General features: G+C 58.5%; 55 protein-coding genes, 4 tRNA genes and 1 other RNA gene (2 of these 60 cut by a window edge). 34 read left to right on the forward strand and 26 right to left on the reverse strand.

Translation table 11 applies throughout. The features are described 5' to 3' along the window. Positions 1-583 carry the 3' portion of a M28 family peptidase gene (locus tag AC0V6V_RS13490; RefSeq protein ID WP_486165855.1) on the forward strand. It extends 827 nt beyond the left edge of the window, so 583 of the gene's 1,410 nt are visible here — the last part of the coding sequence; its start codon lies beyond the left edge, outside the window; its stop codon occupies positions 581-583. A gap of 68 nt (positions 584-651) precedes the next feature. Here AC0V6V_RS13490 and AC0V6V_RS13495 read toward each other — a convergent pair. The 4 genes from AC0V6V_RS13495 to AC0V6V_RS13510 form a co-directional block, all read right to left on the reverse strand. Further along, positions 652-728: transfer RNA gene (locus AC0V6V_RS13495), tRNA-Pro, on the reverse strand. 55 nt (positions 729-783) lie between these two features. Further along, positions 784-860, reverse strand: a tRNA-Ile gene (locus tag AC0V6V_RS13500). Positions 861-947: 87 nt separating this feature from the next. Beyond that, positions 948-1,979 (reverse strand): polysaccharide deacetylase family protein, encoded by a 1,032-nt coding sequence (locus tag AC0V6V_RS13505; protein ID WP_486165856.1) that lies wholly within the window; start codon positions 1,977-1,979, stop codon positions 948-950. Positions 1,980-2,023: 44 nt separating this feature from the next. Further along, positions 2,024-4,171: a histidine kinase dimerization/phospho-acceptor domain-containing protein gene (locus tag AC0V6V_RS13510; protein WP_486165857.1), complete on the reverse strand. Its 2,148-nt coding sequence runs from the start codon at positions 4,169-4,171 to the stop codon at positions 2,024-2,026. A 233-nt stretch (positions 4,172-4,404) separates the two neighbouring features. Between AC0V6V_RS13510 and AC0V6V_RS13515 the strand changes: the two genes are divergently transcribed. From AC0V6V_RS13515 to AC0V6V_RS13525, 3 genes are read left to right on the forward strand one after another with little or no spacing between them, the layout of a single operon-like run. Continuing rightward, the gene (locus tag AC0V6V_RS13515; protein ID WP_472639209.1) at positions 4,405-4,866 is read left to right on the forward strand and encodes an Lrp/AsnC family transcriptional regulator; all 462 of its coding nucleotides are present in this window, start codon (positions 4,405-4,407) and stop codon (positions 4,864-4,866) included. Between the two features lies 1 nt (position 4,867). Further along, positions 4,868-5,215 (forward strand): hypothetical protein, encoded by a 348-nt coding sequence (locus AC0V6V_RS13520; protein WP_486166375.1) that lies wholly within the window; start codon positions 4,868-4,870, stop codon positions 5,213-5,215. Then, complete coding sequence (locus tag AC0V6V_RS13525) at positions 5,188-5,640, forward strand: GFA family protein (protein WP_486165859.1); 453 nt, start codon at positions 5,188-5,190, stop codon at positions 5,638-5,640. The genes AC0V6V_RS13520 and AC0V6V_RS13525 overlap by 28 nt, the downstream gene beginning before the upstream one ends. A gap of 386 nt (positions 5,641-6,026) precedes the next feature. On the opposite strand, the gene accC is transcribed toward AC0V6V_RS13525, so the two are convergent. The 7 genes from accC to AC0V6V_RS13560 form a co-directional block, all read right to left on the reverse strand. Further along, positions 6,027-7,376: an acetyl-CoA carboxylase biotin carboxylase subunit gene (gene accC / locus AC0V6V_RS13530; RefSeq protein ID WP_486165861.1), complete on the reverse strand. Its 1,350-nt coding sequence runs from the start codon at positions 7,374-7,376 to the stop codon at positions 6,027-6,029. Between the two features lie 21 nt (positions 7,377-7,397). After that, the gene (gene accB, locus AC0V6V_RS13535; protein ID WP_486165862.1) at positions 7,398-7,901 is read right to left on the reverse strand and encodes an acetyl-CoA carboxylase biotin carboxyl carrier protein; all 504 of its coding nucleotides are present in this window, start codon (positions 7,899-7,901) and stop codon (positions 7,398-7,400) included. 222 nt (positions 7,902-8,123) lie between these two features. Then, the gene (locus AC0V6V_RS13540; protein WP_486165863.1) at positions 8,124-8,585 is read right to left on the reverse strand and encodes a type II 3-dehydroquinate dehydratase; all 462 of its coding nucleotides are present in this window, start codon (positions 8,583-8,585) and stop codon (positions 8,124-8,126) included. A gap of 64 nt (positions 8,586-8,649) precedes the next feature. Continuing rightward, the gene (locus AC0V6V_RS13545) at positions 8,650-9,063 is read right to left on the reverse strand and encodes a holin family protein (RefSeq protein ID WP_486165864.1); all 414 of its coding nucleotides are present in this window, start codon (positions 9,061-9,063) and stop codon (positions 8,650-8,652) included. 77 nt (positions 9,064-9,140) lie between these two features. Next, the gene (locus AC0V6V_RS13550) at positions 9,141-10,010 is read right to left on the reverse strand and encodes an HpcH/HpaI aldolase/citrate lyase family protein (protein WP_486165865.1); all 870 of its coding nucleotides are present in this window, start codon (positions 10,008-10,010) and stop codon (positions 9,141-9,143) included. 80 nt (positions 10,011-10,090) lie between these two features. Continuing rightward, positions 10,091-12,256, reverse strand: a complete 2,166-nt coding sequence (locus AC0V6V_RS13555; protein ID WP_486165866.1) for a TonB-dependent receptor plug domain-containing protein — start codon at positions 12,254-12,256, stop codon at positions 10,091-10,093. A gap of 56 nt (positions 12,257-12,312) precedes the next feature. Further along, a tRNA-Pro gene (locus AC0V6V_RS13560) sits at positions 12,313-12,389 on the reverse strand. Positions 12,390-12,624: 235 nt separating this feature from the next. Here AC0V6V_RS13560 and yajC point away from each other — a divergent pair. From yajC to secF, 3 genes are all read left to right on the forward strand, one after another. Beyond that, the gene (gene yajC / locus AC0V6V_RS13565) at positions 12,625-12,945 is read left to right on the forward strand and encodes a preprotein translocase subunit YajC (RefSeq protein ID WP_486165867.1); all 321 of its coding nucleotides are present in this window, start codon (positions 12,625-12,627) and stop codon (positions 12,943-12,945) included. A gap of 66 nt (positions 12,946-13,011) precedes the next feature. After that, positions 13,012-14,610, forward strand: a complete 1,599-nt coding sequence (gene secD / locus AC0V6V_RS13570; protein WP_486165868.1) for a protein translocase subunit SecD — start codon at positions 13,012-13,014, stop codon at positions 14,608-14,610. Positions 14,611-14,623: 13 nt separating this feature from the next. Then, positions 14,624-15,604, forward strand: a complete 981-nt coding sequence (secF, locus tag AC0V6V_RS13575) for a protein translocase subunit SecF (protein ID WP_486165869.1) — start codon at positions 14,624-14,626, stop codon at positions 15,602-15,604. 14 nt (positions 15,605-15,618) lie between these two features. Here the strand turns inward: secF and AC0V6V_RS13580 are convergent, their stop codons facing one another. Further along, the gene (locus AC0V6V_RS13580) at positions 15,619-16,818 is read right to left on the reverse strand and encodes a glycosyltransferase (RefSeq protein WP_486165870.1); all 1,200 of its coding nucleotides are present in this window, start codon (positions 16,816-16,818) and stop codon (positions 15,619-15,621) included. 8 nt (positions 16,819-16,826) lie between these two features. Then, positions 16,827-17,408: a helix-turn-helix domain-containing protein gene (locus AC0V6V_RS13585; protein ID WP_486165871.1), complete on the reverse strand. Its 582-nt coding sequence runs from the start codon at positions 17,406-17,408 to the stop codon at positions 16,827-16,829. Positions 17,409-17,508: 100 nt separating this feature from the next. Here AC0V6V_RS13585 and AC0V6V_RS13590 point away from each other — a divergent pair, with 100 nt between their 5' ends. Then, positions 17,509-17,994 (forward strand): DUF6456 domain-containing protein, encoded by a 486-nt coding sequence (locus tag AC0V6V_RS13590; RefSeq protein ID WP_486136890.1) that lies wholly within the window; start codon positions 17,509-17,511, stop codon positions 17,992-17,994. A gap of 23 nt (positions 17,995-18,017) precedes the next feature. Here AC0V6V_RS13590 and AC0V6V_RS13595 read toward each other — a convergent pair whose 3' ends face one another. The 3 genes from AC0V6V_RS13595 to AC0V6V_RS13605 are packed head-to-tail and all read right to left on the reverse strand — an operon-like array spanning position 18,018 to position 20,791. Continuing rightward, entirely contained in the window at positions 18,018-18,368 is a 351-nt protein-coding gene (locus tag AC0V6V_RS13595; protein ID WP_486165872.1) for a SnoaL-like domain-containing protein, read from the reverse strand. Positions 18,369-18,410: 42 nt separating this feature from the next. Continuing rightward, entirely contained in the window at positions 18,411-18,986 is a 576-nt protein-coding gene (locus tag AC0V6V_RS13600) for a uracil-DNA glycosylase family protein (protein WP_486165873.1), read from the reverse strand. Further along, positions 18,983-20,791, reverse strand: coding sequence for an ABC-F family ATP-binding cassette domain-containing protein (locus AC0V6V_RS13605; RefSeq protein ID WP_486165874.1), 1,809 nt, complete (start codon positions 20,789-20,791; stop codon positions 18,983-18,985). The genes AC0V6V_RS13600 and AC0V6V_RS13605 overlap by 4 nt, the downstream gene beginning before the upstream one ends. 152 nt (positions 20,792-20,943) lie before the next feature. On the opposite strand from AC0V6V_RS13605, the gene AC0V6V_RS13610 reads away from it, so the two are divergent. The 3 genes from AC0V6V_RS13610 to AC0V6V_RS13620 all read left to right on the forward strand — a co-directional run bounded on the left by AC0V6V_RS13610 (position 20,944) and on the right by AC0V6V_RS13620 (position 23,524). Continuing rightward, positions 20,944-21,261, forward strand: a complete 318-nt coding sequence (locus tag AC0V6V_RS13610; RefSeq protein WP_486165875.1) for a PepSY domain-containing protein — start codon at positions 20,944-20,946, stop codon at positions 21,259-21,261. A 126-nt stretch (positions 21,262-21,387) separates the two neighbouring features. After that, positions 21,388-22,065 (forward strand): response regulator transcription factor, encoded by a 678-nt coding sequence (locus tag AC0V6V_RS13615; protein WP_472639193.1) that lies wholly within the window; start codon positions 21,388-21,390, stop codon positions 22,063-22,065. Between the two features lie 136 nt (positions 22,066-22,201). Continuing rightward, complete coding sequence (locus AC0V6V_RS13620; RefSeq protein WP_486166105.1) at positions 22,202-23,524, forward strand: sensor histidine kinase; 1,323 nt, start codon at positions 22,202-22,204, stop codon at positions 23,522-23,524. A gap of 14 nt (positions 23,525-23,538) precedes the next feature. Here the strand turns inward: AC0V6V_RS13620 and AC0V6V_RS13625 are convergent, their stop codons facing one another. Beyond that, on the reverse strand, positions 23,539-23,856 hold the full coding sequence (locus tag AC0V6V_RS13625) for a chorismate mutase (protein ID WP_486165876.1): 318 nt from the start codon (positions 23,854-23,856) through the stop codon (positions 23,539-23,541). A 64-nt stretch (positions 23,857-23,920) separates the two neighbouring features. Here AC0V6V_RS13625 and AC0V6V_RS13630 point away from each other — a divergent pair, with 64 nt between their 5' ends. The 3 genes from AC0V6V_RS13630 (at position 23,921) to AC0V6V_RS13640 (ending at position 27,732) form a co-directional block, all read left to right on the forward strand. Continuing rightward, positions 23,921-24,934: a polyprenyl synthetase family protein gene (locus AC0V6V_RS13630; RefSeq protein WP_486165877.1), complete on the forward strand. Its 1,014-nt coding sequence runs from the start codon at positions 23,921-23,923 to the stop codon at positions 24,932-24,934. An 8-nt stretch (positions 24,935-24,942) separates the two neighbouring features. Then, positions 24,943-27,372 carry an ATP-dependent helicase HrpB gene (gene hrpB / locus AC0V6V_RS13635; RefSeq protein WP_486166376.1) on the forward strand — a complete coding sequence of 810 codons (2,430 nt, stop codon included), beginning with the start codon at positions 24,943-24,945 and terminating at the stop codon, positions 27,370-27,372. Positions 27,373-27,453: 81 nt separating this feature from the next. Further along, positions 27,454-27,732: an ETC complex I subunit gene (locus AC0V6V_RS13640; protein WP_486165878.1), complete on the forward strand. Its 279-nt coding sequence runs from the start codon at positions 27,454-27,456 to the stop codon at positions 27,730-27,732. Here AC0V6V_RS13640 and AC0V6V_RS13645 read toward each other — a convergent pair. Next, a complete protein-coding gene (locus tag AC0V6V_RS13645; RefSeq protein ID WP_486165879.1) occupies positions 27,729-28,040 on the reverse strand; it encodes a hypothetical protein in 312 nt (103 codons plus the stop codon). The two genes, AC0V6V_RS13640 and AC0V6V_RS13645, sit on opposite strands and share 4 nt — an antisense overlap. Positions 28,041-28,202: 162 nt before the next feature. Here AC0V6V_RS13645 and ffs point away from each other — a divergent pair. Next, positions 28,203-28,297, forward strand: an RNA gene (gene ffs, locus AC0V6V_RS13650) — signal recognition particle sRNA small type. Here ffs and AC0V6V_RS13655 read toward each other — a convergent pair. After that, a complete protein-coding gene (locus AC0V6V_RS13655; RefSeq protein WP_486165880.1) occupies positions 28,296-28,814 on the reverse strand; it encodes a hypothetical protein in 519 nt (172 codons plus the stop codon). The two genes, ffs and AC0V6V_RS13655, sit on opposite strands and share 2 nt — an antisense overlap. Before the next feature lie 116 nt (positions 28,815-28,930). On the opposite strand from AC0V6V_RS13655, the gene AC0V6V_RS13660 reads away from it, so the two are divergent. Together AC0V6V_RS13660 and AC0V6V_RS13665 are read left to right on the forward strand one after the other, a co-directional pair. Further along, a complete protein-coding gene (locus AC0V6V_RS13660) occupies positions 28,931-30,835 on the forward strand; it encodes a DNA polymerase III subunit gamma/tau (RefSeq protein WP_486166377.1) in 1,905 nt (634 codons plus the stop codon). A 7-nt stretch (positions 30,836-30,842) separates the two neighbouring features. Further along, the gene (locus AC0V6V_RS13665) at positions 30,843-31,184 is read left to right on the forward strand and encodes a YbaB/EbfC family nucleoid-associated protein (protein ID WP_486165882.1); all 342 of its coding nucleotides are present in this window, start codon (positions 30,843-30,845) and stop codon (positions 31,182-31,184) included. 36 nt (positions 31,185-31,220) lie between these two features. On the opposite strand, the gene AC0V6V_RS13670 is transcribed toward AC0V6V_RS13665, so the two are convergent. Then, the gene (locus AC0V6V_RS13670) at positions 31,221-31,610 is read right to left on the reverse strand and encodes a hypothetical protein (RefSeq protein ID WP_486166378.1); all 390 of its coding nucleotides are present in this window, start codon (positions 31,608-31,610) and stop codon (positions 31,221-31,223) included. Between the two features lie 45 nt (positions 31,611-31,655). Here AC0V6V_RS13670 and lon point away from each other — a divergent pair, with 45 nt between their 5' ends. Further along, positions 31,656-34,043, forward strand: coding sequence for an endopeptidase La (gene lon, locus AC0V6V_RS13675; RefSeq protein ID WP_486165884.1), 2,388 nt, complete (start codon positions 31,656-31,658; stop codon positions 34,041-34,043). A gap of 233 nt (positions 34,044-34,276) precedes the next feature. Then, a complete protein-coding gene (locus AC0V6V_RS13680) occupies positions 34,277-34,549 on the forward strand; it encodes an HU family DNA-binding protein (RefSeq protein WP_472644775.1) in 273 nt (90 codons plus the stop codon). A gap of 126 nt (positions 34,550-34,675) precedes the next feature. On the opposite strand, the gene AC0V6V_RS13685 is transcribed toward AC0V6V_RS13680, so the two are convergent. Continuing rightward, positions 34,676-35,581, reverse strand: coding sequence for a hypothetical protein (locus AC0V6V_RS13685; protein WP_486165885.1), 906 nt, complete (start codon positions 35,579-35,581; stop codon positions 34,676-34,678). 28 nt (positions 35,582-35,609) lie between these two features. Beyond that, entirely contained in the window at positions 35,610-36,401 is a 792-nt protein-coding gene (gene rlmB / locus AC0V6V_RS13690) for a 23S rRNA (guanosine(2251)-2'-O)-methyltransferase RlmB (RefSeq protein WP_486165886.1), read from the reverse strand. A gap of 134 nt (positions 36,402-36,535) precedes the next feature. Between rlmB and AC0V6V_RS13695 the strand changes: the two genes are divergently transcribed. From AC0V6V_RS13695 to AC0V6V_RS13705, 3 genes are all read left to right on the forward strand, one after another. Further along, a tRNA-Tyr gene (locus AC0V6V_RS13695) sits at positions 36,536-36,621 on the forward strand. 544 nt (positions 36,622-37,165) lie between these two features. Beyond that, positions 37,166-39,793: a YadA-like family protein gene (locus tag AC0V6V_RS13700; RefSeq protein ID WP_486166379.1), complete on the forward strand. Its 2,628-nt coding sequence runs from the start codon at positions 37,166-37,168 to the stop codon at positions 39,791-39,793. Positions 39,794-39,950: 157 nt separating this feature from the next. Next, entirely contained in the window at positions 39,951-41,075 is a 1,125-nt protein-coding gene (locus AC0V6V_RS13705) for a beta-ketoacyl-ACP synthase III (protein WP_486166106.1), read from the forward strand. Here AC0V6V_RS13705 and AC0V6V_RS13710 read toward each other — a convergent pair. Further along, the gene (locus AC0V6V_RS13710) at positions 41,036-42,112 is read right to left on the reverse strand and encodes a phosphatase PAP2 family protein (RefSeq protein WP_486165889.1); all 1,077 of its coding nucleotides are present in this window, start codon (positions 42,110-42,112) and stop codon (positions 41,036-41,038) included. The genes AC0V6V_RS13705 and AC0V6V_RS13710 overlap by 40 nt on opposite strands. 161 nt (positions 42,113-42,273) lie before the next feature. On the opposite strand from AC0V6V_RS13710, the gene AC0V6V_RS13715 reads away from it, so the two are divergent. Continuing rightward, positions 42,274-43,029, forward strand: coding sequence for a phosphatidylserine decarboxylase (locus AC0V6V_RS13715; RefSeq protein ID WP_486165890.1), 756 nt, complete (start codon positions 42,274-42,276; stop codon positions 43,027-43,029). Between the two features lie 95 nt (positions 43,030-43,124). Beyond that, positions 43,125-43,895, forward strand: coding sequence for a CDP-alcohol phosphatidyltransferase family protein (locus AC0V6V_RS13720; protein ID WP_486166396.1), 771 nt, complete (start codon positions 43,125-43,127; stop codon positions 43,893-43,895). Here the strand turns inward: AC0V6V_RS13720 and AC0V6V_RS13725 are convergent. Further along, on the reverse strand, positions 43,855-44,124 hold the full coding sequence (locus tag AC0V6V_RS13725) for a hypothetical protein (protein ID WP_486165891.1): 270 nt from the start codon (positions 44,122-44,124) through the stop codon (positions 43,855-43,857). The two genes, AC0V6V_RS13720 and AC0V6V_RS13725, sit on opposite strands and share 41 nt — an antisense overlap. Positions 44,125-44,452: 328 nt before the next feature. Between AC0V6V_RS13725 and rpsB the strand changes: the two genes are divergently transcribed. The 3 genes from rpsB to AC0V6V_RS13740 all read left to right on the forward strand — a co-directional run bounded on the left by rpsB (position 44,453) and on the right by AC0V6V_RS13740 (position 47,239). Then, positions 44,453-45,205 carry a 30S ribosomal protein S2 gene (gene rpsB, locus AC0V6V_RS13730; RefSeq protein ID WP_472639181.1) on the forward strand — a complete coding sequence of 251 codons (753 nt, stop codon included), beginning with the start codon at positions 44,453-44,455 and terminating at the stop codon, positions 45,203-45,205. Between the two features lie 112 nt (positions 45,206-45,317). Continuing rightward, entirely contained in the window at positions 45,318-46,244 is a 927-nt protein-coding gene (gene tsf / locus AC0V6V_RS13735) for a translation elongation factor Ts (RefSeq protein WP_486165892.1), read from the forward strand. Positions 46,245-46,516: 272 nt separating this feature from the next. Next, positions 46,517-47,239, forward strand: a complete 723-nt coding sequence (locus AC0V6V_RS13740) for a hypothetical protein (RefSeq protein ID WP_486166380.1) — start codon at positions 46,517-46,519, stop codon at positions 47,237-47,239. 114 nt (positions 47,240-47,353) lie between these two features. On the opposite strand, the gene AC0V6V_RS13745 is transcribed toward AC0V6V_RS13740, so the two are convergent. Together AC0V6V_RS13745 and AC0V6V_RS13750 are read right to left on the reverse strand one after the other, a co-directional pair. Further along, positions 47,354-48,241 carry a YHYH protein gene (locus AC0V6V_RS13745; RefSeq protein ID WP_486165894.1) on the reverse strand — a complete coding sequence of 296 codons (888 nt, stop codon included), beginning with the start codon at positions 48,239-48,241 and terminating at the stop codon, positions 47,354-47,356. A gap of 277 nt (positions 48,242-48,518) precedes the next feature. Next, positions 48,519-49,394 (reverse strand): metallophosphoesterase, encoded by an 876-nt coding sequence (locus tag AC0V6V_RS13750; protein WP_486165895.1) that lies wholly within the window; start codon positions 49,392-49,394, stop codon positions 48,519-48,521. 126 nt (positions 49,395-49,520) lie between these two features. On the opposite strand from AC0V6V_RS13750, the gene pyrH reads away from it, so the two are divergent. From pyrH to bamA, 7 genes are all read left to right on the forward strand, one after another. Further along, positions 49,521-50,243: a UMP kinase gene (gene pyrH / locus AC0V6V_RS13755; protein WP_472644787.1), complete on the forward strand. Its 723-nt coding sequence runs from the start codon at positions 49,521-49,523 to the stop codon at positions 50,241-50,243. 3 nt (positions 50,244-50,246) lie between these two features. After that, on the forward strand, positions 50,247-50,804 hold the full coding sequence (frr, locus tag AC0V6V_RS13760; protein WP_486136868.1) for a ribosome recycling factor: 558 nt from the start codon (positions 50,247-50,249) through the stop codon (positions 50,802-50,804). A gap of 12 nt (positions 50,805-50,816) precedes the next feature. After that, entirely contained in the window at positions 50,817-51,506 is a 690-nt protein-coding gene (uppS, locus tag AC0V6V_RS13765) for a polyprenyl diphosphate synthase (protein WP_486165896.1), read from the forward strand. A 4-nt stretch (positions 51,507-51,510) separates the two neighbouring features. Further along, on the forward strand, positions 51,511-52,239 hold the full coding sequence (locus AC0V6V_RS13770; protein ID WP_486166108.1) for a phosphatidate cytidylyltransferase: 729 nt from the start codon (positions 51,511-51,513) through the stop codon (positions 52,237-52,239). A 5-nt stretch (positions 52,240-52,244) separates the two neighbouring features. Then, the gene (gene dxr, locus AC0V6V_RS13775) at positions 52,245-53,408 is read left to right on the forward strand and encodes a 1-deoxy-D-xylulose-5-phosphate reductoisomerase (protein WP_486165897.1); all 1,164 of its coding nucleotides are present in this window, start codon (positions 52,245-52,247) and stop codon (positions 53,406-53,408) included. 16 nt (positions 53,409-53,424) lie between these two features. After that, positions 53,425-54,534 (forward strand): RIP metalloprotease RseP, encoded by a 1,110-nt coding sequence (gene rseP, locus AC0V6V_RS13780; protein ID WP_486165898.1) that lies wholly within the window; start codon positions 53,425-53,427, stop codon positions 54,532-54,534. A 163-nt stretch (positions 54,535-54,697) separates the two neighbouring features. Then, a protein-coding gene (bamA, locus tag AC0V6V_RS13785) for an outer membrane protein assembly factor BamA (RefSeq protein ID WP_486165899.1) crosses the window boundary here: on the forward strand, positions 54,698-55,230 show its start. The gene runs 2,110 nt beyond the window's last position; 533 of the gene's 2,643 nt are visible here — the first part of the coding sequence; it begins with the start codon at positions 54,698-54,700; its stop codon lies off the right edge, out of view.

A 55,230-nucleotide genomic window follows, 5' to 3' on the forward strand; every position in this document is an offset into this window, starting at 1 on the left:
CCATTTAGACAGTTGGTGGAATGCGCCGGGCGCATTTGATGATGGTGCAGGCTGCGGGATAATTGCTGCCGCCGCTATCAATGTCGCGCGCACCGGCAATCAATTGCGCACGGTCCGCGTGTTGTTCGCAGGGGCGGAAGAAGTCGGGCTGTGGGGCTCTCGCGCATACAGTGCAGCGCACATCGATGAGCCTATCGGTGTCGGCCTTGAAAGCGATTTTGGCGCAGACCGTATCTGGCGTTTTGAGAGCAACTTTCGCGAAACCAATCCCGATCTTCACGCAAAGCTGGCCGCTGCGGTTGAACCGTTTGGCGTTGCCAATTCGACCATCGTGGCGCGCGGCGGAGCAGACTTGAACATTTCGCGCGACCAAGACGGCGCGATCATCGACTTGCAGCAGGACGGCACGCGCTATTTCGATCTGCACCACACGCCGGATGACACGCTCGACAAGATCGACATTGTCCAATTGCGCCAGAATGTCGCGGTGTGGACGATGGTTGCTGGGATCCTTGCACGCGAAGAACGCGCGATCAAAACCGGCGGGCCGGTGCCCAGCGCGCCTGCAGTGATGGAACAGTAAGGGGCTCAGCACTTGGCAAACCCTTGCGGCTTGTCATTGCGAGCGGAAATCTTGGAAGTTTGAAAATCTGGTCGGGGAGAGAGGATTCGAACCTCCGACCCCCTGTACCCAAAACAGGTGCGCTACCTGGCTGCGCCACTCCCCGACCGATTTTCACCTGTCTTGCGTGCAGCACGACAGGGTGGAAGCATCATCGCTAGTGGTGGGCCCGGCAGGACTCGAACCCGCGACCTAGCCGTTATGAGCGGCCAGCTCTAACCAACTGAGCTACAGGCCCCTCTGGTCTAGCCAAGATGCAGGCCGAGCCTCTACATCGCGCTTGCGAATGAAACAAGCACCCGTTTCGTCTATTTTTAAAATGAGCCTACCGAATCACGTTTTGCATGATCTCAGCCACACTGGTGCTGCGGATGTTTCGGTGGTCGAGATAGGCGTAAACCCTTTCAAACCAATCATAAATGCCCTCAACTTCCGCCTCTGTCTCGACATAAGGCGTGTGCCCAGGTGCTAAAGATGGACTGTGAAACGACAGTGTTAGTACCGGCACGCCGTCGTCCAGAACCATATCGATACCGCGAATAGCCTCCTCTACGCTCACGCCTTCTGGTGTCAGCGCGATCCGTTCCATCATGCCGAGGCGCGATAGGATTCGGCCCAGCGAGGGGAATCGCTCTTGCAGACGGCGCACCATGCCGCCTTGCCGTCTCAGCATGCCCCAATAGGCGCTGGTCACGGGCAGCTCTAGCAATTGCCGCTCTGGGTCGGCCCAATAAGGCCAAAGCGGATGGGCGGAGTAATCGGGACCATGCTGACCGGAATAATCGAACAGAGACCTGACCGAGGTGTCGATCGCAATGCCCGCCGATTTGAGCAAGTCCGGCGTTTGCGGACCCAAGCCATATCGGCCAGCGCGGTAGATCAGTGGAGGCGCGCCAAACACCTCCTCAATCCGGTCTCGCAACTTCATGAATTTAGCCGCTTCCAATTCGGGCGGCAGGTTCCCGGCATAGGAATTGTGGGCGCTCACCTCTTCATCGAACGGCGGGGTGACCCAAGCATGCAGCTGAACTCCAACCTCTGCTGTGCCGCGCTTTACCGCATCACCAATGATTTCAGCGGCGATTGGCGAGTTTACGATTGGCCAATCCACTAAATAGAGCGGGATTGCGCCCAGCCGCTCGCAAAATTGCTGAAACCGCCGCAATTCAGGCACATGTTCTAGTCCAAAGCCGTCTCTGCGAAAGGGAGCATTCCAATCGAACTCTTCTTCGGTGTCAACCGTCAGCAGAACGCGCTGGCCAAAGCCGTCAGCGAAGCTCGTACGGGCGCTCCGCGAAGGCGGATTGAGAATGGATTGTGATTGGCCTGTGTTGGTCAATTCAGAAAGGGGCTGCATTTCGGCTCCCTCCCTGATTGCCAATTCAGCGGGATTGCTGGAGCTTACGCTTTCCCGCCGCCACGTTCGCCGCTGATCGAAGCGGCATTTTCATGTTCGGAATTAGCGGGGACGTCTTGAGGATTGCTTACCTGCAGACCCGCACCTGCGTCCGATCCGTCTTGGCTAGGCAGGGCTTGCTGAGCGGTCAAGAGTGGGAGCATCAACGCCAGATGTTCGCCTTCGTGCGACAACCCGCCTTTGGCGGCGCGCGCCTCAGCCCGGGCTAGGCGGAAGGTGAAGCCCGCGCCAAACAGACCCGCGTTGAGAACGGTGTTGGCGGGCTTAACTTGAGCAGCGAACAAATCTTCTTCGGAAATCAGCTGAGCTGGCAATTCGCAAATCAGCCGGACCAGGCGATCATCGCGGCGCAATTGGCAAGTGATCATCTCACCAGAGGCGCATGCGCCGCCAAGCGTCGCCAACACGCGCCAAATGAGCGCTTCGGTTTCGCTGGTGTCCATGGCGACCATAATCGGCGGGCCTTCGGGTTGGACAAACTCAATCCCTGCCATTCGAGGTCCGAGCACCTGCGCCAATTGCTGCGCGGTTTTGGCGATCACTGCGCCTAGATCGCTTTCGCCCGGAATCATTTCCGCGGCGCCGGTTTCCAGCTTGGCCAGCCGGTCGAGCTCTTCAAATCCGGCCAGAATGCGCGCGGCGTCGGCAGCGACCGCCGCGGCTAAAGCGCGGTATTCATGCGGGGCCGGGCCGAACAATTGCTGCTGAATGACTTCGGCATAGCCCTGAACGGCTGTGACCGGTGTGCGCAGTTCGTGGAGCAATTGGCGGATGCGGTCGCCTTCGCTGCCGCCCTGGCCGGGCAAGCTGGCGGCTTTCGCAGGGCGGCGGCACCGGCCGACATAGCCAGTGAAATTGCCTTCATCGGCAAAGTTCGGCTGTGCATCTACGATCCAGTCGCCCGCGATCGCTTCTGCACCCGCCATGGCCAAGGGTGCGTGCGCAATCGGCTGTCTGCGGTCAAAGGCGCGTTCAATCAAAGTTTGCGCGGCGGGATTGGTAAAGGCTTGAGCCGGGACCAGCCGCTTGCCGATCACCATCGGCGCGGCCTCTGGTTCGGCCCATTCGATCCGGCCATTCGCGTCGGTCGCAAAGCCGAACCCGCGCACTTCACGCTCAGATTGACGCGGCTGCTCCTCCAGCGGCAGGCGCGGGGCGCTGTCGATGGCCTGCGCGCCGCTTTCCCGGTCGCGTTTGAACTGCGCGATCCGCTCCACCAGAGCGGAAATTTCGCTGCGATTAGGATCGATCTCTGGGCCGCCCATCGGGTTCGTTGCCATGCTTGGTTGGTCTGTCAGTCCGAACGGGTCATAGGACGCTCTGTCCGTCCGGGGCCTCTTAGCTTCCCCGACATCATGCTGCTCTGTCTGGCTTGCTGGTTCAGGCGCGTGCGCTTCTAGAGGTTCAGTTTCGCTTGTCTGTTCCTCGGTGGAGTTTTCTACAGCAAGGCTTTCCGCCACTTCTTCGTCCGCCAGGACTTCTTCGTTGAGCTCGAACGGCTCATTGGCTGGAGCCAGAGGATAGTCTGCTGGCTTGTTGCGCAGCGGCATGATCGTCGCCGGAGCGCTCGATCCCATCAGTGACGCATAGGGGACGTCTGGAGGTGTATCAATCGGCTCAGCAGGGGCTTCACAAGAGGCTGGCGGCGTTTCCAAGTCTTCCGCATCGTCATAACCGTTTGGATGAGGCAGCCCGCGGTCATGCACGCCCAATTGATCAAGCAAGCGCTCCGCATCAACCGGCAAATCATCTCTGCGGCGCAGGAAGCCGCGCGCTCTCACCGGAAGCCTTGGGATCAGCGCAGTCCAATCCTCATCGCTCAATTCTGCGCGGTGCAGAGCAGCTGCCGCCACCTCAGGTTCGAAGTCGGCCAGATGGGCGGCTAGATCAGCGCTGCGAAACCGCCAGCCGCGCTCGCGAATCGCCGATGCCCTTGCGTGTGCTGGAATTTTCTCAGCCAGCGCATCCATGCGCAGCCAAGAGGCGGCAACTAGGCTCTGCCTGCGGCCATCAAGGATGCCAAACTTACGGTTGCCAAGGATATCGAGCAGCTGGCGAAATTGCGTGCGAGCGCCCACGTCGGTGTCTGCGCGTTGGCGCAGCACAGTCGCAAGGCGGTCGTCAAAAAACATATCTGCTCCGATACACACACACGGCCATCAGGCGCTAGTGGGGCCGAAAGTTTCATACCAAGCCTTTCTAACATTCACACATGGCTTTCAGACGCGTTGCAAAGCGGGACAATTGCTGGCAAACATAATAATATTAGTTTTGCACCTCTGTCTGAGGGCAAATACTTGCTAGCTCTTGTTCTCCTAGGAACATTGCTAGTCATAAATGAAGGCCAAATGGGAGCGTACGCCGCATGGCGAATTTGGATGAAATCGATAAGCGCCTGCTTTCTGAATTGCAGGCGGAAGGGCGCGTCACCAATGTAGAGCTCGCACAGCGCGTGGGATTGACCGCGCCGCCGTGCCTGCGCCGAGTGCGCGGTTTGGAGGAAGATGGGGTAATTCGCGGCTATCACGCGGATCTCGACCCGTCGAAACTGGGCTTTGCGATCACAGTCTTCGCCATGGTCAGCCTGAAGAGCCAGGCCGAATCGAGCCTACGCGAATTTGAAGACGCCATGCGCGATCTGCCTGAGGTGCGCGAGGTGCACATGTTAAACGGCGAGATCGATTTCATTTTGAAGATTGTCAGCAATGACCTGCAGAGCTTTCAGGAATTTCTGACAAGCAAGCTGACACCTGCGCCCAATGTCGACAGTGTGAAGACCTCACTGACGATACGCACCGCGAAATATTCGCCCGGAGTGCCATTGTAGTATGATGGTGACAAAGCGCTACTCTGCTTTTGTGCTTGCTGGATGTCTGGCTGCATGCGGCGAGAGCAGTTTGGGTACTTCATCGCCTGACAACCTCGAGTGCGCAGCGGCCATTTCGGCAACGTCACTGGCGATTGCCGACGGAGAGATTGAGGTAGCAGCCGCCTATCATAACGAGGCATATCTCGCGATGATGTGGCACATCAATTCATGGGCAATACCGCAGGGTATTTCCGAAGCTGACGCCTTCGAGCAAGTGAAACAGCAAGCCGCCAGTCTGCGTGAGGCTAAGTCTGTTGATGAACTGATGGAGACCTCGAAATGGTGCACAGCGAACCGGCCCGAATAAATGGCAAATTGACGGGCGAATGCCTGTGCGGCAAGGTGGTCATCACGCTAGAAAGTGCGCATGGTGAAGTTGATGTCTGTCATTGCTCCATGTGTCAGCAATGGACGGGATCGATGTATGCCGGCATCGAAAGTGATGCGTTCGCGATCGAGGGCGAGGAAAATATCTCTACGTTCCAGTCAAGCGATTGGGCAGAGCGCGCCTTTTGCAAAAGCTGCGGCAGCAGCCTTTGGTATCGTTTCACGCCAACTGGTGCTCGCACCTTCCTAGCCGGCATGTTCGATTTGCCAAAAGGGTTGCCGATCAAACATCAGATTTTCGTCGATGAGAAACCGGATTGGTATGATCTCGCACAAGACAGTCCGATGAAAACTGGCCGTGAAATCATTGCCGAGGCAGAAGCGGCAGGCTTCAAATTCAACTAGAGCGAGGCTTTGGAGGCGCTCACTTTAGCGATCCTAGTTATGCTCGCCATGGGCTGACGCAGTCATGTCGTTTCGGCGCGAACTCATCTGGCTATGATCGCATATTCAGCCAAACGATACGCTACGCCAATTCCGGTGAGCCTGCCGCCCGCTCAGCTCCTCTTGCGGCCGCCCATAATAGCAGCGATGATCAGAGCGATTCCGACGCCGATCACTCCACCGCCGATTTGACCCGAACGCTTGAAGGCCTCTGGTTCCACTCGGACACCAGAGACAAGCGGCGCCCAATATGGCAGCGAGAATACGGTCAAGCCAATCATCAGAAGCAGCATTCCAGGCAAATAGCGTATCATGCGTTACGCCAGTCTGGGTGCGCGCCTGCGGACTTAGCTGTCGCGTTCTTCAAGCCAGTTCTCGAGCCATTTGATCGAGTAATCGCCGGACAGCACATCGTTTTGCTTGAGCAATTCCTGGTGCAGCGGAATGTTGGTCTTCGGTCCCTCAACCACCATTTCTTCAAGCGCACGGCGCAGGCGCATGATGCAGCCCTCGCGGTTGCGGCCGTACACGATCAGCTTGGCAATCATGCTGTCGTAATAAGGCGGAATTTTATAGCCCGCGTAAAGCCCGCTATCGACCCGCACATGCATGCCGCCAGCTGGATGATAATAGGTGACCTGGCCTGGCGAGGGCGCAAAGGTGAAGGGATCCTCTGCATTGATCCGGCATTCGATCGCGTGGCCGTTAAATTCCAGCTCTTCCTGCTTCACAGACAAGGGTTTGCCAGCAGCTATGCGGATTTGCTCGCGCACCAGATCAACGCCGGTGATGGCTTCGGTAACCGGATGCTCCACCTGAAGCCGGGTGTTCATTTCAATGAAGTAGAACTCGCCGTCTTCCCAAAGGAATTCGATCGTACCCGCACCGCGATAGCTCATATCGCGCATCGCCTTTGAGCAGACCTCGCCCATGTGCATACGCTCTTCGTGACTGATCACCGGGGAGGGGGCCTCCTCCAGCACCTTCTGATGGCGGCGTTGCAGCGAGCAATCGCGCTCTCCCAAATGGATCGCATTGCCATTGCCGTCGCCGAACACCTGAAATTCGATGTGGCGCGGATTGCCGAGATATTTCTCAATATAGACGGTAGCATCGCCAAACGCGGCCTTCGCCTCGCTGCCTGCCTGTTGCATCAGAGTTTCAAGCTCGTCCTCGCTCTCGCAAACCTTCATGCCGCGGCCGCCGCCGCCCGATGCGGCTTTGATGATTACCGGATAGCCAATTTCTGCAGCGATTTTCTTGCCTTCTTCCGGGTCAGAAACGGCTCCGTCAGAACCGGGGACCAGCGGCAAGCCGAGCTCGCCCGCGGTTTTCTTCGCCTGCACCTTATCGCCCATTGTGACGATGTGTTCCGGCTTAGGCCCGATCCATTTGATGTCGTGCGCCTCAACGATCTCAGCGAACTTGGCGTTCTCTGACAAAAAGCCATAACCTGGGTGGATCGCATCGCATTGCGCCACTTCAGCGGCGGAGATGATCGCTGCGACATTAAGATAGCTGTCAGTCGCAGATGGCGGGCCGATGCAGACCGCGTGGTCGGCAAGGCGCACGTGCATTGCATCAGCGTCAGCAGTGGAGTGCACCGCCACTGTCTCGATGCCCATTTCGTGGGCCGCGCGGTGGATGCGCAGAGCGATTTCGCCGCGATTGGCGATCAATATGCGGGTAATGGCCATAGCCTGTTTTCCTCGCGCGCTTTACGCTATCACGACCAGCGGCTGGTCAAATTCGACCGGCTGCGCGTTTTCGACCAGGATAGCTTTGATCGTGCCTGACTTATCAGCAGGGATCGGGTTCATCACCTTCATCGCCTCGATAATCAGCAAGGTGTCGCCTTCTTTGACGGAGGCACCGACCTTAATGAAGTCGTCTGCGCCAGGTTCCGGCGCGAGATAGACTGTACCGACCATCGGCGAGAGCATTGCGTTTTCGCTTTCGTCGGCGGGAGCCTCTGCGGCACTTGGCGCTGCGGCTGGTGCAGCGGCGGCAGGGGCTGGGGCTGGAGCTGGAGCAGCCGCAACCGGCGCGCTGATCGCAGCAGGCGCAAAGCCACCGCGTGCAACGCGGATCTTCCGGTGGTCTTCTTCGACTTCGATTTCGGTTAAGCCGGTTTCGTTCAGCAGTTCTGCGAGTTCGCGAACGAGTTTGGTGTCAACATCCATGCCGGATTTGCGTCCGCCATTTGTTTTGCTGGTCGCCATGGGGGCCCCTTATTGTGTCTGCTGCGGTCATTTGCGGGATCGCAAACTGGGGTGCAGCGTGATTGTGAGGGTGATTATTCCCGCAAATTGCGGCTGGCAAGTGGCATGGGAAGGTTTTGCCGCTCCTGACGGCTGATCATGCTCAGCAGGGCGTGCGGATTTGGCGCTGTCGGTAGCGGGTTTAGGCCTTACAAACCGCGCGTCGGCTCATTTCCGTGTCGCTCAAACGTCGCCGTTGATGACCGCATCTAGCGCAATTGTATAGCTCGCCGCTCCATGCCCCTCGATGGTTTTCGCCGCTGCCATCCCGACATAGGAAAGGTGACGAAAGTCCTCTCGCGTTTTTGGATCAGAGAGGTGCACTTCGATAACCGGGGTGGTTATCGCACGGATGGCATCGAGCAGTGCAATAGAGGTATGTGTGTAGGCGGCTGCATTGAGCAAGACGGCCCGCGCACCTTCAGCCTGCGCTTCATGGAGCCAATCGACCAGCATTCCTTCGTAATTGGTCTGCCGCATCTCAATCGTAAGGCCGTGCTCTCGCGCCTTGTCCTCAAGCACGCCCGCAATATCGTCGAGCGTATCGGAGCCATAAATCTCAGGCTCGCGCAGGCCGAGCAGGTTGAGATTGGGGCCGTTGAGAACGTAGACGGTGCCGGACGGCGCTGCAGAAGTTTCTGTCATCAGGTCCGCTTAGCGCGGGGCAATCGGCAAGCTCAAGTCTGCATCAGCAGTTGAGGCCGAAAAACTATTGATCCACGCCTTTCACTTTGCCCCATTGGCGAGCGGCCGTGTAGCCGAGGTAGCCAGTTCCAAACAGGGCGTAGAGCGGCTCAGGCAAGCCGTTGAGATAGGCGTTCATGCCCGCCGCGATGTTTGTGGCTGCGCTAGGGTTGAACGCGGCTAGCACACCCATCGGCAATGCCCACAATATCATGGCATACATCACATAGAGGAAGCTGGGGCGCGCTCGGCTCGTCCAGGGATCGACTGACTTTGCCTCGGCGATAATCGCTGAGATTTGCGTCTCGATCAGCCGCAGCTCTTGAGTGCCCTCGAGCTGCAGGAGTTCAAGCTTGGCCTGGGCGCGCGCTTCTTTGTCAGGAATGATCTTGTCGATGATTGATGTGATCGGACCGATCAGCGTTTCCAAAATGGCCATTAGCGCAGCTCCTTATCATGAGTCGCATCTTAAATAACCAAATTGGTTCAAGTAGGAAAAGTAAATTTCCTAATTCGTTATTCGCCTGCTTCCGCCAATATCCGCTGAGCGAGCGCCAAATGCGGCCGGTCAAGCATATTGCCATCCAGGGCGAGGGTGCCTGCGCCAGGATTATCGGCGAATAGTTGGACCACTGAACGGGCGTGGGTGAGCTCGTCTTCGCTGGGTGTGAAGGCGCTGTTTATGGGCTCGATCTGAGCGGGATGAATCGCTAGCATTCCGCGAAAGCCCTGCCGTCTTACGTTCAAGGCTCGCGTCCGCAGCGCATCAAGGTCGCGAAACTCTGGCTGAACCGTTTCAATTGGCGCGACCTGCGCCTTCACCGCGCCGAGCAAGCACAGGCTCCGAGCCATTTCATAGACGTGGGAGTATTCGCCGTCCGGACCGCGCTGTTCTTGCGCGCCGAGCTCTGATGAGAGGTCTTCTGCGCCCCAACTCATTGCCACCAGCCGCGGCGCTCCGTCATAGGTGCCGGTCGTGAACATGGCGGCGGCTGTTTCGGTGACCAGAGCAGCGACGCGGGTTGAACCAGGCTCCAGTCCCGCCTTTTCTTCGCGCTCGCTCAGCATTGCGTCCAAGGTGGCAACGTCGTGTCCGCCCTCCGCCTTGGGCAGGAAGATACCGCCCGGCCCGGATGGCATAATGGCATCAAGATCGCGCTCTGTCTCGCCGCCTGAGAGTGGGTTTACGCGCACCCAAATGCGTGCCTTGTTTTCGCGGCTCGCGATCATATCGCGCACCAATTCTCGCGCTGCAGGCTTGTTTTCTGGGGCGACCGAATCTTCTAGATCAAGCAAAGCGATGTCCGCTGCGCTGTCGGCGGCCTTCGTCATTTTTTTCTCGCTGTCGCCGGGGGCAAACAGCCAGGAACGCATTCGCAATGTCATCGATCTATCCCCTTTGCCTCAGCGTGGTTAGGGCGAGCAGTGAGACGGCGCAAGCATAGGAGGTTAGGCGCACGCTTTCACTAAAAAGAGCCCTCGATATCGACCGAGAAGATGGTGCCAAAACGGCGGCGGCGCTCTTCGCGAAACTCTATGATACCAGCCGCACGGTCGATAAAGATCGTGCGATCGAGATTGTCGCGCTGGTCCAGCAGATTGGCAATCCGCCCGCGTACTGTCAGCCCGAAGACGTCTTTGTTCTCGACGAACACTCGCAAAAATCCCGGACTGTCGGTGCGATCTGCGATTTCATCCAAACGAACTGTGGCTCTGTTGTCGTCAGCAAAGAAAGCCGCGCCAATTGCCCACGGCGACCCGGTAAAATCTTGGCGCAGCTCGGCTTCAAATTCCAGGTAGCGTTGGTCTGAAATTTCTCGCGGAGTGCCCAGCAGAGGATCGAGCACTTCGCTCTTGGAATATTCGATTTCGGTATCAAGCCTTAGACCTTTGATGCCGATTGGGTCGAACAGCAGTGTAAGCTCTCCGGATAGGCCATAGATTGAGGCGTTATCGATATTGCCCGCAGCCTGTCCGCCACCTTCAATCGGGATGAGATCAACAATGTCGCTAATGTCTTCATAAAAGCTGCGCAGGTTGAGCGAGCCCAAATCACCAAAGCTCTGGCTGGCCTCAACCTCGAACAGCCAGCTCTGCGGCGGAACCAGATTGGAATTGGTGACGTTGGTGCGGTCTTGATCGAGATTGGTCGTGGCGATGAAATCGAAGAAGCTCAGTTGGCCGACCTGGCGTTCGACCCGGCCTGATAGATCAAGGCTGGAGTTGGCATTCCAGTCGAGCGCGATGAACCCTTTCGGACGTTGGAAGCTGCGTGTTTGGCCCGAGGCACCCGACTGGCGGATCTTGGAATACTCGCCGCCAACCGAGACCTGCAATTGAACGCTGGGAGAGAGCGCTCGGCTGTAGGTTAAGCTGGTTTCAGCGCGGTCTTCCTCAACCCGGGCGGTTGCGCCCTCAAATTCGACCGGTTGGAGAACGCCGCTGTCATCGCGCTCTTCAAAGGTAGAATTGATGTCCAGGAAGTTGCGCACGCCTTCCAACGCAAATTGGAAATCTCCGCCTAGGCCCGCAAAACTATACTCAGAGCGGAGGATAGTCTCGCCTTCGTCCGCATCGCGGGTGAACACAGAGCCCTCGGGCGCGGAGCCGTCGACAAAGGTTGTCAGCACTGCAGAGCGGGTTGGACTGTCTTCGTAGCGGGTGAAGCCAATCAGTTTGAGCTGCCCTCCGCCAAGGGCGAAGCTGTAATCTGCGGTCAGTTCATAATTGAATTCGTCTTCGCTTGCTGTGAACTCGCGAAGCCGGTCGCTGACAGAAATTGTGCCGGAGCGCTCGGAAATCTCACGTTGATTAAACAGCAAACCGCCAACTTGCCCGGTAAAATTCAAGACATTGCTATTGGCAGCAGTGCGAGCAAAGGAACCAGAAAGAGTGATACGATCTGAGTTGAAGTTCGAGCCTTCCCGCCTCGTATCGATTAGAATGTCCGCGCCATCGAAGACGCGCTCAATTCCGGCATTACCCCGCCGACCAGCATCATTTTCTAGGGCGAGGGTCCATTCCGTCTTTTCACCGCCGCCGGCCAGCGAGACCTGGCCATCGCTCCAGCGAAATGGGACGCCCGAGGAGCGCCATTCTGCCGAGTAGCGAAACTGGCCCGTGATGCGGCCGGTGCTTTGGGTGATTACATTCAAAACTTGGCCTGACAATCCGCCGATATCGAGGCTGGCTCCGTCAACCAACTCCAAATGCACGACATCTTCGACGGGGATGCGTTGGAGAGCATCGACCGGGCCATTCGACTTGCCAGATATTCGGCGGCCATTGATCAGAACGTTGGTGTCCGCCTGTCCAAGCCCGCGATCATTACCGCCCTCACGGATGGTGAAGCCAGGAACCTGTTGCGCCATGTCCAGCGCATTACGAGGGGCGAAACGTTCAAAATCTGCTAGAGTGAAAGTGGCTCGGGTGTCAGGATCGGCACCAGTGTCAACAGCATTCTCGGCGGCGGAAGACTGCGAAGCCCCGGGCGTTGTGACTGGCTCAGCCGCGCTTTGGGCTGCAGCTGGCGTAGCGCAAATAACGCTCGCAGCGCCGCACAAAAGAATAAATCTAGAGCCCATAGGGTGCATCAAGCGTGCCTTTCCAACGCAAGTTCCGAAAAGGCCCATGAATGGAAATTTCAGATTGGAAAGCGGAATCGTCAAAAATTCGACAAACGCTCCACTGGTCGGGACGACTGGATTCGAACCAGCGACCCCCACACCCCCAGTGTGATGCGCTACCAGACTGCGCTACGTCCCGGAACCAGTGGAAGGCGGCGCTATAGGGCTAGGCCATGGGCCATGCAAGCGCGCATATTGGGCGGCAAAAATTGTGCGCACATTGGACACATTGAACGGCCTTCGATTGCGAGGCTCTTGCATTGCTGCTAGGCGCGCCCACTTGACCAATGAAGACGGAGAGACTGCGGGGCGATGGCGCTGCGATTTTCCACCTTCATGATTGCGATTTTGTATTTTTGACGGGCTAATTCGACATGCTTGATATTCTTGCTGCTGCTGGCGCCGGGGAAGCGCCTCCGGGATGGCTGCAATGGCTGCCAATCCTTGGCATGATCCTGATCTTCTGGTTCCTGATTATCCGCCCGCAAATGAAGCGGCAAAAGGAGCATCAGCAAAAGGTCGAAGGCTTGAAGCGGGGCGATCAAGTGGTCACTGCAGGCGGCCTTATAGGCAAAGTGCTCAAGGTGAACGACGATAATGTCGAGCTCGAGCTGGCCAAGGATGTCCGCGTGAAAGCTGTGAAGCACACCATTGGTGATGTGCTCCAGCCAGGCGGAAAGCCAGCCAACGATTGATCTTTGGCCGCCGGGCCAACCCCTCGCATTACCATTCATTGTCACGCGGATTAGAACGAAACCAAAATGCTCGATTTCCCGACATGGAAGAAGTTCTGGCTCTGGGGCCTGACGTTTGTTGCAGTGCTAGCGGCCATGCCATCGCTGTTTGCCGCCGCCAATGTGGAATGGCCAGAGGCGCTGCCCAACCCTCAGGTTAATCTCGGCCTAGACTTGGCTGGCGGTAGCCACATTCTGCTGGAGGCAGACCCAGCCGAGGTCGCGTCGCAGCGGCTCGAGAATATGGAAGAGACCGTTCGCGGCGAAATGCGCCGGGCGGAACCGCGTATTCGGATCGGGGACATCTCTACATCGGGCGGCGAGCTGTCGTTTATGCTCGACACGCCAGCCGACATTGATCGCGTGCGCGGCTTGCTAGAGCCGGTGATGATGGGCACCAATCTGGTGCGCGAATGGGATCTAAGGGTGGTCGATGGCCAGAGGATGGTCCTCACTCCAACCGAAGATGGGATTGAACAGGCCGTTACCGATGCGATGGACAGCGCGACCGAGGTGGTCCGCAAACGTATCGATGGTTTGGGCACACGCGAGCCAACGATTATTCGCCAAGGCGACACGCGTATCGTTGTTCAGGTGCCAGGCCTTCAAGATCCCGACCAATTGAAAGAGCTGCTGGGTAAGACCGCGAAGCTTGAATTCAAATTGGTGGATCTCAACGCTTTGCCAACTGACGTTCAGGCGGGGATCGTTCCTCCGGGCAGCCAGGCGTTTCCTTACTCGGACGAAACCCCCACTGCTGGACAGATGGTTGCCGTGCGGCGGCTGGGCGGCATTCGCGGAGACAGCCTGACAAATGCGCAGGCTGGGGTTAACCCGCAGAACAATGAGAACGTCGTCAACATTCAGTTTGACCAGCAAGGCGCATCGAAATTTTGCACCTTGAGCACCGAGAATGTTGATCGCCCATTTGCGATCATTCTCGATGAGAAAGTCATCTCGGCGCCGAATTTCAACGAGCCAATCTGCGGCGGCTCAGCGCAGATTTCTGGCACATTCACCGCTCAAAGCGCGGCTGACTTGGCGATCGCGCTGAATTCTGGCGCACTGCCGGTTGAGCTTGCAGTGATCGAAGAACGCACCGTTGGGCCGGACCTTGGCGCCGACTCCATCCGCAAGGGCTTGCTTGCCATGCTGATTGGTTCGGTTGCGGTAATCGCCTTGATGGTCGCGACCTATGGCCGCTTCGGCATCTATGCGACTATCGCTCTGGTGTTCAACGTGCTGATCATTCTCGGCTTGATGGCTGGGCTCAACACCACTTTGACCCTGCCGGGTATCGCCGGTTTCGTGATAACAATCGGCGCAGCAGTGGACGCCAACGTCCTGATTAACGAGCGAATACGCGAAGAGCGAAAGCGGGGTAGGCGCGTCGTCGCGGCGGTCGAGAACGGCTATAAAGAAGCCAGCCGCGCGATCTACGATGCCAACATCACCAACTTCATCGCCGGTGTTTTGCTGTTCCTGTTCGGCTCTGGTCCGGTGCGCGGTTTTGCCGTCGTCCTTGTGATCGGCCTGTTCACCAGCGTCTTCACCGCGCTTGTCCTAACCCGCATGTGGGTCGCCGGATGGCTGCGTAAAACGCGCCCCAGCGACATCAACATTTAGAGGACGATTAGACATGAAACTGCTCAAACTCGTTCCTGAAGACACCAACATCAAATTCCTGCGTTTGCGGGTGCCGTTCTTCATTTTCAGTCTGTTGCTGATTGCGGCAAGCTGGGCATTGGTGCTGGTCAATGGCCTCAATTACGGCGTTGATTTCGCCGGCGGTCAGGAAATCCGCGCAACCTTCACTCAAACAGAAACAGCTCCGATTGCCGAGCTACGCGAGAGTGTGGGCGCATTGGAAAATGTCGGCTCGCCCGTTGTTCAGACCTTTGGGGCGCCAAATGAGGTTTCGATCCGGGTGAAGCTACCGCCTGAGGCGGAAGGCAATCCTGAGTTTGCTGCCGAGATGACAGCAGCGATCACGGAAAGCCTGAAATCGAATTATCCGGATATTCGGATCGACGGTGTTGATTCGGTATCCGGCAAGGTTTCTGGAGAGTTCCGTCAGGATGCCGTGCTGGCGCTGCTGGCTGCTATGCTCGCTGTGGCGCTTTACATTTGGGTCCGGTTTGAGTGGCAGTTTGGCGTCGGCGGTCTGTTCGCACTGTTCCACGATGTCTCGGTAACCCTGGGCATGTTCGCACTCTTCCAGCTCGAATTTAGCCTCCAGATCATCGCCGCGATCTTGGCGATCATCGGTTACTCGTTGAACGATACAATTGTGGTCTACGACCGCATTCGTGAAAACCTGAAGAAGTATCGCAAGATGCCTCTGCCAGAGCTGCTCGACCTCTCGGTCAATGAAACACTTGCCCGCACGGTGATGACCTCGCTGACCCTGCTGGTTGCGCTTGTTCCCTTGCTGCTGATCGGCCCGGCAAGCCTGTTTGGTCTAGTCGCGGCGATCACCGCTGGGCTGTTCATCGGTACGTATTCTAGCGTCTATTTGGCGGCGCCGGTGCTGATCTGGATGGGCGTAACGTCGAACAGCTTTGTGCCTCAGGAAACCAAGGAAGAGCGGCAGGAAAAGATCGCTCGCGGCGAAGCGTAAGCGCGCTTCGATCGTTAGGCTTTGGTGCCCGCTAGCTTGGCATAGTGCTCGGCTAACTGCGCCCCATTGGTTGTCCAGTTGAAACGCTCTGCCATCGTGGTAACCTGCTGCCTGTCGGCGGGTTTCGCCATCAGGGATTGGACCGCGTCCACCACGCCTTCCGGCGTGCGCTCAATCAAATAACCCGCCACATCACTGGTAATAATTTCGCGCGCGCCCCCGACATCGCAGGTGATTACCCTGGTGCCGCAAGCCAGCGCTTCAACCCACGCATTGGCGAGGCCTTCGCTGCGAGTGGGCAGAACCATCGCATCGGAGGCTGAAAGGACAATCGGCAGCAAATCATGATCGATAGAGCCTGCAAAATGTACGCGGTCCGCCACGCCCAGATCGCTCGCAAGGTTGCGCAGGTGCCGCTCGTCCTCACCTTTGCCAATCAGGATCAAGCGCGCCTCTGGCAGCGAGGGCAGGGCACCAATCGCGATGTCTTGACCTTTGCGCTCAACCAGAGCGCCAACGCAGCTAAGCAGTGGCACTTTCTCGGGTAGGTTGAAGTCCAGTTCCTGCGCCAGTTTTGCCCTCAAGCCGATGTGGTCAAGCGGGCGAAACCGGTCACGGTCGAGCCCGGTATAATGCAGGCGGATCTTGCTGCGCTTCATACCCAAGGCGATCATATCCTCGCGCAAGGCTTCGCTCACTGAGAGAATGCCATCGGCGCGCTCTGCGGCCTCAAGAATTTGCTCACGGGCGAAGTCGCGCCCGCACCAATAGCTGATGTCTGCGCCGCGCGCTTTGATCGACGATGGCAATTGCATTTGCTCTGCAATCCAGGCAGCCGCTGGGCCGTCCGGAAAGAAGAATTGTGCATCGATCACATGGATAGGATCGCGTTCATGAATACGCTTGATCAGCGGTAGAGCGGCCTTCGCGATAGCGCTGGCATTGCGGCGTGCGCCCATCTTTGGAATCAAAGTGAAGCGGGGCCGGTAGACCTCAATTCCGCCTTCGATCGAGTGTTCGGGTAGTTTAGCAAGCGCGCGGTAACGGCCCAGTGCAATCGGCGGAATGCCGAGCGGATTGATAACGCTGACGCGCCAGTCGCCGCGTTTGGCGAGCGCCTCTAGTGAGCGCGCAACGAAGGTGCCAAAGCGCGGGTTCGCCTCGTTTGGAAATAGGGTGGATATTGAGACGACATGTTTGGGCGCGTCAGGCATGGGCTCGCTCACAAACGGCGCACCAGCATGTCAGCCACCGCGATCCATGGCGGGTTATCGACCACCTGCTGTTTTTCGCCAACGCCAGGCGGAAGAATGCCCACCAGCGTGCCTCGGCGATCAATCAAGCGTCCAAAGGCGAAGCGCCCGCCGGGTCTGGGAACGAGGCAGTCGCGATTGATCGCGCTTCCCGCGTCCTCTGGCGATAGTTGCCGCAGCCATAGCAAGTCACCAGGGCGAAACTCTCCGATACTGGCAGAAACGCTAAGCACCATGTGCGCTGCTCCGCCTTCGCTGGAGGCGAGATCGGTCGGCAGTATGGCCTCACGCGGGCTTTCAAGCGCCTCTGCACCGGCTATTGTAAGCTCCGCGACGATCTGTGCCTGCGGGGTTTCTTCTGAGCGAACCAGTGCCTCTGCATCCACTCCAAGCGCGCTAGCAATCCGCTCCATCCATTTTAGCGAGAGGTTGCGCATCCCCGTCTCGAGCCGGCCAATGGTTTGCGCTGTGGTCGGCGGATCACAGGCCTCGGCCAGCTCTGCCAGAGTCAGTCCCTTGCTTTTGCGAATGTCGCGAATGCGGTTGATCATGCTTTACCCATTAAATGAACCAAATTGGTAATTTTACCTTTCCTACACGAACCAATGCATTGCAAGCCCTTTGACGAGATTACGCACAAGGAGGGATTTGATGAGAAGAGAATTGGTTGAACGCGAACTGACGCGCGAAGGGCCGAGGCGGGAACAATCAAGCAAAAGCACGGCGAAGGGTAAACGCCGCAGCGTGACAATGAACCTGGCGGAATCCCCGCTCAGTTGGCTTCATTCGCGCGGGCATATTTCAGACCGACTGTACGATGCGGGTGAGCGACTGCGTGCCGATTATGAGCGCGCTCAGTTGCCCGCGAACCTCACCATGCGCTGGGATCCGGTGCGCATCAAAACCACTGGCGAGCAGGGTCTTTCGAGCGGTGAAAAGCAGATCGCGGCCAAGCGCCGCTTTGACGAGGCTTTGCAGCAGGCAGGCAAAGGTCTGGAGGATATCCTCTGGCGAGTTGTCTGTGCAGGCGAGGGTCTGCCAGTGGCAGAAAAGACCCTTGGCTGGCCTGCGCGCAGCGGCAAACTGGTCCTGAAACTCGCTCTGGACCGTATCGCCGACTATTATCGGATCAATTAGCGGCAGGCGCACAGATGCCGTTTTTACCCGTTGTAAAAGAAGCGTTCCTCGGCAATCTTGCCATCTTTGACGGTGTAGACAGCGGTTTCCGATGATTGGGTGCGTTCGCCCATCATGGTCACGTCCATTGAGTAATTCACGGCAAATTGCTCTCCGACCACAAATGGGCCGGACATATCAAAGCCATGCATTTCGGCGTTCTCGTTCCACCATTTGTGCTTTTCGAGCAATTGGTCGCGGCCTCGCACATGTGACATGGGGCCATCGCCGGGTTCCATGCTCACAATGTCATCGGACCACATGGCTTGGTAGTCAGCCTCGCGATCCTCTTTCACCGCGTTGAAGAAATCTTGGGCAGTCTGTTCAATCGTCATCTCAGCTCTCCTAAGTGTTCCCACATTATCAATATCGGCGAATTATGTCAGCAGCGCGTCCACTTGCTGGCGCAATTCCGGCAAGACATCTTCTTCGAACCACGGGTTCTTGCGCATCCAGATGGCGGAACGCCAGGCGGGGTGGGGCAGCGGAAAGAAGGGTGCGTAATCGGCAAAGCGCCTGACCCGTTCGGTCATGGAGAGCTTCTTTGCCTGCGGGAGATAATAGGCCTGAGCGTAAGCTCCGACGAGCAGAGTGAGGCGCTGTGTCGGCAGTACACGCAACACCCGGTCATGCCACTGAGGCGCGCATTCCCTGCGCGGTGGCTGATCCCCGCCAGATGCTTTGCCCGGATAGCAGAAACCCATCGGCATCAGCGCGATTTTGTCCGCATCGTAAAAGTCGGATTTCTCAAAACCCAGCCATCCGCGCAGGCGGTCGCCGCTGTCATCGTCCCAAGGCACGCCGCTGGCATGAACCTTCGTTCCTGGCGCCTGGCCGATGATCAGCACGCGGCTGTTTTCGGAGAATTGGACTATCGGGCGCGGGCCCAGCGGCAGGTGCTCTGCGCAGATTGTGCAGGCGGAGATTTCCTCGTTCAGTTCGGCCGCGCTCACTCCTCAGCCATTTCTGCCAGCAGTAGCCAGCGCTCCTCCGCGTCATCTTTTTCTTTCCGGGCATTCTCAATGCCTTTAGAGATGTTGGTGAAGCGCTGCGGATCTGTGTTGAAAAGATCGGGGTCTGAAAGAATGCTCTCGCCCTTCGCGATGGCCGCTTCCAGTTCTTCGATGCGTGCTGGCAGCAGCTCATAATCGCGCTGATCCTTAAAGCTCAGCTTGCCCGCTGGCTTTGTTTGATCAGGTTTTTCCGGCGCGGGCGTAGCGGCTGGCTTGTTCTTTTTCGCACCGACGGCGATCGGCTTGCGGCGCTTGCGCTCCCAATCCTCATACCCGCCCGCGACCACATCGACGCGGCCTGATCCATCAAGGCCAAGCGTGACGGTCACGGTGCGGTCGAGGAAGTCGCGATCGTGGCTGACAATCAGCACAGTGCCATCGAAGTCGGCGATCACCTCTTGCAGCAGATCGAGCGTTTCCAGATCGAGATCATTGGTCGGCTCATCGAGCACGAGCAGATTTGCGGTGCGAGCGAACTCCCGCGCCAACAGCAAGCGCGAACGCTCACCGCCTGAGAGATTGGCTACCTTCGTGTCGACGAGGCCAGGGTCAAACAGGAAGTCCTTGAGATAGGCCTGAACGTGTTTGCGCGCGCCGCGTACGTCGATCCAATCGCCGCCTTCGGCCAGAATGTCGCGCACGCTCGCCTCTGGGCTTAACAATTTGCGCTGCTGATCGATCATCACGCCGCTCAGTGTGCGGGCCCGCTCAACGGTCCCGCTGTCTGGTTCCATCTCGCCGGTGAGCATTTTGAGCAGCGTCGTCTTGCCCGCGCCATTTGCGCCGACGATGCCGATCCGGTCTCCGCGTTGAATGCGCAGCGAGAAGTTCTTGATAACCTCGCGCTCGCCGAAGGATTTGGAGACCTTCTCCGCCACTATGACCGACTTCGATTTGAAATCGTCATCATTGGCGAGTTTCAACTTTGCCGAGCTGGTGTCGGAAATCATTGCCGCGCGCGCAGCCCGCATTTGATGCAGTTTTTCTAGCCGGCCCTGGTTGCGTTTGCGCCGCGCTGTCACTCCGCGCTCCAGCCAATGCGCCTCAAGCTTAAGCTTCGCATCGAGCTTCTCAGCGGCGCGGGTTTCCTCGGCATAGACGCTCGCTTCCCACGCTTCATACCCGCCAAAGCCAACCTCTTTGCGGCGCAAATTGCCGCGATCAAGCCATAGGGTCGCGCGGGTCAGCCGTTTTAAGAAGGTCCGGTCGTGACTGATCGTGATGAAGGCGCCTTTGTAGCGGTTCAGCCAATCCTCGAGCCAATCAATCGCGCCCAGATCAAGGTGGTTGGTTGGCTCATCAAGCAGCAGGATATCCGGGTCTTGAGCCAGAGCGCGAGCAATCGCAGCGCGGCGGCGTTCGCCTCCGCTGGCGGTGTCAGCCGGGCGGTCCATGGCGATGCCAAGCTGGCCAGCGATGGATTCTACCTCATATGCTTCTGGTGCATCATCACCGGACAACGCGAAGTCCATCAGTGTGGCATACGCGGTGAGGTCAGGATCCTGCTCTAGGAACACGAGCCGCGCGCCGGGTTTGATCCGGCGCAGGCCGCGGTCAGCCTCAATCCTATCATCGATCAGTTTGAGTAGAGTGGTCTTACCAGCACCATTGCGCCCGATCAGCGCCAAGCGGTCACGCGGGGCAACATGCAGGTCGATCCCATCAGTGCCGGGGCCGCCAAACAGCCAGCGGCCGCCTTGCTGAAGGCCGAGCCCTTCCCAGGAGAGAATTGGTGGTTGTGCCATAACGAGCGGGCGGTAGGGGCTTGGCAAAGCCCGGGCAAGCGCCTTGCATACGATTACCTCGCCAATGCGTGTTGCAATTTCCTTGCCTGAACGCCGCTCAGCGGCTTTATTCACGGCGTGTTCAACGCGTGACCATTAAATAGGGCAGCATCATGAAACGCGGTATCTCTCTATTTGGCGCTTTTGCAGCTCTGGCTATGGTTGGAATTCCGGCCGCTCCTTTGCTCGCGGCGTCTGCTCAGGCGCAGACCGATCAAAGCAATGCGCGCAAGGAAATGCGGGCTGGCAATCAAATGTCGCTGCGCCAGATCGAGGCGCGGGTATTGCCCCGGATGAAGGGCAGCGAATATCTTGGCCCGGCTTACGATTCCACCGCACGCGCCTATCGTCTGAAATTCATCAAAGATGGCCGCGTGACGTTCGTCGATGTCGATGCTCGCACAGGGCGCATCATCAATCGCTCTCGCTGACAAATTTTCCTTTCAGGCTCAGGTGCAATCGGGGTGCAATTCGCTCCGCTCGCTTGACGCGTTTTGCGTAAAGGCGCACGAGATCACTTCACTTTTCAGGCACCGATCCAGGGACCAGACAGAAATATGCGCATTCTGATTGTCGAAGACGAACCGACACTTGGCCAGCAATTGAAATCCACATTGGAGCAGACCGGCTATGCGGTTGATCTCTCTACCGATGGCGAAGATGGCCACTTTCTGGGCAGCACAGAGGATTACGATGCCGTGATTCTAGATCTGGGCCTGCCAGAAATTGATGGTCTGTCGGTGCTTGGCATGTGGCGCAAGGAAGGCCGCGAGTTTCCTGTGCTGGTTCTGACAGCGCGAGATAGCTGGTCTGACAAGGTCGCGGGGCTGGATGCGGGCGCCGATGATTATCTTGCGAAACCATTCCAAACAGAAGAACTGATCGCCCGGCTTCGCGCGCTAATCAGGCGCGCGTCAGGCAACACCTCTTCTGAGCTGACAGCTGGCCAAGTGCGGCTGGACACCCGGTCCGGCCGGGTGACACTTAAGGGTGAGCCGGTGAAGCTGACGGCTCAGGAATACAAACTACTGAGCTATTTGATGCATCACAAAGGCAAGGTGGTGAGCCGGACCGAGCTGATCGAGCACATCTATGATCAGGACTTTGATCGCGATTCAAACACGATTGAAGTGTTCGTGACGCGTATTCGCAAGAAACTCGGCGCAGAAGTGATAACGACGATCCGTGGCCTTGGTTATAGCCTCGACGATCCCGCAGACGCGCCCCGCGCGTAGTTCGCAGGGCACCGAATTCGCTTCGCAAACCAGCGGGGCGGAGGCGGTGACTGCGGCCGACGCGGAGGGCGCATCGCCTGCAAAAGCGGCAGATGCGGTGCAGGCTCGGCTCCAAACTGGTAGCCTTGCACGCCGCATGGGCCTCATTGCGGCTGGCTGGATTTTCGTGCTGCTGCTGGTCGGCGGAATTGCGCTAGATCGCACTCTCACCAGCCAAGTTGAGCGGAATTTCGACAATCAGCTCGAATATGTTCTCACTGCCCTGATTGCCTCGGCAGAGATCGATCCGCAAGGTGATGTCTATCTCTACAATGAACTGGGTGACCAACGCTTTTTCGAGCCCAATAGCGGTGTGTATTGGCAGGTGAGCGGAGAGGGGTTCGCGCCCTTTACCTCGCGCAGTCTGTGGGACAGCCCGCTGGAGCTGAAGGCAGACCACTTCGACAACAATCCGCACTTTTACGATTCGGATCAGTTCGAGGGCGAGCCGCTGCGCATTGTTGAGCGCACGGTGATCTTGCCCGCGAGTGAGACGCGGTGGACCTTTGCTGTTGCCTCGGCGACGGAAGAGCTCGAAGCGCAAGTCACCAATATTCGCTCGATCTTGGCTTGGAGCTTTGCGGTTCTCGGGTTTGGCTTGCTGGCTATGGCCTTGCTGCAAATCCGGGTTGGCCTTTCGCCGCTACGCCGCGTGCGCGCGGCCATCCAAAATCTGCGCTCAACCGGTGAGAACAGGATTTCAGAGCCGCTTCCAACCGAGGTCCAACCCTTGGTGCAAGAGCTTAACGGTCTGCTCGAACACTCCGAGAAGCAGGCGGAAGAAGCGCGCACACATGCAGGTAATTTGGCCCATGCGCTGAAGACGCCGTTGACGGTTTTGACCAATGCGGCGACAGCCCGCGCGCCTGATCTGGGCGATGCCGTGATCCGCGAGACCCGCACAATGCAGCGGCATGTGGACCACCATCTCGCCCGCGCTCGGGCGGTTGGCAGGCGGGCCGTTGGCCACGCACGCACCAGCATTTTTGACAGTGCAGAGGCGGTGCGCCGGGCTGTTGAACGTCTCTATCCGCAGGCGCGGATCGATATTGCCGGCAATCGCACCGCTATTGTTGCGATTGAGCGTCAGGACTTGGATGAAATCCTCGGCAACCTTATCGAGAACGCAGCGAAATATGGCGGCGGCAGCGTCTTTGTTACCGTGGATGCGGAAAGCGAAGACGAGGCCAAAGGTGCGCCATGCGTGATCTGGGTCGAAGACGACGGTATGGGCATTCCCGAGGCTGAGCGGGAGCGCATTTTTGATCGCGGTGCCCGGCTGGACACTGGCAAGCCCGGCACTGGACTAGGCCTAGCCATCGTGCGCGATGTTGCCGAGATTTACGGCGGCGGCGTAGAGATTGAGGAAAGCGAAGATCTCGGCGGTGTGCTCATCAAGCTGAGCCTGCCGCGCGCATAGCGCCTAGCGAAATCTTATCCTCGCTGGTCCTCGCGCGCCTTTTCGTGGTGGCGAATAACCTCATCGATGATGAAGCGCAGGAACTTCTCGCTAAATTCTGGGTCGAGATTGGCGTCTTCCGACAGCGCGCGCAGGCGATCAATCTGGCGCTGCTCGCGATCAGGGTCAGCGGGCGGCAAAGTCGCCTTCGCTTTATACTCTCCCACCGCCTGAGTGATGCGAAATCGCTCGGCGAGAATGTGGATCAGAGCCGCATCGATATTGTCGATACTCTTGCGAAATCCGGCAAGGATTGGATCGGGCTCGTTCGGCAGGTGCGCATCATTGGACATATCGTGCAAAACTAGCAGCAATTGAGCGCTTGCCAAGCGCGCGAGCCTCGCGCACAGCGCAAATATGAGCGCTGAAGTGGTTCAATTGCCGCGCGGAAAGCGGCCTACGCTTGATCCGATGCTGTCTTTGACAGCGCCGGGCATGAATTCCGTCAACACTGTGATCCTGGAGCGGATGCAGAGCGAGATCCCCTTGATCCCGCGCCTTGCAGGTCATTTGATCTCTGGCGGGGGCAAGCGTTTGCGCCCGATGTTGACGCTCGCCGGGGCGGAGCTGGTTGGCTATCAGGGCGACCGCCATCATAAACTGGCCGCTGCTGTGGAATTTATTCACACGGCCACACTTCTCCACGATGATGTGGTCGATGGCAGCGAACTGCGCCGGGGTAAGGCCGCCGCCAATATCATTTTTGGCAATCCAGCGACGGTTTTGGTCGGCGACTTCCTGTTCAGCCGGGCGTTTGAGCTGATGACCGAAGACGGCAGTTTGAAAGTGCTCAAAATATTGAGCCACGCCAGTGCGGTAATCGCGGAGGGTGAGGTTTCGCAGCTGACCGCTCAGCGCCAGATCAAGACTAGCGAAGAGCAATATCTGCATATCATTGGCGCAAAGACTGCGGCTCTGTTTGCCGCAGCCAGCCAGATCAGCGCGGTCGTTGCCGAATGTAGCGAAGAGCAAGAGCGCGCTTTGGAAGATTACGGCCGCAATCTGGGCGTCGCGTTCCAGCTCGTCGACGATGCGATCGATTACGATTCTGATGCGGCCGAAATGGGCAAGGATCAGGGCGATGATTTCCGCGAGGGCAAGATGACCCTGCCAGTGATTCTCGCCTTCGCGCGCGGTGATGAAGAAGAGCGCAAGTTCTGGAAGGCTGCCGTTGGCGGGCACCGCACCTCGGACGAGGATTTGGCGCATGCGATTGAGCTGATCGAGCGTCACAATGCGCTGGATGACACGCGAGAGCGGGCGAAGCACTTTGCCCAGCGAGCAATTGATGCAATCTCGATCTTCCCTGACAGCAAGGCGCGCGCGGCTATGGCCGAGGCGGCTCAGTTCGCTGTCGCACGGGGATATTGAGCAGGGTCTTGGACCCTCAGCTACCCATAAACCATGTGTTGCCAGACCTGCGCGCAGCCTTAGCTGCGAGCTGGACGGCTGTGCTGATCGCGCCGCCTGGGGCGGGTAAGACCACCGCCGTCGCGCCAGCCCTACTGAGCGAGGAATGGTGCACCGGCCAAATCATCCTGACTAGCCCGCGACGCGTCGCTGCGCGCGCAGCGGCTGAGCGGATGGCGCAGATGCTGGGTGAGAAACCCGGCGAGACCATTGGTTATTCCACCCGGCTCGATAGCAAGAGCTCTGCGCGGACCCGAATCCTGGTCGTGACAGAGGGGATATTCGTCAACCGCGTCCTGGCCGATCCGGAGCTGCCCGGCGTGTCAGCGGTCCTGTTTGACGAGGCGCATGAGCGGCATTTGGATTGCGATCTCGGGTTGGCACTTGCGCTAGAGGCACGCAGCGTCCTGCGCGAGGATTTGCGCGTCTTGGCCATGTCGGCGACGATTGATGGCGCGCGTTTTTCTCAGCTGCTCGGCAAAGATACCCCGGTCATCGAAAGCGAAGGGCGTAGCTTCCCGCTTACCGCCAGGTGGCTGGGCAGCAATCCGGTGCAGCCTATCGAGGCGCAGATGGTAGAGGCGGTGCTCACAGCGCGGCGAGAGAACGAGGAAGGCGATATTCTCGCGTTCCTACCGGGCGTGCGTGAGATTGAGCGTGTTCGAGAGCGGCTTGAGGAGCGCTTGCCAGACACACCGATACTGCCGCTCCATGGCCAGGTTGATCCCGCTAACCAGCGCGCGGCAATCAAGCGCGATCCGCAAGGGCGGCGGCGTATTGTTCTCGCCAGCGCGATTGCAGAGACATCGCTGACGCTGGATGGCGTGTCGGTTGTGGTCGATTGCGGCCTTGCGCGCTACGCTGAGTTTGACGCAGCGGCCGGGACGCAGCGGCTGGTGACCAGAGCCGCGAGCCAAGCGGCGGCTACCCAGCGAGCAGGGCGGGCTGCGCGGCAAGGACCCGGCATCGCATACCGCTTGTGGGAAGAGCATGGTCATGCGGGTCGGCAGGCATTTGCGCCGCCGGAAATCACCAGCGCTGATCTTGCGCCGCTGGTATTGTCGCTCGCCGCATGGGGTACGCGAGATCCCGCTTCGCTCGCTTGGCTGGATGCCCCGCCTGACGCTGCCATTGCGAGCGCGCGTCAACGGCTGGAGGCGATGAGCGCGATTGATAGCGAGGGCGCGATCACTGAGTGGGGCGAGAAAATTGCCACGATGCCGATGTCACCGGATCACGCTGCGACGGTGCTTTATGGCGCCGCAAGAGGTGTGGGCGAAGCGAGCGCGCGGCTGGTTATGTTGTTGCAAGAGCGCGGGTTGGGCGGGCGCGGCGAAGACCTGCTCCACAGGCTGTCACGCTGGAACACCGACAATAGCAAACGCGCGAGCTCTGCACGCAAGATTGCCGATGGCTGGGCGCGCAAGGCCGCTGCGCTGGTGGGCGTGAATAGCGGGGGCGAAGCCACCGCAGAGGAATGCCTTGCTCTTGCCCGGCCAGACATGATTGCAAAACGCCGCGATAGTAGCGGAGAGCATTGGATTTCCGCAGGCGGGCGCGGATTTGTGCTGGACCCGGCCTCTCCAATTGCTCGGGCCGATTGGATCGTGATTGGTGCGGCTAGCGGACAAGCCAGGGGCGCTCGGATTATGTCGGCTGCAGTCCTACCATCGCCAGACAGCGGCGGACCGCTCCAATCCAAGATAGAAGAGCGCCGTATCATCCATTGGGATGCGGCTAAAAGCCGGGCGATGCCGCGCCGAGAAACCCGGCTTGGGGCGATCACTTTGGCGACCGGCCCTGACGAGCATCCTGATGAACAGGCGCTTGTGGACACCCTTGTGGATAAAGCTCTGGAAAGGCTGGGGGAACTACTTCCTGCGCCCTTGCTCGCGCGTGGTAAATACGCTGGCGTACGGGACCTGTCTGAAGCAGGTTTGGCAGAGACGGCGGAGTTGTGGCTTATCCCACTGCTGACCGGGCGGCGCGATTTGAACCTGAAGCCAGCGCAGCTGACAGATGCAGTTCTGGGACAGCTTGATTGGGGCGAGCGGCAACGGCTCGACAAAGAAGCGCCCACCCATTTCACTTCGCCCGCAAAGACACGCCACGCGATTGATTACGCCAGCGATGATGCGCCTAGCGTTGAGGTGCGCGTGCAGGCTTTGTTTGGCCTCGATAGCCACCCAATGATTGGCAGCACGCCTCTGCTGCTCAAGCTCACCAGCCCTGCAGGACGTCCGATCCAATCGACCCGCGATCTGCCGGGGTTTTGGCGCGGCAGCTGGGCCGATGTCGCGAAGGATATGAAGGGGCGGTACCCCAAGCATCGCTGGCCCGAAGAGCCATGGAACGAGAAGCCGAGCCTAAAGACGAAAAACGCCTTCAATCGCGAGTGAATCTGGACTATTGCGAAGGCAAGTTAGCGCCGCACTCAGCCTTGATGGCAAGGCGGCCAATAATTGATGGACTAGGACACAATGTCAGCACGTATTTTTCAGACCCCAAAAAGCGCGATGCAATCGGGCAAGGCCAAGACCGACACTTGGGTGCTCGAGTTTGCGCGGTCAGAGGCGCTGCGTCCAGATCCGCTGATGGGCTGGAGCGGCAGCGGTGACACACAGAGCCAGGTCCGTTTGACCTTCCCTGACAAAGATGCAGCAAAGGCCTATGCCGAGAAGTACGGTATCCCGGCCCGGGTGCATTCGACGCCGGTCAAGGGGCTAAAGCTTCAGGCATATGCGGATAACTTCCGCTAGAAGACTTCTGCTTCGACTATCACTAATTTGCCTTCCGCGTAGGCTTTTTGGCAGTCGCTGGCGTCCTGCATAACGTCTTCTTCTAAGAGCGGCGTAATGGTCATGCCAGGCCCTCGAAAGCGGGAATCGTCGCATTCTCCATCATTGGCAAAATCGCCATCATCGGCTCCAAAATCAATCGAGGCGATATCTACACGAGCCTCCAATTCGGCTTCGGAAAGCGCGGAACGATTGGTGTCTGAACAAGCCGAAACTGCAATCAGACTTAGAATTATGGCGCTACAGCGTATCATAAATTTGCCTCCCATGACCCCTTAATCGACCGGTATACCAGCACATGCTATCTACCGCGTACTCCCGGAACATAAAGATGTCTTGGCCATGGTATCTCTGCGGATAGCATGTTCTACGTGAAAGGTAGAGCGACGATCCCATCTTGCCAAGCGAGGGCATGATCGCCATATGGCCCATCGGGAGTCGGGTGGACGTTTGCGTTCGCTCACCGGGTCAGGTCCGGAAGGAAGCAGCCCAGGTGAATTGCGACGGGTCGCTCGGCTCCTTTTTCAATCAGATCTGCCGTTAATGGCTTCGGCCCATGTCCGAGGCATCAGATCTGCGCGTCCGCAATACAGACTGGTGCTTTCAAGGCCGCCTTCGATTTGCAGCAAAACTTCCGTTTCCTTCCCATCAATCGAGACATTCTTCATCCACATCGGCAATGGTGCCTGCGAATATAATGGACGCTGATAGTCATCCGGGACGCGCGTCCAGCCTAGTGCCTGCAAATGTGGCACGAACGCATTGTTGATCGCGTCGTTCTGATCCCCGTCCGTTTCGTAGCGCAGTACCATCAATTCGCCCGAGTGAGGCGTGGTCCACACCTCTACGGTTGAGAATTGTCCGAAGCTTTCGCCGAGCGGAAATGGTTTTTCGCCCTGAGCCTGTTCAGGCAATTCGGTCTGTCCAAAGAGAAACCCCATTCCGCCTTGCTCATTACACATCTGAGCCAGCTGTTCCTGCGAAGGCAAATCAAACGCGTGGGACACGCCAGGTAGGGCCAACATTCCCGCGGCCATCGCCATTGCAATGCGGTGTTTCATCGATGTCCTTGCCATTTCGTTTAGGCGAGCGAATTGCATGGCTATAAATCGCAACGCACCCTTCGACAATGTGCGAGGGTGCGCCTACATTCTTCTGCATGGACGACTCACCGGACAATATGGATTCGCCGCCTTGGGGGGGAGAGGATCAGGAAGAGGACAAGCCAAGCGCTGCTGAACTCGAGGCCGCTGGCCAAAATTCTATGTTCGGCGATCCGGAACCTGAGCCCGTTCCGGCACCCGACGCTGCGGCTAAGGACGAGCCGCAGGCTAGTGAACAAACTGATCCGGTCGAGCCTGCGCCAGCGGTTGAAACACCGCCGCCTGCTTCGGCTCCAGCGGAGACGCCGGCAAAGCCAGCGGAGGCTGATAACCAACCTTACCGTGTGCTCGCGCGCAAATACCGCCCGCAGACCTTCTCTGAGCTGATCGGCCAAGAGCCGATGGTTCGGACTCTCGCCAATGCGATTGAGCGAGACCGGCTGGCGCATGCGTTTTTGATGACTGGCGTTCGCGGGGTCGGCAAAACCTCGACCGCGCGTCTGATAGCCAAGGCTCTGAACTGCATCGGGCCAGATGGCGAGGGCGGGCCGACCATTGATCCGTGCGGCCAATGTGAGCCTTGCACGGCAATCGCTCAGGGCCAGCATATCGATGTGATCGAGATGGATGCGGCCTCGCACACCGGGGTCGATGATGTGCGCGAGATTATCGAGGCGGTGCGCTATTCGGCGGTCTCGGCGCGCTACAAGATCTATATCATCGACGAGGTTCACATGCTCTCGCGCAATGCTTTCAACGCATTGCTCAAGACGCTTGAGGAACCGCCTGCGCATGTGAAATTCCTGTTCGCGACGACTGAAGTTGAAAAGCTGCCCGTTACTGTGCTGAGCCGGACACAGCGGTTCGATTTGCGCCGTATTCCAGCGGAATTGCTGGCGACGCATTTCGGGAACGTCTGCGCGAAGGAAGGTGTCGAGGCTGAGGCAGAGGCGCTGCACATTATAGCAGGCGCAGCCGAAGGCTCGGTTCGTGACGGTCTTTCGATCCTCGACCAGGCGATTGCGCATGCCGACCTCGAAGAAGGCGGGCAGGTAACGGGCGAGCGTGTTCGCGACATGCTCGGCCTTGCCGATAAGAGCGCTCAGCGCAAACTGCTTGAGCGGTTGCTTGCGGGCGATGCGCCGGCTTTGCTGGCCGCGATAGACGAGCAATATGCACTGGGTGTTGAGCCTCTCGCTTTGATGCGGGCTTTGATGGATCTGGTCCACAAGATCACGGTGGCTCAGGTTTCTGGAGCAGAGGCCGATGCGCCGACCGAAGAAGAGCGCGCGGCCCTCAGCAAATTCGCGCAGGAACTGAGCGCGGGTCAGTTGCACCGACTTTGGCAATTAATGCTGAAGGGCCACGAGGAAGTGCGCCAGGCGCCTGATCCGCTGGTATCTGTGCAGATGGCCTTGCTGCGCGTGCTTCACGCCTCTGACATGCCTGACCCTGGCAAGCTCGCCAAACGGATTGAGGCAATTGCCAAGGCTGGACCAGCGCCCGCTGCTCCGACTGAAGCGCACGCCGGAGAACCTGCCCCTGCGATGCAATCGGCACCCACCAAGCTCGACTGGGCGAACGTAGTCCAGCAAGTGGACGATTCCGGGCAATTGCGCGTGGCGCAGATTATGCGAGACCGGGTCCGAGTGATCGAGCTCGCACCGGAGAAGCTCGTATTTCAGCGGGCAGACAGTTTTGCCGATGACCCAGCGCCAGAGATCCGCGAAGCCTTGTTTAAGCTCACCGGCAAACGCTGGCTGGTTGAAACAGGCGCGGGCGATGCCCAACCTAGCTTAAGAGAGCAGGAAGACGCGGAGCGTGAGGCAGCAGCCGAGCGCACACGGTCCGATCCTCTGGTGAAGGCCGCGTTTGAAGCCTTCCCCGAGGCAGAACTGCTCGACCCGAAAGACCAAGCCGCACCCAGCGCATTGCGCGCCAGCGGCAGCAAATGGAGCTGATGAAGCTATGAAATCGATGGAAGAAATGATGCAGGCCGCTCAAAAGGCCGCAGAGACGATCCAAACCCAAATGAACGACATGCAGACCAAATTGGACAGCATGGAGGTTCAGGGTCAGGCTGGCGGCGGCCTCGTCAAAGTGCGCGCCACAGCAAAGGGCCGCATCTTGAAGGTTGAGATCGACGACAGCCTAATGAAACTGGAAGAAAAGCACATGGTCGAGGACCTTGTGACGGCTGCTTTCAACGATGCCCGCGACAAGGCTGACCGCGTTTCCGCCGAAGAAATGAAGCAAATGCAAGGCGGCATGGGTTTGCCAGAAGGCTTTAATTTGCCTGGCATGGGGTGAGGCCTTCGCCAGACCCAGGTCTGACCAGCGAACCGGTCAGACTCTCGGGTCTTTGTCTTTCAGGTGGTTGTGAAGCGCGCTCCAGGGTTTGGACTCGCGCGACACGTATGTGTTCGATGTATTGCCGGTCGATTCACCCCAATGGAAGAAGCGGTAGATACCGTAGGTGCCTACGACCAAGCAGATAGCGAAGAAGGGGAAAATGGCCCAAATCCATGGGTTGCTGGATGCCAAACCGCCAGCTCGTTCAATTGCGGCGGCCACAGTGATCAATACGATCCCCGTCACAAGCCACAAAACGGCCCCACCTTCGCTTGGCGTTTTATCCATGATGATGGAGATAACAGAGGAGGGGTTAAGAACGGGTTGGTTCGAATCCACAGTTTCGTCAAACCCGCCATTGCGAGCTGCGCGAACGCTTCCCATATCTCACCAAACGGCGCGCCCAAATGGCGGCCTCGGACATAAAGAATGACACAGCATTTTCCTCTCCTGCCATTGCGCGACATCGTGGTATTCCCCGGCATGGTCGTGCCCCTGTTCGTGGGCCGCGACAAATCTGTCGCTGCGCTTGAGGCGGCCATGGAGGCTAGCAAGGATATCTTCCTGCTCGCTCAGCTTGATCCTGGCTGTGATGATCCGGCGGGCGATGACCTGTATGATGTTGGCGTGGTCGCGCAGGTGCTGCAATTGCTGAAATTGCCGGATGGCACGGTTCGCGTGTTGGTCGAAGGGACTGCGCGCGCGAAGCTTGAGGCGTTCCGCGAACAGGGCGATTACGTCCTGGCCGAAGTTGCCTTGCAGGAACCACAAACCGTTAGCGGCAGCGAAGTCACTGCACTGATGCGGCAAGTGACTGAGCAATTCGCGGAATACAGCAAGCTAAACAAGAAATTGGGCGATGATGCTGATATTGACCTCAGCGATGTCGATGATGCTGGCACTTTGGCAGACACGATTGCCGCCGCCATCAACGCCAAGGTTTCCGACAAGCAGGGCCTGCTGACTGAGGCCGATCCATTGCGCCGGCTGGAGCTGGTGATTGCCTTTATGGAAGGTGAGCTGTCGGTCCTTCAGGTTGAGCGCAAAATCCGCGGGCGCGTGAAGCGTCAGATGGAAAAGACCCAGCGCGAATATTACCTCAACGAACAGTTGAAGGCGATCCAAAGCGAGCTTGGCGGCAGCGACGGCGAAGAAGTCGATGAGATCGCCGAGCTGACCGAGAAGATCGAAGAGACCAAGCTTTCAAAAGAAGCGAAGACGAAGTCGAAGGCGGAGCTTAAGAAGCTCAAAGCCATGCAGCCGATGAGCGCAGAGGCGACCGTCATCCGCAATTATCTGGATGTGCTGCTCGGCCTGCCATGGGGCAAGAAGTCTCGCCTCAAGAAAGACATCGGAAAAGCGCAAGAAATCCTCGACGCCGACCATTATGGCCTAGAGAAGGTCAAGGACCGGATCATCGAATATCTTGCCGTACAAGCGCGCACGAATAAGCTGAAGGGACCAATCCTTTGCCTCGTCGGGCCGCCCGGTGTGGGTAAGACGTCGCTCGGCAAATCGATTGCCAAGGCAACGGGCCGCGAGTTTGTGCGCCAGTCGCTCGGCGGCGTGCGGGACGAGGCCGAAATTCGCGGCCACCGCCGGACTTATATTGGTTCCATGCCGGGCAAGATCGTCAACAACTTGAAGAAGGCAGGGACCAGCAATCCGCTGTTCCTGCTCGATGAGATCGATAAGCTAGGCCAAGACTTCCGAGGTGATCCGGCGTCGGCTTTGCTCGAAGTTCTCGATCCGGAGCAAAACGGCAAGTTTCAGGATCACTACCTGGAGCTCGACCTCGACCTCAGCGACATCATGTTTGTTACCACGGCAAACTCGCTCGACCTGCCTCAACCGCTGCTCGACCGGATGGAGATTATTCGTCTTGAAGGTTATACCGAAGACGAAAAGGTGGAGATTGCTCAGCGCCATTTGATTGCGAAACAGATTGATGCGCATGGCCTGAAAGACGGCGAATTTGAGCTGACTGAAGCGGGCCTCCGCGATCTGATCCGTTATTACACCCGCGAGGCAGGGGTTCGGACGCTGGAGCGTGAGATCGCTCGTTTGGCGCGCAAGAGCCTGCGCAAAATCCTCGAGAAAGACGCCACCAGCGTGGTGATCAATCCGGATAATCTTGGCGATTTTGCCGGCGTGCGCAAATTCAAGCACGGCATGTCTGAGGATGAGGCTCAGGTTGGCGCTGTCACCGGTCTCGCGTGGACCAGCGTGGGCGGAGAATTGCTCACCATTGAAAGCGTCACGACGCCGGGCAAGGGCGAGGTAAAGACCACTGGTAAGCTGGGCGAGGTGATGACTGAAAGTGTCGCGGCTGCGTTCAGCTTTGTGAAGGCGAGGGCACCCGTTTACGGCATCAAGCCATCGATCTTTCAGCGCAAGAATATCCACATCCACTTGCCCGAAGGGGCAGTGCCGAAGGATGGTCCAAGCGCCGGTATCGGCATGGTGACGTCGATTGTTTCGACGTTGTCCGGCGTGGCGGTACGCCCTGACATTGCGATGACCGGCGAAGTGACGCTGCGCGGCCGTGTGCTGCCAATTGGCGGGCTTAAAGAGAAGCTCCTCGCGGCGCTGCGCGGCGGGATCAAAACGGTCCTCATTCCAGAAGAGAACGTCAAAGATCTGGTCGAAATTCCGGACAATGTGAAGGAAGGGCTGGAGATTGTTCCAGTCAGCCATGTTGATCAGGTTCTGGAGCAGGCTTTGGTTGAAAAGCCAGAGGCGATCGAATGGACCGAAGCGGATGATCTAGCGAGCCAACCGAATCCGGCTGGAACAGGTGGTGCAACCGCACACTGACAAAGCGCTGGTTCGCTCCAGCCTTGTATAAATGCGACAGCTTTTCGATGTTGCGACGCAGCATTTGCGCAATTGGACATCGATTCACCGCAAATGGTCAACATTTGTCCAAAAATGGCGCTTTTCTGCGCGATTTGCCTTTGACAGAAGCGTCAAAAGGGTATCATTTGCGCGCTTTCGGAGAGGCGATTCACCGAAAACCAGTTTGAATTGCGAATGAGGGGGTTCCCAGAATGAATAAGAACGATCTGATCAGTGCAGTTGCCGAAACCAGTGGCCTTTCTAAAAGTGACGCGTCGAATGCCGTTGAGAGCGTTTTTGACGCAATTACCAAGTCGCTTTCTGGTGGTGAGGAAGTGCGCCTGATCGGCTTCGGCACATTCTCAGTCGCTAAGCGTAAAGCTTCGACCGGCCGCAACCCGCGCACTGGCGAGCCAATGACGATTAAGGCTTCTAACCAGCCTAAGTTCAAGGCAGGCAAAGGCCTGAAGGACGCAGTCAACTAAGACGGTTTTTCAGCGCGCATCGCGGCGCTTCACAAGATTAGGCCCCGCCGGAGCGATCTGGCGGGGCCTTTCTTTTGCGCGAATTGGGTTTGGCGGAGAATGCGCAGTAACGCGCGTCCTCGCCAATCAACGCGATAGATCAACCAGCGCGGTTGGCGCGGCCTTGGTGCGCGGTGTGATGTCCCACTTCAGCGTTTGAGTGCCCGACGCATCGGAGGCTTCCGCGACCGGGCCTGCATCTGTGTTATTCGCCAGGATACGGCCGTCCGTCACAATCGCAAACGTGCCTTCAATCGCTGGGATGTTGGGCATCTCGCCGCCGGGAGCGGATCCCTCGTCGCCGAGCGCTGCCAACCCTGCCAAGCTGCCCATTCCGCCAAACATCGCAGCCATCGGGTTGGTGTCGCTCTGGGCTGAGAAGCCCGGCGCGTTCACGCGGGCGACATTGTCATCGCGCAGCACGATCTGAACGAATGGGTTGGCGGTTGGGACCCCTTCGATGGTTGGGAACAGGAAGTCGTGCGAGAGCTTGCCGGAAACGGTATAGGAAACGTCGTACACCCCGTCGCCTTTGTCCTCCACGCGGTTCCAGCCTTTCTGACGCAGCAGCAATTGCCGCAATTCCTCGGAGGCCTCTGGATCAGTCACATCGATGCCGCCCATGAAGACCGCCATCTCTTCGGCATCCTTCTTGGCTTTGGCCGCGCGTGCCTCTGCGCCTGCTTCCCATTCTTCGCGTTGCTGAGCCAGCTCTGCTTCGGTGCATTCGCGGTCCGAATAGTCCTCTTCATCATAGCATTCCGTCGGCCAAAACTCTCCGCCAGCTGCGCCCATTTGCGCCAGGTCGGAGAGGCCTAGGAAGAAGATCTCGCCCTCGTATGTGAAGGTGAAGCTGTCCTCGCCGGTGAGCTCCAGCTGAGAGCTGAACTTGCCCGGCGTGATGAAGCACGCGCTGAGCAGCAATGAGAGCCCGGCCAGCATCGCGGCGGCTTTCGCACGAATGGGCATGCGGCCCGGTGAGTGATCGGTCATAAGTCTATGCTCCCTGTTGCAAGGCCGCTTAGGCCCGCGTTGCTGTGGCGTATAGCGCAATTGCCGCGGCGTTTGAAACGTTGAGGCTCTCGATCGCCGAACTGATCGGCAGCTTCGCCAGCGCATCGCAGTGCCCTTGGATATTGTGGCGCATCCCTTCGCCTTCCGCGCCCAGCACCAGCGCCACCGGCCCAGTGGGCAGAGCATCGGCCAATGCCTCATCCGCTTCACCGGTCAGGCCAATGCGCCAATACCCAGCCTCGGCCAGGTCCTCCAACGTCCGTGCTAGATTGACGACCCGCACCCATGGCACCGTCTCCAGCGCGCCAGAGGCGGACTTTGCCAGCACGCCCGATTCCGGCGGCGTATGGCGATCTTGGGTAACGATCGCAGCGGCCCCGAAGGCGGCGGCAGAGCGCAGGATCGCACCGACATTGTGCGGGTCCGTCACCTGATCGAGCACCATGATCGGCTTTGCTGGATCGCCCAGGGCAACCTCGTCGATGAACACCGTCTCCAGCGCTTCGCATTCCAACACCAGGCCCTGATGCGGCGCGTCTTTGGCAACCAAGCGGGCGAGATCGCTGACATCGGCATATTCCACAGGGAAGTCCGCTGGCAGCTCGCCGTCCAGCCCCTCAATCGCCTCGCGTGTTGCCCACAGCTTGCGATGCTTGCGCTCCGGGTTCTTGAGCGCCGCCTCCACCGGATGCCGCCCCCACAGGCGCGTTTGCCCGGCCGATGCCCGGCCAGATCCGCGTCCGCCCTTCATTCGTCCCGCTCTGCCTCGCAGCGCTTTTTTGCGTTCTGGTCGCGCCATGATGGCTCCTATTTCCTGACTTAGTTTGCTCCCCTGCCAGCAGCCCCATTGACAGGCAAGCGCCGCTTCGCCATTGGGGCGCCTCTCGGCATGACGAGCCCGTGAGGGCACGCTCAATTTCCCGCAAGGTATGTGGACAGGTGGCCGAGTGGTTAAAGGCAGCAGACTGTAAATCTGCCCGCGCAAGCGTACATAGGTTCGAATCCTATCCTGTCCACCACCTGCCTTGCCTCTCACAGCTATCCAACTGCCCTCCGTCTGTTCGCCCCAATGGGCGCTGGAACGCATTTGCGTTTTTCGAATCTGTGACTTTTGCGCAAAAACGCGTTTTTCCAGCGATTTACGCGAAAAATGCAACGTGACGTTGTGACTTTTGAGATTTGCGCGCGTTTGGCGAGTTCCAAGCGCGCGCAATAATGCTCCATGCGATGCAAACACGCCGCCGGTATTGACTGACACCTACGATGGAAAAGAGCCGCGCTCCGACTAGCGCAAGCGGGGCGGGTAGGAAATTCTAATTGCTCGAGCGCGCGACTCTTTTGCTTAAAGAAAGACGATAGGATCATTCTGGGAATGAATACGGCTTAGTCCATAGGTTCTACTTGTAGTTTGGTTCCAAAATGGCAAGTTGCGAGGCGGATCGTAGTTTGGATTCGGGGGCTAAACACTGGGGGCATCGGCAGGGGCGTTTCGCTTGCCGTTTCAATACATCTGCGATTGCGAATCGCAATTTCGCCTCCATCGGCCGAGGATGGAGTAAAATTATGCGTTATACATTGATGGCAGCAGCGGCATTGGGTGCAATTGCTGTAGGAATGGGTTCAGCAGACACGGCGCGCGCCGATGATTGCCTGCTTGATCGCGACAATGATGGAGTTGTCGGTGCCACGACCGACGATGATGGCGGGGCGAATTCTGGCGACCAGGACGCTGCGCTTGCCTGCGGAATAGGAGCGACGGCCACTGGAACGGCCTCGACTGCTGTCGGCGGAGGCGCATCAGCTACTGCAAACAACGGGACGGCAATTGGCAATAGTGCCAGCGTGACAGGGATTGGCGGAGCTGCGATCGGCACGAATGCCGTAGCTTTTAGTGACGGTGCAGCCGCTTTTGGTAATGGCGCCAGGGCAGATGGGGTATTCTCTATAGCAGTAGGCCAAAGTTCGGGTGCCGTTGGAGACGGTACAATTGCCATCGGGGCGAGATCATCAAGCTCTGGGGTTAGTGCATTGGCCATCGGAGAGGATGCCGCTGCGCCGGGCCTACTTTCTACTGCGGTGGGAGAAAGCAGCGTTGCCAGCTTTGACGGCGCAGCCGCCTTTGGTTCGAGGGCCAACGCTTCGAGCGCAGGCGCAGCCGCTTTTGGCCGCGGAGCGATTGCATCAGGCGGTGCATCGATAGCCCTTGGTGATGGTGCGAGAGCCGAAGGATTGGATGGCCCAAGTGGTGGAGGCATACCGACAATAGCAATCGGGTCCGGCGCTATAGCATCCGGGGGCCTCGACGTTGCCATTGGTGTTGGCGCGAGCGCTCAGGCAATGAACAGCCTAGCCCTTGGCAGCAGCAGCAGCACGACGGGTTTTGAATCAACTGCTATCGGAACCGGCGCGAGCGCTACTGCCAGCAACTCCGTGGCGCTAGGCAATGGTTCGCTTGCGGATCAAGCTGACACGGTTTCCGTGGGAAGCCAATTTGCCCAGCGAAGGATAACTAATGTGGCGGCGGGCAGGGCAAACACCGACGCTGTGAACCTCGGTCAACTAAATACGGCGATTTCAGGAGTAAACGGTACTGCGTCAGCAGCTCAGGCGGATGCGAATCAAGCGCTAGCAGATGCAGCCGCAGCGCAATCTACAGCCAATGCAAACGCAGCTGAATTGAACTACTTTGCGGTGAATTCCACTGGCCTTGGAGCAGTCGCCACCGGAAGTGAAACAACCGCAATTGGCAGCGATGCCAACGCATCTGGTAACAACGCAATCGCAATCGGTCGCAGCGCTGAAGCGGTGTCACTCTCTCTAGCATTGGGGGACAATGCTACAGCTTCGGCAAGCCAGACTTTAGCGATTGGATTAAATGCAAGTGCGACCGTGGGGGGCGCGACAGCAATCGGTCTACTCTCGAACGCGTCCGGTCAAGACAGCCTCGCTCTAGGCCGTTTTTCAAACTCATCAGGTCTTGAATCCATCGCCATCGGTGAGGCTGCAAGATCGCAGGGGGCGCTAAGTTTGGCGGTTGGCGACGCGGCGTTTTCAGATGGTGATGGCGCAACTGCGTTGGGTACGCGGGCTATGGGTACTGGTCTGCGTTCGATTGCGATTGGCGCTGAGGCTGACCAGGCAGCAACTTCTTCCGCCGAAGCTTCGGGCCAAGATGCTATTGCGATTGGTTCTGACGCCAACCGCGATGGAGCAGGCTCGCGAGCAACAGGAATTGCCGCCATTGCGCTTGGTGCGGATGCGGTGGCGAGCAGTGCGAGCGCGACGGCTGTTGGGTCAGCTACGATTGCGATTGGTCAGGAGGCGTCAGTGTTTGGCGCAAGGGCGCGGACCAATGGCGCGTTGGCAACGGCTGTGGGCGCGCGTTCTGTGGCAACCTCAAATGGCACATCGGCCTTTGGGACGGGGTCTCAAGCCCGCGCGCTTAATGCGACCGCAATTGGCAACTCAGCGCGGGTTGAAGGCGCTTTCTCAACCGGCATCGGTGCAGGCGTCAATATTACTGACACAGCCAACTCAGCGGCTGCGGTGGGCTTTCAAGCAAACGTCAGCGGCAGCGCTGGCACAGCGGTGGGCAGCTCAAGCGAGGTCACCGCGCAATTTGGTACAGCTGTGGGCCGTGAGGCGAGCGTTACGCATGTGAACTCGACTGCGGTTGGTTTTCAGGCAGCCTCCACGGCAGCCAACCAAGTGGCGCTCGGAGGAGACGGATCATCCGTGCGGATCGGCGATATCGACGCCAGCACGGCGGCTCAGGTGGGCCCGGTTGATGCGGTGACGGTGGATGCGAACGGCACACTGGGCCGTCAAAGCGTGGCCACCGCCGCCTCGGTCGACAATGTGCGGGTGGCGCTCAATGCTGTCGCCCAAGTCTCGACCGCGCAGTTCGATGCGCTGAGCGGGCGAGTGGACAACCTCAGCTTCCGTCTTGAAGACGTCAACGAAAGCCTGTCAGGCGGCATCGCAGCGGCCATGGCGATGGGCAGTGCGCCAATCGTCCCGGGTAAGAACATCTCGCTGACCGTGGCGGCATCGACCTATCGCGGGGAGCAAGCCTTCGCCGGGTCGCTCACCGGGCGGCTCACCGATAGCTTCTACATCTCTGCCGGGGTGAGCGGGAACACAGGTGATAACAGTGTGGGTGCACGCGTTGCGGGCACCATCGGGTTCTAAGCCCGCACAAAACTAACAAAACCAAAGGCGGGGCTCGGCAGTGCTGAGCCCCGTTTTTGTTGCAGAAACGCACATTGCGGGGTGGACGTTCGCCCGCTGGCTCTTGCCCCGGCACATATGCCTGCCTAATTGCACTGTCATGCACACCTCCCCAGACATGACCCATCGCCCCGTCATTTCAGGCACTGGCCTGTTCACGCCGGAAGAATCGATCTCCAATGAAGAGCTGGTTGCGAGCTTCAACGCCTTCGTCGATCGCCACAATGCCGAGCATGCCGATGCAATCGCAGCGGGTGAAGCAGAAGCGCTGACCTACAGCTCGGTTGAGTTCATCGAAAAGGCCAGCGGCATAAAAGCGCGCCATGTGATGAGCAAGGCCCCGATCCTGGCGCCAGACACGATGTCGCCGCGCTGGGACGAGCGGCCTGACGGCGAGCTTTCCATTATGGCGGAGATCGGTGTGATCGCCGCGCGCGAAGCTCTGGCAAAGGCAGGGCGGGAGGCCAAAGATGTGGACGCGGTGCTATGCGCAGCCTCCAATATGCAGCGCGCCTATCCGGCCATGGCAATCGAGATCCAGCAGGCGCTGGGCATTGATGGGTTTGGCTTTGACATGAATGTCGCGTGCTCATCGGCGACGTTCGGCATTCAAACGGCGGCGGATTATGTCCGCGCGGGCAATGCGAAAAGCGTGCTGGTCGTCAGCCCAGAAATCACCTCTGGCCACCTCAATTGGCGCGACCGTGACAGCCACTTTATCTTTGGCGATGTTGCCACCGCCGTGCTGGTAGAAGATGCGGCGATTGCACCTGCCGAGCATTGGGACATTCTCGGCACCAAGCTTAAGACGGTGTTCTCCAACAATATCCGCAACAATTTCGGCTTCCTCAACCGCGCGACACCGGAGACAGCAGACACCGCCGACAAGCTGTTCGTGCAAGAGGGGCGCAAGGTCTTCAAGGAAGTCGTGCCGATGGTGGCGCAGATGATCCTGGATGAGGCGGAGCGGCTTCAGATTGATCCCAAGACGCTGCGTCGAATGTGGCTGCACCAGGCGAACTCGGGCATGAACCGGCTAATCGCGCAAAAGGTGCTGGGCCACGAGGCGAGCGATGATGAGAGCCCGACGGTGCTCGACACCTATGGCAACACATCAAGCGCTGGCTCGATCATCGCTTTCCATTTGCACAGCGAGGATATGAAGGCCGATGACACCGGCCTCATCTGCAGCTTTGGCGCTGGTTATTCGGCCGGGACAGTGTTCGTGCGCAAGGCGGCCTGATCGCGCGCTTCTAAGAAGCTGTCCCAGGCGGCGATGATCCGCTTGGAACCCCACCAGATTGCTGAGACGGCGATCACGGAGACCAGCCCGTCAACCGCATAGTGGTAGGCGAGGTGAACGCTGCTGATCCAAGTGATCGCGAAGAACGCGGCGAAGAACATGCCCAGGCGCGGTGAAATCTGGCGCATGGCGATCCAAAAGAGAAATGCGATGGCGACATGCATCGACGGCATGGCGGTGATCCCGCTGCCCAGGCCATTGGCGTCGGTATGGAACCACTCGATCAGCATGTCTTGCACCTTGAGGGTCATAACCGGGATCTGCTCGTTTGCGGCGTTGAGATAGGCCATCTGGTCATCAAATCGGGTGTCGCCGAGCAATGGACCAACGAACACCGGACCGACTGAGGCGAGCCATGTCGCCATCGCGCCGCCGATCAAGGTCCAGCTGAGCACGTAAGATAGAAAGAAGCGCCGCTGAAGCCCGCTGTCGACCTTGGCAAAGGCAAAGTAGAGAACGCCGGGATAAAGCAGCAAAAACCACAACTGGTAGAGCAGGGCGAGGAATGCTGTGACTACCGGAAAGCCTAAAACCGGCTGGAGCACTTCCCACGCGTCATTACCGAAGAAGATCGCGCGGTCCCAATCGACGAAAGTGTCATCCCAAGTGTAATCGTTGAACAGCGGGATGGCGGCTTTCATCTTCGAAAAGAATGGCAGCAACACAATCGCGACGGCCAACATCGGCAAGCCAGCGAGAGCCACGCGCTTAAACGCTGGCGTTGAGTAACGATCCTTCAGAAAAGCGGCCGGGCTATCCGGCCGATGTTTGTACAGCTGACGTCCTGTATCAACCGCCGCGATAACGATCAGGACCATGCCAAACAGGCGCAAATTGACCCATATGCCGATAAAGCTTGGTGCGATTCCGCGCGCTGCGAGCAGTCCAATGCACAGCGCCATCAGCGCCAAGCCAATCACATAGATCGGCGTTTCGCTGCGCCAGCGCGGCAAAATGATGTCCCTCATCTCAGTCATGCCTGCGCGATTTACGGTAAATAGATCACTAAAGAGTGAATGAATGCGCGGTCTTAGCGGGCTTTTTTGAAGGGTCGGCCGTCCGCAGCGCTGCGATAAAGCTGGGTGCAGAAATCGCGGCATTGCTTGCGAGGGGGCAGCTCAGCTCCTAGATGGCTCGCATGGCCGGAGAAATACTCGATAACGAAGGACGCGGTGATGTCAGCTGGAGCTGGCCGCCGATCCACCCTGAAGGACGCAAATATGGCGTGATTGCCGTTGCGATCAGTCTCTTCTTCCTCAGCCCGTGGGTTGATTGGGAGATTATTGGCTGGCCATTATTGGCGTTGTCCGCCGGGGTATTTGCATTCTTCCGCGATCCAGAACGGGTCGTGCCGCAATCGGACAATTCGATTGTTGCGCCCGCCGACGGTCTCGTCTCGCTGATTACGCAGACTGAACCTCCGCACGAGCTGACCATTGATGATGGCTCGGGCACGCCGGGCCTGCCAGAAGGGCCAGTCACCCGGATTTCGATTTTCATGAGTGTGTTTGATGTTCACATCAATCGCGCGCCTATCGCTGGCGCTATTCGCCGCGTAATCTACATCCCTGGTAAGTTCGTGAACGCGGACCTCGATAAGGCCAGCGAAGAGAACGAGCGCCAGCATATTCTAGTCGATCGCGGCGACGGTGTGCAGATCGGCTTCACGCAAATTGCCGGCCTGGTCGCGCGACGGATTGTCCCATTCGTGAAGCCGGGTGACACTGTGGCCAAAGGGCAGCGTGTTGGCCTGATCCGGTTTGGCAGCCGGGTCGATGTCTATCTACCTGCGGGCACCGCGCCCAAGGTTTTGCTGGGTCAGAAAATCATCGCGGGTGAGACGATTTTGGCTGAGCTTGGCGAGCAGAAACTGCTCGAAGGCATCTCTCAGTGAGTGAACCCACAGGTCTATCTGGGCAGGGTGACAATCAGGCCGAGATAACCAAAGGCGCACCGCGCGTTGGCCCGAAGGCCGCTGAAGATGATGGCTTGCCCGGTGCGGTCGATCCCAAAGGTTTGTCGCTTAGGGCGATGCTGCCCAATGCGATCACGGCTGGCGCGCTCTGCGCAGGTCTGACCGGAATACGTTTTGCCATTACCGGAGAATGGGGTCTGGCGATCCTGGCTGTGGTTATTGCCGCCGTGCTCGACGGGGTCGACGGCCGCATTGCTCGACTGCTCAACGCTCAGTCCCGCTTTGGTGCGGAGCTCGACAGTCTGGCCAATTCGCTTTCATTTGGCATGGCGCCAGCGATCATTCTGTATCTATGGGTGCTGCAAGACTTGCCGCGTTTCGGCTGGTTTGCCTCGCTTGCCTTTGCCATCTGCTGCGCGGTGCGTCTGGCGCGCTTCAATGCGCAGATTGATGTCGATGATCAGCCGCACAAATCAGCGGGCTTTCTCACCGGAGTGCCAGCGCCGGTTGGGGCAGGGCTTGCGTTCCTGCCGTTCTATTTCTGGATTGAGACGGGCAATGATGCGTTTCGCGATCCATTGCTCATCGCAATATGGCTGACGGTTATCGCGTTTCTGCTGATTTCCAACATGGCGACGCTCAGCTGGGGGGCGCTGCGTCCGCGCCGGGCGATCAGGCTATCGGTGATTGTGATATCGGCGATGGCGTTTGCAGCGCTGCTGCTGGAGCCATGGTGGCTGCTGATCACGCTCAGCGTCGGCTATCTGGCGCTGATGCCGTACGGCCTGATCAAATACGGACGGATTAAGCGGCAGCGACGTCTTGCAGCGCAGACAGGCGGTTAGGTAAGCGGCGCGCAAATGGCCGAGTGGCTGACCCGCGATAGCTGGGGGTTGCTGGGCGTAAGCGAACTTCGGTAGCCTCTACATGAGGCACAAAGCCCGCATCGGCGAGGCTGCGTTCACGCTGAAGTCCGATAAAGGCGTTGCGCAGGCGCAGCCCGCTATCGGTAAGGCTCACAAAAGCGCTCAGGGTCGCTGCGGTAAACAGGCTGGCCAGCAAATAGAAAATCATGGAATTGCTCCTTCGCGCCTTCATTCGTTGGAACGCATGATCAGGTCACATGTCCTGTCGTTCCACGTTTGTTCTGAAGACCTTGTTCACTAGCTGTTCCATTGCGTCAAGCATTTTTGTTCCACTTGTGTTCCAAATGCGCTCTTTACACTAGATTTTGTGTGGGATGGACGCTAATGGCCCCTCCATCGCAGGAGCAGGCGAGGCGAATCGCTTCATCCTGATCCCGCGAAATTCACATGGAAGGCGCTTTACACCGGTGCCGCTGGAGGGCTCTCCACCAGCAGGTTCCTTGCCTTCCAGAGGACTAACCGGAAAGGAATTACCTATGGCGGCCACTACCGTCACGATGCAGCAATTGATTGAGGCCGGCGCACACTTCGGCCACCAGACCCACCGCTGGAACCCGCGGATGAAGCCGTATATCTTCGGCGCCCGCAACGGTGTTCACATCATTGACCTGTCGCAAACCGTGCCATTGTTCGCACGTGCGCTCGACTTTGTTGAGCAAACCACCCGCGCAGGCGGCAAGGTTCTGTTCGTCGGTACGAAGCGCCAAGCGCAAGAGCCGATCGCTGAGATCGCCCGCGCGTGCGGCCAGCACTTCGTAAACCACCGCTGGCTCGGCGGTATGCTGACCAACTGGAAAACCATCAGCGGTTCGATCAAGGAAATGAAGTCGCTTGAGGAAAAGCTTTCGGGCGACACCAGCGGTTTCACCAAGAAAGAAGTTCTGCAGCTGACGCGTAAGCGCGACAAGCTGGAACTGTCGCTTGGCGGTATCCGCGATATGGGCGGCATTCCGGACGTAATGTTCGTAATCGACGCCAACAAAGAAGAGCTGGCCATTAAAGAAGCCGCTGTTTTGGGCATCCCTGTGATCGCAGTGCTCGACACCAATGTCGATCCGTCCAACATCGCATTCCCTGTACCGGGCAATGACGATGCCACCCGCGCAGTGCGCCTGTATTGCCAAGCGATTGGCGATGCGGCTGTTGCTGGCCGCGGCGGCGCAGCTGCGGCGTCGGGCGCAGACATTGGCTCCATGGAGCAGCCACCTGCAGAAGCACCGGCAGCCTAATCACAGGCCGCCTCGCCAGCGCACCAACGCGCGCTGGCACACTCATTGATACACGCGCCGGGCATCCTGATTGGGGCCCGGCGACCAATTTATTTTTTGAAGGAATTCAGAAATGGCCGATTTCACCGTCGCTGACGTGAAGACACTGCGCGAAAAAACGGGCGCAGGCATGATGGACGCCAAAAAAGCCCTCGTTGAAGCGGGCGGCGATATTGAAGCAGCTGTTGACGCTCTGCGCGCTAAGGGCCTTGCAACCGCACAGAAGAAGTCCAGCCGCACCGCGGCAGAGGGCCTGGTCGGCGTCGCCGTATCGGGCACGTCGGGCGTTGCTGTTGAGGTGAACTCTGAGACGGACTTCGTTGCGAAGAACGACCAGTTCCAAGACTTCGTTCGCAAGACCACAGGCGTTGCTCTGACGCTGGGCAGCGACGATGTCGAAGCGCTGAAAGGCGCAGCTTACCCGGATGGCGGCACCGTCTCTGACAAGCTGACCGACAATGTTGCAACCATCGGTGAGAACCAGCAGGTTCGCCGGATGAAGAGCGTTTCTGTCGAGAAGGGCTCTGTCGTTGCGTATATGCACAACGCCGCAGCCGATAATCTCGGCAAGATCGGCGTTCTGGTTGCTCTGGAAAGCGAAGTGGGCGCAGACGTGCTTGAACCGCTTGGCAAGCAGCTGGCGATGCACATCGCCTCAATGTTCCCGCAGGCGCTCAACGCTGAAGGCCTCGATGCCGACGTGATCGCTCGTGAACGCGCAATCGCTCAGGAAAAAGCGGCCGAAAGCGGCAAGCCTGAGAACGTGCAGGAAAAGATGGTCGAAGGCGCGATCAAGAAGTTCGCTAAAGAAAACGCTCTGCTCAGCCAGATGTTCGTGATGGACAACAAGGCGACGGTTGAAGAAGTCGTTGCCCGCACCGGCAAGGAAGCTGGCTCTGAGATCGTCCTGAAGGACTACGTCCGCTTCCAACTCGGCGAAGGCATCGAGAAGGAAGAAGAAGACTTCGCAGCAGAAGTAGCTGCGACGCTTAAGGGCTAAGGCTCCCTGATGGTTGCCTAGCCACCCGCTCCCTCCGCCCTTCCACCCGGATCATACTCCGGTGTGAAAATTCGGGTGAAAATCCGGGTGGAAGGGCGGAGGGAGCGGGTGGCTAGGATAGCTAGACAAAAGAGGCCGTCGCAGCATCACGCTGCGGCGGCCTTTTTGTTGCAGCGGTAGGATTCAGTGATCGCGCGGCACTGAGTTCGATAGGTAGTTCCGGCTCGACAATGCCGGGCGCTTTAACCAGTGTCGCGGCGATGATCTCAAATTTGCAATCTCAGCCAATCACATGGCCCTGGCTCGCATGGACTTTTGCCGCGCTGGCGGGGTTTTTGGCGCCTGCCTGTTTTCTGCTGGTGACCGCAGGGTCGCCTGATGCGGTAGATATCGGCGCGGCAGCGGCTCCTTTGCTGGCGATAGGCCTGATGGGGGCGGGCATGATCGGCGCAGCGGCAGCCGGGCGGTTCTGGGTCGGCATTGTGCTGGCTGTTCTGGCGGGGTCTGGCCTTGCGATCTTGGCGCTTACACTGGGAATGCCGAGCCTGCCGCATCCCGCTTTCACCGCGCTCGCCTTCCTAGTTGCGGCCGTCAGCTTTGCGGCGCGCGGGGCTCTTTTTGCGCTATCGGGAGGGGCGAAGGGCTGGTGGATTGCCTTGGCTGTGGTCGCTGGCGAGGCGGCAATCATCCTCACCGCGTGGACACAGCCCGGCGCCTTGCCCGATTGGCTGCTCGTGCTGCTGCCCGCGCAATGGGCGACCATGGCCATCGAAGCCTCGCTAACGGGCGCGGGCGAGCACATTGCAATTGCTGCCTTGATCGCATTGGGCGGCACTGCAGCGGCGACAATGCTGGTGGCAAAGCTATGGCCGCGCCGCTGGACCTATACGGTGATGTTCACGACTTGGATCGCTCTGTCCGCGCTCGTTTGGCACAGCGGATATGCGGAGCAGGCGAGGGGCGGAAGCGCGCAGGCTGGGGCGTTTTGGGGCTAGGGCTTGGTCCATGAATTCAGGTAATTTGCGGTCGTTGGGCCTGTCATAGTTTCAATGGCGGAGCTTTTCGAGGTGTAGTTTGTGAATGGCAATTAACGACCCAAGACCTGACATTTACTCAGCTCTCTCAGGCGGTGGACCTCTGCGTTCGCTAGCAGAAGCATCGCAAGTGGCATTTGGATCATTCAATGAGCAACCCGTTTGCCCCGTATGGCAAGGCAGAATGGCATTCGAACCGGGAGCGTTTGCGTGGTAATGATAGCCTTCTTCGTCAGAAACATGCCCTCTACATTGGTCCAGATCTTCGGCTTCTTTTCCATCTTGTGAGAACTGGGAAAAAATTGCGTAGCCATCCATAGCCAATCCGATGCGGGTGGCATGCTCAGAGGTTTGGCCATACTCCAACAAGCAGTCCGTAACCGCGTGGATATGGTATCCCACATTAGGGTTTACGTGCCCCCCGCAATCATCGAACGGAGCCAGTGTGTGAGCAGCTAAGATTGCATCGGTTGGAGCAGGTGCGTCCAAACGTGCACCGTTGAAGCTGATGCCCACTCCGCTACGCGAAACGCGCGATGCGATGTTCTCGGCAGCAATGGGTTGTATCGGAATTACGTAAGTAAGAGTGGTGCCAGGCTCGACATAGTCTACTTCACATTCAACACAGTAATTTTTGAATTCTTCCGCCACATCAGGGCGCGCCGCGGCCTCGCATGAGAGTTTGCTGTCGGTAACACGAATTTCGCCAGTGGCGTTGTCGAAAAGAATGAAAGCCTCGTCATCGTAAAACTCTGGAAGTTTGGAGATGAATGCTCCGTCAGCGTCATAAACTTTACCTCCCTCAAGCCAGATTCCGCTCTTATCTGGGCCATCGGCGATGTTACGAGGACAAAACGGGCCGATCTTTTGTGCAGCAGGTGCCGGGCCAAACGTAACGGCTATGCACTGCGTTTCTGCGCCGCCAGATAGAGTGCAATCAACCAGCTTTGGTTCAGACACCATAGCCTCTTTTCGAAAATCGGAGTTGATTTGATCCAAAGTGAGCGGGGGCGCAGTTTCGTCAGGCGTTTCGGCTGATTGTGTACATCCTGCCAAAAGCAAAGCGGACAAAGAAGTAAGACACGATAGGACGGCGGGTCGATTCACGGCATTCTCCTTTGGAAAACATAGCTTCACCAAGAAAGCTGAGCCTGTCAAACTTTCGAAACCTAAAACGTCCGCTTCCACCCCCAATTCCAGACGTCCGCTTCAGCTTAAAAAAACCTCACTGCCTCGCTCCTCACCGCCCCGCAGCCCGCACCTCGATCAGCCAAATCTCCGGCTTCGTGAACAGGCGGATGGGCAGCAGGCTCGTCCCCAAACCTGCGCTGGTGATCAGCGTTTTGCCGTGCTGCTCCACCACGCCGCAGGCGTAGAGATCGCCGTAGTCTGACATGGTCGCGGGCGCGCCGCCCCAGGGGTAGGCGATCTGTCCGCAGTGGGTGTGCCCAGCTAGCACAAGGTCGAAATTCACAGGCACCTGAGGGAAGATGTCCGGACTGTGGGTGAGGGCGATGCGCGGGCCGGTCAGCGCCGCCATTCCCTCCAGAGCCAGCGGCAGGTTCGCTTTGCCGGTGAAGTCATCATCGACACCAGCGATAGCGAGCGGCCCGATTTGCGCCGCTTCATTGGCGAGCACGGTCATATTCTCAATTTTGGCAAGCTCGCGTTCAAGCCCGGGCCAATCGAACCAATGATCATGATTGCCCGGCACCAGAACGGTGCCTAGCGGAGCGCTTAGCTCTCCGAGTGGGGCGACGATTTCCTCGGCATTGTAGATATGCGTGGCGGTGCGTTTCTCGCTCACCAGATCGCCTGCTATTGCGACCAGATCCGGCTCCAGCGCGTTGATCTGGGCGACGATTTCGGAGAGGCGGCTGGGCGGCATATCTGGCCCGGCGACGTGAATATCGCTGATCAAGGCAATCGTGATCGGCGCCGCGCCCGGGGCCAGCTCGTCGCTTTCGACAACGTGGCGCTCAACAGTGGGCGCGCCCATCGTGTCGGACCATGCCTTTACGGCCAGTACCAATCCAATCACCAGGGCAAACAAGAACAATCGGCGGATCATTGGGGTCCCTTTGTCGGCCTGTCGCCAATCATCGAAACGCAGCATTCACAGCTTTTGCACGCTCATGCAAACCCCAAGGCGGCGCAATTACTGCTAATGCTCTTGGCATCATAGCGCCTGCCGGATAAGGGCGAGGGGCAAAGACACATTCTGCCAGAAAGCAAACCACCCATGGCCCTTCCCGAAATGAAACGCGTTCTCTTGAAGCTCTCAGGCGAGGTGTTGATGGGGGAGCAGGATTACGGGATTGATCCGGCATACGTGGCGCGGCTGGCCGAGGAAGTGAAGGCGGCCAAAGACACCGGGCTGGAGATTTGCCTGGTCATTGGCGGCGGCAATATCTTTCGCGGCGTTGCAGGCGCTGCGCGCGGGCTCGATCGGACCACCGGCGATTACATGGGTATGCTGGCCACCATCATGAATGCGCTGGCGATGCAAAACGCGCTGGAGCAGGCGGGCGTACCTACCCGGGTGCAATCGGCCATTCCGATGAGCACCGTGTGCGAGCCCTATATTCGCCGCCGGGCAGAGCGGCACCTGGAGAAGGGCCGGATCGTGATTTTCGCAGCCGGCACGGGCAATCCCTTCTTCACTACAGACACCGGCGCTGCCTTGCGCGCAGCAGAGATGAACTGCGATGCGCTAATGAAGGGCACCAGCGTCGACGGCGTGTATGACAGCGACCCGAAGACAAATCCCGATGCCGCGCGGTTTGATGCGATTTCCTATGACAAAGTGCTGTCTGACAATTTGAAGGTGATGGACGCAACCGCCGTTGCCCTTTGCCGCGAGAACAATATCCCGATAGTGGTGTTCTCAATCCGTGAAAAAGGAAACGTCGTGCGCGTGCTTGATGGCGGCGGCGTACAAACAATTGTGAAAGAGGAAGCCTGACCTATGGCTCAATATGACAAGGCCGATATCGAGCGCCGGATGAACGGCGCAGTGGAATCATTGAAGAGCGATCTGGGCGGTTTGCGCACGGGCCGGGCCAATGTCAGCCTGCTCGATCCGGTGGTTTGCGAAGTCTATGGCGCGATGATGCCGCTGGCCCAAGTGGCGACCGTTTCGTCGCCAGAGCCGCGCATGTTGAGCGTGCAGGTGTGGGACAAGTCAAACGTGAGCGCGGTTGAGAAGGGCATCACGAAGGCCAATCTTGGCCTCAACCCAATGACCGACGGCCAGACCGTGCGCCTGCCCATGCCGGACCTGACCGAGGAGCGCCGCAAGGAGCTTGCCAAGCTGGCTGGTCAGTATTCTGAGAATGCCAAGATCGCGATCCGCAATGTCCGCCGTGATGGGATGGAATCGCTCAAAGCTGATGAGAAGAGCAAAGACATCTCGGAAGACGAGCGCAAACGGCACGAAGAAGACGTGCAGAAGCTGACCGACAAATATGTCGCCGAAGCCGACGAAGCAGCGGCCAAGAAAGAACAGGAGATCCTGACCCAGTAAGGTCAGGCTTTGATGGGGAAGCAATCAGAGGCCAGTCGCGCCCGGCATGTCGCGATCATTATGGATGGCAATGGCCGCTGGGCGAAGAAGCGCGCCTTGCCGCGCGCCGTTGGCCATCAACGCGGTGTCGAGGCGGTGCGCGAGCTGGTGCGCAATGTTGGCGGGATGGGGCTTGATTGCCTCACGCTCTATGCGTTCTCATCAGAAAACTGGAAGCGATCCGAAGACGAAGTCGATGATCTGATGAACCTAATGCGCAAGTTCATCAAATCGGACTTGCCGGAATTTGTCGCCAATGACGTGCGGCTTAAAATCATTGGTGATTGGCAGGGTCTGGCGCCGGATATTGTCGCTATGCTCGAAGACGCTTTGGAGCAAACCTCTGGCGGGTCAAACACGCTGGCTGTCGCGCTCAATTATGGTTCGCAAAATGAGATTGCGCGCGCAGCGGCAAAGGCGGCCGCGATTGGTGATGTGACGCCAGAGGCGATTGCGGCGCATCTCGACACGGCGGATTTGCCTCCGCTCGATCTGCTGATCCGCACCAGCGGCGAGGTTCGCCTGTCGAACTTCCTGCTGTGGCAATCGGCCTATACCGAAATGCTGTTTGTCGATACGCTTTGGCCGGACTTCAAACCGGCGCATTTGCGAGAGGCGCTGGACAATTTCGCGCAGCGGGAGAGACGCTTTGGCGGACGCTGATGGCATGACTGGCGCAGAGGCGGGCAAGCCGACTTCCAAAAACGCAGACCTGCCGGTGCGGCTGGCCTCTGCCGTCGTAATGGTTGGCGTTTCCAGCATTGCCCTTTGGCTAGGCGGCTGGTTTTGGGTTGCGTTTGTCGTGCTGCTCGCGGGGCTCGTTCTGTGGGAATGGAACCTGCTGGCAAAGGCGTTTGCGAAATCGCCGCTGACCGAGGTGCTGTGGCTGTTCTTTGGCGCGATCTATGTCGGCGGCGCAGCACTGGCCATGGTCGAGGTGCGGCAAAGCTATGTGCCGTTCTTCATGCTCATCGGGTTCATCCTGCCGATTATCGCAGTGGATGTTGGCGCCTATTTCGCGGGCCGCGCGATTGGCGGGCCTAAGATCGCGCCTAAGATCAGCCCATCCAAGACCTGGGCCGGGCTAGGCGGCGGGATCGTCGCGGCCAGTGTGGTTGCAATTGCTGTGCAATATTTCTTCCCAGAGGCCGCCCATTTTGGCGCAGTTCCGCCGGAGGGCTTTGGCGCTGCGAACCTGATCGGACCCTTGGCAGCTGGCACGCTGATCGCGGTGCTGGCGCAGGCAGGCGATTTCTTTGAAAGCTGGATGAAGCGGCGCGCAGGCGCGAAGGATTCTGGCAAGCTGATCCCGGGCCATGGCGGTGTGTTTGACCGGCTTGATGGCTTCATCGCCGTCTTCTTTGTGCTCGCGCTTACGCGAATTTTCCTAGGGTAGCACCGATGACCCGCTCGATCACAATTCTTGGCGCAACAGGTTCGGTAGGAGCGTCAACGCTCGATCTGATCCGGCGCAACCGTGATGATTGGCAGGTTGAGGCGCTGACCGCGAATTGTTCAGCGGAGGAGCTTGCCAAGCTGGCGCGCGAGTTTGACGCGCGGATTGCGGTTGTCGGCGATGAGAGCTGCCTCAGCGATCTGCGCTCGGCGCTCGGCGATAGCGGGATCGAGGCGGCAGGCGGCGCTCAGGCGCTTTGCGATGCGGCGGCTCGCGGAGCCGATCTGACGGTGGCGGCGATTGTTGGCTGCGCTGGTCTGGCTCCAACGATGGCGGCGATAGAGCAGGGCGGCACAATCGCGCTGGCCAATAAGGAAGCGCTGGTTTCCGCTGGTGACGTCATGACGGCAGCGGTTGCGAAATATGGCGCGACCTTGCTGCCTGTCGACAGCGAGCACAATGCGATCTTCCAATGCCTCGCAGGCAATGACATCGCCGATGTTGCGCGGATCACTCTTACCGCCAGCGGCGGGCCGTTCCGCGAATGGACACAGGCTCAGCTGGATGCGGCAACGCCAGAGCAGGCGGTCGCGCACCCCAATTGGGATATGGGCGCGAAGATCAGCGTCGACAGCGCGACGATGATGAACAAAGGGCTGGAATTTATCGAGGCGCATCATCTGTTTCCCGTTGGGCTGAACCGCCTCGGGATCGTAGTGCACCCGCAGAGCGTTATTCACTCCATGGTGGAATACAAAGACCGCTCAACCCTGGCGCAGCTTGGGCCGTCCGACATGCGCGTACCGATCGCATCCTGCCTTGCGCATCCTGCGCGGATGGAGACGCCGATGGAGCCTCTCGATCTGCCCAGCATTGGCGAACTCACCTTCTTCGCTCCTGACGAGGCACGCTTTCCCGCGACACGCCTAGCGCGTGAGGCGATCCATGCTGGCGGCGGCGGACCGGCCACGCTCAACGCGGCGAACGAAGTCGCGGTTGCGGCGTTTCTAGACGGTCAGATTGGGTTCACCCGGATTGCCGTAGTGGTCGAGCATGTCTTAAATCGCTATAGCGTGGCTGCGCCGCAAGGATTGGATGATGTGCTAAGCATCGATGCCGAGGCCCGCGTGCGCGCCCGTGAATTGTTGGAAAGCTCTGAACTTGTTTGAATCGCCCCCTATCTGGATGTACGCCGCTGGCTTTATTTTGTTGCTGGGGCCGCTCGTCACCGTGCACGAGCTGGGGCACTATCTGGTGGGCCGCTGGTTCGGCGTGAAGGCAGAAGCATTCTCGGTTGGTTTCGGAAAAGAGCTGTTCGGCCGCACCGACAAGCACGGCACGCGGTGGAAGCTCTCCGCATTGCCATTGGGCGGCTATGTCCAGTTTAAGGGCGATATGGATCCAGCCAGCGTTCCCAATCCCGATGCTCCGGCAGAGCCGGGATGCTTTCAGAACGCGGCCCTATGGAAGCGCACCCTGATTGTCGCGGCTGGTCCGGTCACAAACCTCTTGGTGGCAATTGCAATCTTTGCTGCCTTCTTCACGATCTATGGCCAGCCCAAGATCGAAAGCGAAGTCGACACCCGTCAGATTGGCGAGTTTGCTGAAGAATCCGCCGCGCGCGATGCGGGGCTCGAGGTTGGCGATTTGATCGTTGCGATCGACGGCGATGCCATCGCAGATTTTGAGGAAATCCGCGAGAATATTGCGCTTTATCCGAACAAATCGATTGTCATCGGTGTGGAGCGCGATGGCGCTGAACTCGATATTCCGGTGACCATTGCCAGCGTTGAGCAGACCGACAACTTCGGCAACACGGGCACGATAGGCCTGATTGGGGTAGCCCCGGTTGAGGCGGAATATGTCTTCAAAGACGTAGGCATTCTCGAATCCATCCCGCTCGCGGCCAGCCAATGCTGGGAAATCACCAAAATGATGGTGACCGGGATAAAACAGATTTTGGTCGGCGATCGCTCGATCAAAGAGCTGGGCGGGCCTGTAAAGATTGCGAAATTCTCTGGCGAGCAATTGAGCCTTGGCCTCGTCGCATTCGTGAACTTCGCGGCTTTGATCTCGCTTAATTTAGCATTCATCAACTTCTTGCCAATCCCTGCACTCGACGGTGGCCATCTGGCATTTTATGCTGCGGAAGCGGTTCGTAAAAAGCCAGTGGGACCACGAGCGACCGAATATGCATATCGCACCGGAATAGGTTTGGTGTTGGTTTTCATGGTGGTCGTAACGGTGAATGACCTCGTTTCGCTGCCGGTCTTCGGATCATTATTTGGCAGTTAACCGGGGAAAGGGGTCCGGTGAACGGCAATTGGCGGGTCTCTCCGCTTGATTGCTCAGGCAGCATCGGGCACAGGCAAATCTGTGCTGTAACAGCCTATGATGGGATCATGCCCCGGGGCAGGCGTGCGTGATTAGATACGGGTTAGACGGGAACACTTACTCAATGAATCGATGCAGCGAGACAGACGCCGTGTCTGCTAAGTCAGCCGGGCGGCTCTCCATTGCACTTTTGTGCACCAGCGCTCTTGTCAGCCTTCCGCAGGCGGCCTTGGCGCAGGGTCAGGCAGAGCCCAGCGATGCCGCAACCGCGCAGCAGGCAGCGGAGCAAGCCGAGCAGGCTGCTGCTCCAGCGCCCGCGCCAGTAGCGGACACAATCCGTTCAATCAGCGTGGTTGGCTCTGAGCGGCTCGAGCCGACGACCATCCTCAGCTATATTCGCCTGCGTGTGGGTCAGACCTACAACACGGCGGGTGCCGATGCTGCGCTGAAGGATTTGGGCGCGACCGAGCTGTTTTCGAACTTCTCGATCCGCAATGATGGCGGCAATGTCATCATCAATGTGACTGAGAACCCGGTAATCAACCGCATTGTGCTGGAAGGCAACGAGCGGATCAAGAACGACAAGATCGTCCCTGAGATCAAGCTTGCGCCGCGGCAGATTTTCACGCGCTCAAAAGTGCGTGCGGACGTTGCTCG

The organism is Erythrobacter sp. S249 (assembly GCF_057364975.1).

Bases quoted from the DNA above. Each gene is read 5' to 3' on its own strand.
- rseP (WP_486165898.1), top strand. From the start codon at position 53,425: ATGTACGCCGCTGGCTTTATTTTGTTGCTGGGGCCGCTCGTCACCGTG.
- AC0V6V_RS13680 (WP_472644775.1), top strand. From the start codon at position 34,277: ATGAATAAGAACGATCTGATCAGTGCAGTTGCCGAAACCAGTGGCCTT.
- AC0V6V_RS13685 (WP_486165885.1), bottom strand. From the start codon at position 35,581: ATGACCGATCACTCACCGGGCCGCATGCCCATTCGTGCGAAAGCCGCC.
- secF (WP_486165869.1), top strand. From the start codon at position 14,624: ATGAAACTGCTCAAACTCGTTCCTGAAGACACCAACATCAAATTCCTG.
- AC0V6V_RS13705 (WP_486166106.1), top strand. From the start codon at position 39,951: ATGACCCATCGCCCCGTCATTTCAGGCACTGGCCTGTTCACGCCGGAA.
- AC0V6V_RS13700 (WP_486166379.1), top strand. From the start codon at position 37,166: ATGCGTTATACATTGATGGCAGCAGCGGCATTGGGTGCAATTGCTGTA.
- AC0V6V_RS13620 (WP_486166105.1), top strand. From the start codon at position 22,202: ATGGGCCTCATTGCGGCTGGCTGGATTTTCGTGCTGCTGCTGGTCGGC.
- pyrH (WP_472644787.1), top strand. From the start codon at position 49,521: ATGGCCCTTCCCGAAATGAAACGCGTTCTCTTGAAGCTCTCAGGCGAG.
- AC0V6V_RS13520 (WP_486166375.1), top strand. From the start codon at position 4,868: ATGATGGTGACAAAGCGCTACTCTGCTTTTGTGCTTGCTGGATGTCTG.
- rpsB (WP_472639181.1), top strand. From the start codon at position 44,453: ATGGCGGCCACTACCGTCACGATGCAGCAATTGATTGAGGCCGGCGCA.
- AC0V6V_RS13515 (WP_472639209.1), top strand. From the start codon at position 4,405: ATGGCGAATTTGGATGAAATCGATAAGCGCCTGCTTTCTGAATTGCAG.
- frr (WP_486136868.1), top strand. From the start codon at position 50,247: ATGGCTCAATATGACAAGGCCGATATCGAGCGCCGGATGAACGGCGCA.
- AC0V6V_RS13550 (WP_486165865.1), bottom strand. From the start codon at position 10,010: ATGACATTGCGAATGCGTTCCTGGCTGTTTGCCCCCGGCGACAGCGAG.
- AC0V6V_RS13660 (WP_486166377.1), top strand. From the start codon at position 28,931: ATGGACGACTCACCGGACAATATGGATTCGCCGCCTTGGGGGGGAGAG.
- AC0V6V_RS13510 (WP_486165857.1), bottom strand. From the start codon at position 4,171: ATGTTTTTTGACGACCGCCTTGCGACTGTGCTGCGCCAACGCGCAGAC.
- AC0V6V_RS13655 (WP_486165880.1), bottom strand. From the start codon at position 28,814: ATGGCGATGGCCGCGGGAATGTTGGCCCTACCTGGCGTGTCCCACGCG.
- AC0V6V_RS13585 (WP_486165871.1), bottom strand. From the start codon at position 17,408: ATGATCAACCGCATTCGCGACATTCGCAAAAGCAAGGGACTGACTCTG.
- AC0V6V_RS13580 (WP_486165870.1), bottom strand. From the start codon at position 16,818: ATGCCTGACGCGCCCAAACATGTCGTCTCAATATCCACCCTATTTCCA.
- rlmB (WP_486165886.1), bottom strand. From the start codon at position 36,401: ATGGCGCGACCAGAACGCAAAAAAGCGCTGCGAGGCAGAGCGGGACGA.
- accC (WP_486165861.1), bottom strand. From the start codon at position 7,376: ATGGCCATTACCCGCATATTGATCGCCAATCGCGGCGAAATCGCTCTG.
- AC0V6V_RS13645 (WP_486165879.1), bottom strand. From the start codon at position 28,040: ATGGGAGGCAAATTTATGATACGCTGTAGCGCCATAATTCTAAGTCTG.
- AC0V6V_RS13615 (WP_472639193.1), top strand. From the start codon at position 21,388: ATGCGCATTCTGATTGTCGAAGACGAACCGACACTTGGCCAGCAATTG.
- AC0V6V_RS13605 (WP_486165874.1), bottom strand. From the start codon at position 20,791: ATGGCACAACCACCAATTCTCTCCTGGGAAGGGCTCGGCCTTCAGCAA.
- AC0V6V_RS13745 (WP_486165894.1), bottom strand. From the start codon at position 48,241: ATGGTGTCTGAACCAAAGCTGGTTGATTGCACTCTATCTGGCGGCGCA.
- AC0V6V_RS13725 (WP_486165891.1), bottom strand. From the start codon at position 44,124: ATGATTTTCTATTTGCTGGCCAGCCTGTTTACCGCAGCGACCCTGAGC.
- AC0V6V_RS13595 (WP_486165872.1), bottom strand. From the start codon at position 18,368: ATGACGATTGAACAGACTGCCCAAGATTTCTTCAACGCGGTGAAAGAG.
- secD (WP_486165868.1), top strand. From the start codon at position 13,012: ATGCTCGATTTCCCGACATGGAAGAAGTTCTGGCTCTGGGGCCTGACG.
- AC0V6V_RS13505 (WP_486165856.1), bottom strand. From the start codon at position 1,979: ATGCAGCCCCTTTCTGAATTGACCAACACAGGCCAATCACAATCCATT.
- AC0V6V_RS13525 (WP_486165859.1), top strand. From the start codon at position 5,188: ATGGTGCACAGCGAACCGGCCCGAATAAATGGCAAATTGACGGGCGAA.
- AC0V6V_RS13630 (WP_486165877.1), top strand. From the start codon at position 23,921: ATGAGCGCTGAAGTGGTTCAATTGCCGCGCGGAAAGCGGCCTACGCTT.
- AC0V6V_RS13555 (WP_486165866.1), bottom strand. From the start codon at position 12,256: ATGGGCCTTTTCGGAACTTGCGTTGGAAAGGCACGCTTGATGCACCCT.
- uppS (WP_486165896.1), top strand. From the start codon at position 50,817: ATGGGGAAGCAATCAGAGGCCAGTCGCGCCCGGCATGTCGCGATCATT.
- AC0V6V_RS13770 (WP_486166108.1), top strand. From the start codon at position 51,511: ATGACTGGCGCAGAGGCGGGCAAGCCGACTTCCAAAAACGCAGACCTG.
- accB (WP_486165862.1), bottom strand. From the start codon at position 7,901: ATGGCGACCAGCAAAACAAATGGCGGACGCAAATCCGGCATGGATGTT.
- AC0V6V_RS13640 (WP_486165878.1), top strand. From the start codon at position 27,454: ATGTCAGCACGTATTTTTCAGACCCCAAAAAGCGCGATGCAATCGGGC.
- AC0V6V_RS13665 (WP_486165882.1), top strand. From the start codon at position 30,843: ATGAAATCGATGGAAGAAATGATGCAGGCCGCTCAAAAGGCCGCAGAG.
- AC0V6V_RS13545 (WP_486165864.1), bottom strand. From the start codon at position 9,063: ATGGCCATTTTGGAAACGCTGATCGGTCCGATCACATCAATCATCGAC.
- AC0V6V_RS13540 (WP_486165863.1), bottom strand. From the start codon at position 8,585: ATGACAGAAACTTCTGCAGCGCCGTCCGGCACCGTCTACGTTCTCAAC.
- AC0V6V_RS13710 (WP_486165889.1), bottom strand. From the start codon at position 42,112: ATGACTGAGATGAGGGACATCATTTTGCCGCGCTGGCGCAGCGAAACG.
- AC0V6V_RS13715 (WP_486165890.1), top strand. From the start codon at position 42,274: ATGGCCGGAGAAATACTCGATAACGAAGGACGCGGTGATGTCAGCTGG.
- AC0V6V_RS13590 (WP_486136890.1), top strand. From the start codon at position 17,509: ATGAGAAGAGAATTGGTTGAACGCGAACTGACGCGCGAAGGGCCGAGG.
- dxr (WP_486165897.1), top strand. From the start codon at position 52,245: ATGACCCGCTCGATCACAATTCTTGGCGCAACAGGTTCGGTAGGAGCG.
- AC0V6V_RS13610 (WP_486165875.1), top strand. From the start codon at position 20,944: ATGAAACGCGGTATCTCTCTATTTGGCGCTTTTGCAGCTCTGGCTATG.
- AC0V6V_RS13750 (WP_486165895.1), bottom strand. From the start codon at position 49,394: ATGCTGCGTTTCGATGATTGGCGACAGGCCGACAAAGGGACCCCAATG.
- tsf (WP_486165892.1), top strand. From the start codon at position 45,318: ATGGCCGATTTCACCGTCGCTGACGTGAAGACACTGCGCGAAAAAACG.
- lon (WP_486165884.1), top strand. From the start codon at position 31,656: ATGACACAGCATTTTCCTCTCCTGCCATTGCGCGACATCGTGGTATTC.
- AC0V6V_RS13625 (WP_486165876.1), bottom strand. From the start codon at position 23,856: ATGTCCAATGATGCGCACCTGCCGAACGAGCCCGATCCAATCCTTGCC.
- AC0V6V_RS13670 (WP_486166378.1), bottom strand. From the start codon at position 31,610: ATGGGAAGCGTTCGCGCAGCTCGCAATGGCGGGTTTGACGAAACTGTG.
- yajC (WP_486165867.1), top strand. From the start codon at position 12,625: ATGCTTGATATTCTTGCTGCTGCTGGCGCCGGGGAAGCGCCTCCGGGA.